The 48,102-nt window shown below is 48.5% G+C and carries 43 protein-coding genes, 5 tRNA genes and 1 other annotated feature (1 of these 49 running past the window's edge); of the genes, 8 read left to right on the forward strand and 40 right to left on the reverse strand.

Annotated features, from left to right (window positions below):
* The 26 genes from rpoB to tatA all read right to left on the reverse strand — a co-directional run.
* Positions 1-727, reverse strand: partial view of a DNA-directed RNA polymerase subunit beta gene (gene rpoB / locus ATORI0001_RS02435; protein WP_237755889.1) — the beginning only. Its footprint begins 2,726 nt before the window's first position; the window shows 727 of its 3,453 coding nt (coding positions 1-727); its start codon is at positions 725-727; its stop codon lies off the left edge, out of view.
* A 471-nt stretch (positions 728-1,198) separates the two neighbouring features.
* Positions 1,199-1,582 (reverse strand): 50S ribosomal protein L7/L12, encoded by a 384-nt coding sequence (rplL, locus tag ATORI0001_RS02440; protein WP_003148381.1) that lies wholly within the window; start codon positions 1,580-1,582, stop codon positions 1,199-1,201.
* A gap of 124 nt (positions 1,583-1,706) precedes the next feature.
* A complete protein-coding gene (gene rplJ / locus ATORI0001_RS02445) occupies positions 1,707-2,228 on the reverse strand; it encodes a 50S ribosomal protein L10 (RefSeq protein WP_003148360.1) in 522 nt (173 codons plus the stop codon).
* 64 nt (positions 2,229-2,292) lie between these two features.
* Positions 2,293-2,430: a sequence feature (ribosomal protein L10 leader region), on the reverse strand.
* Positions 2,431-2,835: 405 nt separating this feature from the next.
* On the reverse strand, positions 2,836-3,543 hold the full coding sequence (gene rplA, locus ATORI0001_RS02450) for a 50S ribosomal protein L1 (protein ID WP_040324491.1): 708 nt from the start codon (positions 3,541-3,543) through the stop codon (positions 2,836-2,838).
* Between the two features lie 118 nt (positions 3,544-3,661).
* Positions 3,662-4,090 carry a 50S ribosomal protein L11 gene (gene rplK / locus ATORI0001_RS02455; protein ID WP_003148290.1) on the reverse strand — a complete coding sequence of 143 codons (429 nt, stop codon included), beginning with the start codon at positions 4,088-4,090 and terminating at the stop codon, positions 3,662-3,664.
* 124 nt (positions 4,091-4,214) lie between these two features.
* Positions 4,215-4,769: a transcription termination/antitermination protein NusG gene (nusG, locus tag ATORI0001_RS02460; protein ID WP_003148516.1), complete on the reverse strand. Its 555-nt coding sequence runs from the start codon at positions 4,767-4,769 to the stop codon at positions 4,215-4,217.
* A gap of 2 nt (positions 4,770-4,771) precedes the next feature.
* Positions 4,772-5,143 carry a preprotein translocase subunit SecE gene (gene secE, locus ATORI0001_RS02465; protein WP_003148788.1) on the reverse strand — a complete coding sequence of 124 codons (372 nt, stop codon included), beginning with the start codon at positions 5,141-5,143 and terminating at the stop codon, positions 4,772-4,774.
* Between the two features lie 83 nt (positions 5,144-5,226).
* Positions 5,227-5,302 (reverse strand) — tRNA-Trp (locus ATORI0001_RS02470).
* Positions 5,303-5,319: 17 nt separating this feature from the next.
* Positions 5,320-5,469: a 50S ribosomal protein L33 gene (rpmG, locus tag ATORI0001_RS07715; protein ID WP_012809261.1), complete on the reverse strand. Its 150-nt coding sequence runs from the start codon at positions 5,467-5,469 to the stop codon at positions 5,320-5,322.
* A 161-nt stretch (positions 5,470-5,630) separates the two neighbouring features.
* Complete coding sequence (gene tuf / locus ATORI0001_RS02475; RefSeq protein ID WP_003148632.1) at positions 5,631-6,836, reverse strand: elongation factor Tu; 1,206 nt, start codon at positions 6,834-6,836, stop codon at positions 5,631-5,633.
* Positions 6,837-6,941: 105 nt separating this feature from the next.
* Positions 6,942-7,018, reverse strand: a tRNA-Met gene (locus tag ATORI0001_RS02480).
* Between the two features lie 25 nt (positions 7,019-7,043).
* A tRNA-Thr gene (locus tag ATORI0001_RS02485) sits at positions 7,044-7,119 on the reverse strand.
* A gap of 1 nt (position 7,120) precedes the next feature.
* Positions 7,121-7,204, reverse strand: a tRNA-Tyr gene (locus ATORI0001_RS02490).
* A 318-nt stretch (positions 7,205-7,522) separates the two neighbouring features.
* Entirely contained in the window at positions 7,523-8,305 is a 783-nt protein-coding gene (locus ATORI0001_RS02495; protein ID WP_003148202.1) for a class I SAM-dependent methyltransferase, read from the reverse strand.
* Between the two features lie 229 nt (positions 8,306-8,534).
* Positions 8,535-8,610: transfer RNA gene (locus ATORI0001_RS02500), tRNA-Thr, on the reverse strand.
* An 81-nt stretch (positions 8,611-8,691) separates the two neighbouring features.
* Entirely contained in the window at positions 8,692-8,844 is a 153-nt protein-coding gene (locus tag ATORI0001_RS07810) for a hypothetical protein (protein WP_003148369.1), read from the reverse strand.
* A 472-nt stretch (positions 8,845-9,316) separates the two neighbouring features.
* Positions 9,317-9,904, reverse strand: a complete 588-nt coding sequence (locus ATORI0001_RS02505; RefSeq protein WP_003148280.1) for an NYN domain-containing protein — start codon at positions 9,902-9,904, stop codon at positions 9,317-9,319.
* Positions 9,904-10,875: a 23S rRNA (guanosine(2251)-2'-O)-methyltransferase RlmB gene (rlmB, locus tag ATORI0001_RS02510; protein WP_003148641.1), complete on the reverse strand. Its 972-nt coding sequence runs from the start codon at positions 10,873-10,875 to the stop codon at positions 9,904-9,906. The genes ATORI0001_RS02505 and rlmB overlap by 1 nt, the downstream gene beginning before the upstream one ends.
* A gap of 16 nt (positions 10,876-10,891) precedes the next feature.
* Positions 10,892-12,433 (reverse strand): cysteine--tRNA ligase, encoded by a 1,542-nt coding sequence (gene cysS, locus ATORI0001_RS02515; RefSeq protein ID WP_003148811.1) that lies wholly within the window; start codon positions 12,431-12,433, stop codon positions 10,892-10,894.
* 19 nt (positions 12,434-12,452) lie between these two features.
* Complete coding sequence (gene ispF / locus ATORI0001_RS02520) at positions 12,453-12,929, reverse strand: 2-C-methyl-D-erythritol 2,4-cyclodiphosphate synthase (protein ID WP_003148692.1); 477 nt, start codon at positions 12,927-12,929, stop codon at positions 12,453-12,455.
* Position 12,930: 1 nt separating this feature from the next.
* The gene (ispD, locus tag ATORI0001_RS02525; protein WP_003148501.1) at positions 12,931-13,740 is read right to left on the reverse strand and encodes a 2-C-methyl-D-erythritol 4-phosphate cytidylyltransferase; all 810 of its coding nucleotides are present in this window, start codon (positions 13,738-13,740) and stop codon (positions 12,931-12,933) included.
* Positions 13,737-14,816 (reverse strand): DNA integrity scanning diadenylate cyclase DisA, encoded by a 1,080-nt coding sequence (gene disA, locus ATORI0001_RS02530; protein ID WP_003148166.1) that lies wholly within the window; start codon positions 14,814-14,816, stop codon positions 13,737-13,739. The genes ispD and disA overlap by 4 nt, the downstream gene beginning before the upstream one ends.
* Positions 14,817-14,945: 129 nt before the next feature.
* Positions 14,946-17,561 carry an ATP-dependent Clp protease ATP-binding subunit gene (locus ATORI0001_RS02535; protein WP_003148679.1) on the reverse strand — a complete coding sequence of 872 codons (2,616 nt, stop codon included), beginning with the start codon at positions 17,559-17,561 and terminating at the stop codon, positions 14,946-14,948.
* A gap of 273 nt (positions 17,562-17,834) precedes the next feature.
* On the reverse strand, positions 17,835-19,403 hold the full coding sequence (lysS, locus tag ATORI0001_RS02540; RefSeq protein WP_003148356.1) for a lysine--tRNA ligase: 1,569 nt from the start codon (positions 19,401-19,403) through the stop codon (positions 17,835-17,837).
* Between the two features lie 77 nt (positions 19,404-19,480).
* On the reverse strand, positions 19,481-19,960 hold the full coding sequence (gene greA, locus ATORI0001_RS02545; protein WP_003148319.1) for a transcription elongation factor GreA: 480 nt from the start codon (positions 19,958-19,960) through the stop codon (positions 19,481-19,483).
* 67 nt (positions 19,961-20,027) lie between these two features.
* Positions 20,028-20,261 carry a twin-arginine translocase TatA/TatE family subunit gene (tatA, locus tag ATORI0001_RS02550; RefSeq protein WP_003148593.1) on the reverse strand — a complete coding sequence of 78 codons (234 nt, stop codon included), beginning with the start codon at positions 20,259-20,261 and terminating at the stop codon, positions 20,028-20,030.
* A 106-nt stretch (positions 20,262-20,367) separates the two neighbouring features.
* On the opposite strand from tatA, the gene ATORI0001_RS02555 reads away from it, so the two are divergent.
* The 3 genes from ATORI0001_RS02555 to pfkB are packed head-to-tail and all read left to right on the forward strand — an operon-like array spanning position 20,368 to position 23,885.
* Complete coding sequence (locus ATORI0001_RS02555; RefSeq protein ID WP_003148499.1) at positions 20,368-21,246, forward strand: spermidine synthase; 879 nt, start codon at positions 20,368-20,370, stop codon at positions 21,244-21,246.
* Between the two features lie 17 nt (positions 21,247-21,263).
* A complete protein-coding gene (locus ATORI0001_RS02560) occupies positions 21,264-22,904 on the forward strand; it encodes a malolactic enzyme (RefSeq protein ID WP_003148579.1) in 1,641 nt (546 codons plus the stop codon).
* 42 nt (positions 22,905-22,946) lie between these two features.
* On the forward strand, positions 22,947-23,885 hold the full coding sequence (pfkB, locus tag ATORI0001_RS02565) for a 1-phosphofructokinase (RefSeq protein ID WP_003148512.1): 939 nt from the start codon (positions 22,947-22,949) through the stop codon (positions 23,883-23,885).
* Positions 23,886-24,011: 126 nt separating this feature from the next.
* On the opposite strand, the gene ATORI0001_RS02570 is transcribed toward pfkB, so the two are convergent.
* Entirely contained in the window at positions 24,012-24,407 is a 396-nt protein-coding gene (locus tag ATORI0001_RS02570) for a hypothetical protein (RefSeq protein WP_003148256.1), read from the reverse strand.
* A gap of 369 nt (positions 24,408-24,776) precedes the next feature.
* Between ATORI0001_RS02570 and ATORI0001_RS02575 the strand changes: the two genes are divergently transcribed.
* Positions 24,777-25,850: a helix-turn-helix domain-containing protein gene (locus tag ATORI0001_RS02575; protein ID WP_244851832.1), complete on the forward strand. Its 1,074-nt coding sequence runs from the start codon at positions 24,777-24,779 to the stop codon at positions 25,848-25,850.
* Positions 25,851-26,246: 396 nt separating this feature from the next.
* Here ATORI0001_RS02575 and ATORI0001_RS02580 read toward each other — a convergent pair whose 3' ends face one another.
* The 5 genes from ATORI0001_RS02580 to ATORI0001_RS02600 form a co-directional block, all read right to left on the reverse strand.
* Positions 26,247-27,311 carry a LacI family DNA-binding transcriptional regulator gene (locus tag ATORI0001_RS02580; RefSeq protein WP_003148193.1) on the reverse strand — a complete coding sequence of 355 codons (1,065 nt, stop codon included), beginning with the start codon at positions 27,309-27,311 and terminating at the stop codon, positions 26,247-26,249.
* Positions 27,312-27,390: 79 nt separating this feature from the next.
* On the reverse strand, positions 27,391-28,806 hold the full coding sequence (gene dcuC / locus ATORI0001_RS02585) for a C4-dicarboxylate transporter DcuC (RefSeq protein ID WP_003148645.1): 1,416 nt from the start codon (positions 28,804-28,806) through the stop codon (positions 27,391-27,393).
* Positions 28,807-28,870: 64 nt separating this feature from the next.
* On the reverse strand, positions 28,871-29,803 hold the full coding sequence (rihC, locus tag ATORI0001_RS02590) for a ribonucleoside hydrolase RihC (protein WP_003148776.1): 933 nt from the start codon (positions 29,801-29,803) through the stop codon (positions 28,871-28,873).
* The gene (locus tag ATORI0001_RS02595) at positions 29,800-30,726 is read right to left on the reverse strand and encodes a ribokinase (protein ID WP_003148428.1); all 927 of its coding nucleotides are present in this window, start codon (positions 30,724-30,726) and stop codon (positions 29,800-29,802) included. The genes rihC and ATORI0001_RS02595 overlap by 4 nt, the downstream gene beginning before the upstream one ends.
* A gap of 163 nt (positions 30,727-30,889) precedes the next feature.
* Entirely contained in the window at positions 30,890-31,996 is a 1,107-nt protein-coding gene (locus ATORI0001_RS02600; protein ID WP_003148479.1) for a DUF871 domain-containing protein, read from the reverse strand.
* Between the two features lie 489 nt (positions 31,997-32,485).
* On the opposite strand from ATORI0001_RS02600, the gene mgtA reads away from it, so the two are divergent.
* Positions 32,486-35,371 carry a magnesium-translocating P-type ATPase gene (mgtA, locus tag ATORI0001_RS02605; RefSeq protein WP_003148248.1) on the forward strand — a complete coding sequence of 962 codons (2,886 nt, stop codon included), beginning with the start codon at positions 32,486-32,488 and terminating at the stop codon, positions 35,369-35,371.
* 548 nt (positions 35,372-35,919) lie between these two features.
* Here mgtA and ATORI0001_RS07605 read toward each other — a convergent pair.
* The 4 genes from ATORI0001_RS07605 to ATORI0001_RS07925 form a co-directional block, all read right to left on the reverse strand.
* Positions 35,920-37,671, reverse strand: coding sequence for an ABC transporter ATP-binding protein (locus ATORI0001_RS07605; RefSeq protein WP_003148169.1), 1,752 nt, complete (start codon positions 37,669-37,671; stop codon positions 35,920-35,922).
* Between the two features lie 22 nt (positions 37,672-37,693).
* On the reverse strand, positions 37,694-39,349 hold the full coding sequence (locus tag ATORI0001_RS02615) for an ABC transporter ATP-binding protein (RefSeq protein ID WP_003148778.1): 1,656 nt from the start codon (positions 39,347-39,349) through the stop codon (positions 37,694-37,696).
* 289 nt (positions 39,350-39,638) lie between these two features.
* Complete coding sequence (locus ATORI0001_RS07815) at positions 39,639-40,040, reverse strand: metallopeptidase TldD-related protein (protein WP_155811524.1); 402 nt, start codon at positions 40,038-40,040, stop codon at positions 39,639-39,641.
* 53 nt (positions 40,041-40,093) lie between these two features.
* Positions 40,094-40,264, reverse strand: coding sequence for a hypothetical protein (locus ATORI0001_RS07925; RefSeq protein WP_003148644.1), 171 nt, complete (start codon positions 40,262-40,264; stop codon positions 40,094-40,096).
* Positions 40,265-40,319: 55 nt separating this feature from the next.
* Between ATORI0001_RS07925 and ATORI0001_RS02625 the strand changes: the two genes are divergently transcribed.
* Entirely contained in the window at positions 40,320-41,087 is a 768-nt protein-coding gene (locus ATORI0001_RS02625) for a nitroreductase family protein (protein ID WP_155811525.1), read from the forward strand.
* Positions 41,088-41,201: 114 nt separating this feature from the next.
* Here the strand turns inward: ATORI0001_RS02625 and ATORI0001_RS02630 are convergent, their stop codons facing one another.
* Together ATORI0001_RS02630 and ATORI0001_RS02635 are read right to left on the reverse strand one after the other, a co-directional pair.
* Positions 41,202-42,935: an ABC transporter ATP-binding protein gene (locus tag ATORI0001_RS02630; RefSeq protein ID WP_003148405.1), complete on the reverse strand. Its 1,734-nt coding sequence runs from the start codon at positions 42,933-42,935 to the stop codon at positions 41,202-41,204.
* A 14-nt stretch (positions 42,936-42,949) separates the two neighbouring features.
* Positions 42,950-44,743, reverse strand: coding sequence for an ABC transporter ATP-binding protein (locus ATORI0001_RS02635; protein ID WP_003148809.1), 1,794 nt, complete (start codon positions 44,741-44,743; stop codon positions 42,950-42,952).
* A 286-nt stretch (positions 44,744-45,029) separates the two neighbouring features.
* Between ATORI0001_RS02635 and ATORI0001_RS02640 the strand changes: the two genes are divergently transcribed.
* Positions 45,030-45,980, forward strand: coding sequence for a 3-hydroxyacyl-CoA dehydrogenase (locus ATORI0001_RS02640; RefSeq protein WP_003148186.1), 951 nt, complete (start codon positions 45,030-45,032; stop codon positions 45,978-45,980).
* Positions 45,981-46,213: 233 nt separating this feature from the next.
* Positions 46,214-47,332, forward strand: coding sequence for a 5-methyltetrahydropteroyltriglutamate--homocysteine S-methyltransferase (locus ATORI0001_RS02645; protein WP_003148226.1), 1,119 nt, complete (start codon positions 46,214-46,216; stop codon positions 47,330-47,332).
* A 95-nt stretch (positions 47,333-47,427) separates the two neighbouring features.
* On the opposite strand, the gene ATORI0001_RS02650 is transcribed toward ATORI0001_RS02645, so the two are convergent.
* Positions 47,428-47,733 (reverse strand): type II toxin-antitoxin system RelE/ParE family toxin, encoded by a 306-nt coding sequence (locus tag ATORI0001_RS02650; RefSeq protein ID WP_040324422.1) that lies wholly within the window; start codon positions 47,731-47,733, stop codon positions 47,428-47,430.
* Positions 47,720-48,007 (reverse strand): type II toxin-antitoxin system Phd/YefM family antitoxin, encoded by a 288-nt coding sequence (locus ATORI0001_RS02655; protein ID WP_244851830.1) that lies wholly within the window; start codon positions 48,005-48,007, stop codon positions 47,720-47,722. The genes ATORI0001_RS02650 and ATORI0001_RS02655 overlap by 14 nt, the downstream gene beginning before the upstream one ends.
* Between the last annotated feature and the right edge of the window lie 95 nt (positions 48,008-48,102).

The following is a 48,102-nucleotide window of genomic DNA, read 5'->3' on the forward strand; positions in this document are numbered from 1 at the left end:
CATAGCGCTGATGATGAAAATACAGGTTGTTAATCAGTGTGCGAGCGGAGTCAACGGTTGGCGGCTCACCCGGACGCTGACGGCGGAACACCTCAAGAAGAGCATCTTCTTTCGTGGTTGCCGTATCGCGCTCGATGGTATTGCGCACGACGTCAGAATCTCCAAGAAGCGAAAGAATTTCATCGTCGGTAACGGCAATGCCCAGCGCGCGAAGGAAGATTGTTGCGCTCATACGACGCTTGCGGTCAATGGAGACAACCAAATGCCCGCGCTTATCGATTTCAAACTCAAGCCATGCACCACGTGCAGGAATGAACTGGGCATGGTGTACCAGTATGCCATTATCCATTTCTGCCGAGAAGTACACGCCAGGAGAGCGAACAAGCTGAGAAACCACAACGCGCTCGGTACCGTTGATGATAAACGTACCGCGCTCGGTCATGAGAGGAAAGTCACCCATATAGATGAGCTGTTCCTTTTTCTCGCCCGTCTCCTTGTTCAAGAAGGTGATATCCACCATAAGCGGAGCTTGATAGGTCATATCCTTGGCTCTGCACTCGGCAATAGAGCTGATGGGGTCACCAAATTGGTGGTCACCAAAGACAACTTCCATCGTGCCGTTATTGCTCTCGATCGGTGAAAATTCTGAGAAGGACTCTTGCAGTCCCTCACCCATGAAACGCTCAAACGACTCCCGCTGAACCTCAATGAGGTTAGGAAGTGGCATAGCTTCTGGGATTTTACTAAAGGTCCTACGGCCAGTCTGTGCCTGGGGTGTAGTCAGTGCTACATTCTTTGCGTTAGACACCAGGTTGTCCTCCTTCAAAGGGTGGAAGGTGGCAATTATCGCAACCTAATAATTTAGTCAAGTGTTGTTTTTCCGTCAATAGAAATACTTGATTTCTTGCAATATATTCGCTATCTTATTGCTTTTGAAAATTCACCTGCGGTTTTACATTTCCCCATATATTTTATGTCTCAAGATTTGTGTAGAAATTGTGGAGAATTACATCGAACCTTTTACTGTGCGCGTAGCAAAACCGAACACGTAACAAAACCGTACACATCCATACACATAGCAAAAACCGTACACGCAATAAAAAAGAGGCTGGGTTCATCCCCAGCCTCTTTATTGTTAGACCATATATGCGAGAAGATCTTCTCGCAAAAGCCTTGTAAATCAGCGTTTAAGCACTGTTTACTTAAGGGTAACGGTAGCACCGGCCTCTTCAAGCTTAGCCTTAGCAGCCTCAGCGTCATCCTTCTTTGCGCCCTCAAGAACAGCCTTAGGAGCACCCTCGACGACCTCCTTTGCCTCCTTGAGACCAAGGGAAGTGAGCTCACGGACAACCTTAATGACGGCAATCTTGTTGGCGCCAAAGCCCTCAAGAACAACGTCAAAGTTGGTCTTCTCCTCAGCGGCACCCTCGGCAGCGCCACCGGCTGCGGGAGCAGCTGCAACTGCGACAGGAGCAGCAGCGGAAACGCCGAAGACATCCTCAAGCTCGTGAACGAGCTCAGAAAGCTCGAGTGCGGGCATCTCTTTCAGGGCCTCAATAATCTCATCTTTAGTGACAGCCATGTCAATTCTCCTTTTAAAGTGCGCGTGCGCGCATGTTTTGAGCACAGACGAATGTTATGCGCTCATATCGACTACGTACAAAACCGCGTATTGCGGCTCACTGCATGATGCGACCTACGCCACACTACGCAGCGTTTTTCTGATCTGCAACTGCAGAAAGTGCGGTAGCAAGAGCCCGTGCGGGACCTGCGGTAACCTGAGCAATACCAGAAAGCGGGCTTGCTGCAACAAAGACAAACTTTGCGATAAGTTCCTCGCGAGAAGGAAGATCAGCATACGCCTTAGCGCCGTCTGCACTCAGAGCCTGTCCGTCAGCAATGCCACCAAGGAATTCAAGCTTCTTGAGCTTCTTTGCCTCTTCCTTGATAACCTTTGCCGCATCAACAGGATCGTTCTCAAAGAATACATATGCACAGGTACCGGCGAGCATGTCGTCAATCTCTGGCATACCGGCATTCTTAAGAGCAATCTTGACGATATTGTTCTTGTACACCTTCATCTCGGAGTGAGCGGCGCGAAGTGCGCGACGAAGCTCCTGAGTTTCCTTAACGGAAAGACCACGATAATCGATGACAAAAACGCCCTTTGAGTTCTCCAAAGATGCGGAGATCTTCTCGAGCATATCAAGCTTATTCTGTGCTGGCATTCAATACACCTCCTTTATCCATGTATCGGGCACGAGCGCCACGTGGTTGGCCCTCTACATGAACTCCTCCATGAAAAAGACCCCACTTTGCAACCAAAGCGGGGTCTGAGGATTCTATCTTCAAGACCACCTCGGCAGGCGGGTAATCCCTTTAAGTCTGTTTCCAGACACCGGCTGTCTTTGGCAGCGAACGTGCAACTACAAGACGAACATCTTGCGCTAGTCATTCTCGCACGACAACCTCTCGTGCGTCAAGTCAAAATCTTGCATCATCATCTGATGTGATATCCAGGCTATGCTTTTTCTTTCTGCCATTCTTGCGACCTGTGAGGTAAATCCGTCGACCTGTGATGTACTTCTTGCGACCTGTGATGTACTTTTCTGCTTCAAAACAGGAGGCTGTGAGGTACATTTAGCGAGAAAACCGGTCTTCTCGCCATAAAAAAGTACCTCACAGCTCTGCAAAAGTACCTCACAGCTTTTTAAAAGTGCATCACAGGTCTGTGGAGGCCCATAGAATAGAGGTCCATAGAAAAGCGAGGCCCGAAAATCCGGACCTCGCCTGTTCCTGCCCTATGACGTTGTTGAGCAATATGCCCAGTACAACTTAGTCCTCCATAAAGTTACGAACTTTTGTGGAGTCAACCTTAATGCCAGGGCCCATCGTAGAAGAGATAACAACGGACTTGACGTACTTGCCCTTAGCAGACGAAGGCTTCACGCGAAGAATCTCGGTTAACAGTGCGCCATAGTTCTCAACAAGCTGCTGTACCTCAAAGGAAGCCTTGCCCATAGGAACATGGCAGATACCGTAACGGTCAGCGCGATACTCAACACGACCGGCCTTGAGCTCGGAAACCATCTTTGCAACATCCATGGTTACCGTACCAAGCTTGGGGTTAGGCATAAGACCACGGGGTCCAAGGATGCGACCAAGCTTACCGACCTTACCCATCATCTGAGGGGTTGCGATAGCTGCATCAAAATCAAGGTTGCCCTTCTGAACGGCCTCGACAAGCTCATCGCCACCCACGAGATCAGCGCCGGCAGCCTCCGCTTCACGGGCCTTCTCGCCCTCGGCAAAGACGGCAACTCGTACGCTCTTACCGGTGCCGTGAGGAAGTGAAATTGAACCGCGAACGTTCTGATCGGCTTTACGGGTATCGACACCCAAACGAATGGCAACCTCTACGGTTTCATCAAACTTTGCGCTCGCAAGCTCTTTGGCAAGGGTCATTGCCTCTTTGGGGCTGTAAAGCTTTGCGCGCTCAACCTTAGCAGCTGCGCTTGTGTAATTCTTTCCGTGCTTTGACATATCCATACCTCCTGTGGTCAACGGGCGTCCGCCCTCCCACATCACGGCCATACCTTTATATGGCCACCTTCAGAGAAGCATCAAGCCGGCGAGAATTACTCGCCGGCGAGAAAACAAACTACTCGGCAATGGTAACGCCCATGGAGCGGGCAGTACCGGCGACAATCTTCTTTGCGGCCTCAATGTCATTCGCATTGAGATCCGGCATCTTGATCTCAGCGATCTTAGTCAGCTGCTCATCGGTGAGCTGGCCTACCTTGTCGCGCTGAGGAACACCCGAGCCGCTCTTAAGCTTAAGTTCTTTTTTAATAAGCTGAGCCGCCGGTGGTGTCTTGGTGACAAAATCAAAGGAACGATCTTCGTAGACAAAGATCTCAACAGGAATGATATCTCCTGCCTTATCCTGAGTAGCAGCGTTAAATGCCTGGCAGAACTGCATGATGTTGACCTGAGCGGCACCAAGAGCAGGTCCTACGGGAGGCGCTGGATTTGCCTGACCAGCAGGGATTTGAAGCTTTATGAAGTTAACGACCTTTTTAGCTGGCATGTTACTTCCTCCTGAAATAACTCATTTCGCAATTTATCGTCGCGCTTTTCCCGAGAAGCAATCCTCAATGAGGCAGGTCAAGCGGATGTACCTTTGTTCTCGTACCGACAGTGGTACTCGTTTGTTAGTCTTTGACGGAAATCTGATCAAGCGTTAGCTCAACCGGAGTTTCGCGGCCAAAGATGGTGAGCATGACCTTAATCTTGCCAGACTCAGCATTGACCTCAGACACGATACCGTCAAAGTCTGCAAGCGGTCCGGAAAGAACATGTACCGACTGCCCGACTTCAACATCAGTGGTAACGCGCTTAAGGGTTGTTGCGTCAGCCTTACCGCCGGAACGACGCATCATTTTATTGAACTCTTCACGGCGAAGCGGAGACGGCTTACCGTCAACGCCTAAAAAGCCGGTAACGCCCGGAGTATTGCGTACGACGGACCATGTGTTATCGTCAAGCTCCATACGTACCAAAACATAGCCCGGATAGAACTTGACTTCTTTTGTGGAGGTCACGTCCTTCTCGCCACGCTTTTTAACTTCCGTAACCATCTCGCCTGGAGCCTGAACGTCCACAACGGCATCCTGAAGGCCATAGGCCTCAACGCGATGCTCAAGATCGTTCATGACTTTGTTCTCATATCCTGAATAGGTATGAAGAACATACCAGCGTTTTGCCATGCTTATCCCCTTAGTCCTGTAAATCTGACAAGGCCGGCAACGATACCGGTATCCACCAGAAAGGTCATCAGACCAAAAAAGACAACCATGCAAATAACGGCAAGTGACCAGTTGGCCAGTTCAGGCTTCGTTGGCCATACCACACGGTGCATCTCTGTGCGAACACCACTGAAATAGTTCTTGATTCGTCCGAAAAAGCCAGGGTTGCTCTTGCGCTCAAGCGCTTTTTCCTGTTTCGCAGAGCTAGCCTTTGCAACTTTAGCAGCCTTGACCTCAGCAACAGGGGCAGCCGAAGCCTGTACGGCTTCACGTTGTGCACGCTGTGCAGCACGCGCCTTACGGACACTCCTCTTGTTACGCTCTCGGTTTGCCATCCCTTAATCTCCTTCGGGGTCTTTCTTACCCAAGCAAACATACAAACCGGCCTTCCCGTACGGGTAAGGCCGGTGGTTTAATCTGGCAGGCCAGGAAGGACTCGAACCCTCAACAAACGGTTTTGGAGACCGCCGCTCTACCATTGGAGCTACTGGCCTAAATTTGACCCACTAGCCTAGCGAGTCTCACGGTGTACCGTGTGCTTGTGGCACCACGGGCAGTACTTCTTCAACTCCATACGATCGGGGTTGTTGGACTTGTTCTTATCCGTAGTGTAATTACGACGCTTGCACTCAGTGCAAGCGAGAGTAACGAGTGTGCGCATTATTCCTCCTGAACACGGTCACGTGCTGATCTAAAATGTGACGCGGCTGATAAGTCTATTACCTAGTAGCACTCCGTGTCAACCAGAATCCGATATTCATAAAAAACCCGGCACCCTTAAGGGCACCGGGTCAGTGAAAACATTACCGATTACGGTGCTGTCTACTCAATAATGGTAGAGACACGACCGTCGCCGACGGTGTGGCCACCCTCGCGGATAGCAAACTTAAGACCGGTCTCCATAGCGATTGGGTGGATAAGCTCGCAACCAACGGTGATGTGGTCGCCAGGCATAGCCATCTCAACCTTACCACCATTTGCATCGGTGAGCTCATAGATGTCACCGGTGACATCGGTGGTGCGGAAGTAGAACTGAGGACGATAACCGGAGAAGAACGGTGTGTGACGGCCGCCTTCGTCCTTGGTAAGAACGTAAACCTCACCAGTGAACTTCTTGTGTGGAGTAACTGAACCAGGCTTGCAGAGAACCTGACCGCGCTCAATATCCTCACGCTTAACGCCACGAAGAAGAATACCGACGTTATCGCCAGCCTCGCAGAAGTCCATGGTCTTACGGAACATCTCAATGCCAGTAGCAACAGACTGCTGAGTAGGCTTGATACCAACAATCTCAACAGGCTCATTGAGCTTAAGCTCACCGCGCTCAACACGGCCGGTAGCAACGGTACCACGACCAGAAATGGTCATGACGTCCTCAATTGCCATCAGGAATGGCTTCTCGTTGTCACGAGCAGGTGTTGGGATGTAAGAATCAACGGTGTGCATGAGCTCGCGGACGGACTCCATCCACTTCTCTTCTCCGTTAAGAGCACCAAGAGCGGAGCCGCGGACGATAGGAAGATCGTCTCCGGGGAAGTCATACTCGGACAGAAGGTCACGGGTTTCCATCTCAACGAGGTCAATGAGCTCTTCGTCATCAACCATATCGCACTTGTTCAGGAAGACGATGATGTAAGGAACGCCAACCTGACGTGCAAGAAGAATGTGCTCGCGGGTCTGAGCCATAGGACCATCGGTAGCAGCAATAACGAGGATTGCGCCGTCCATCTGAGCTGCACCGGAAATCATGTTCTTGATGTAGTCTGCGTGACCTGGGCAGTCAACGTGAGCGTAGTGGCGCTCCCATGTCTCATACTCAACGTGAGCAACGGAAATGGTAATACCACGCTGACGCTCTTCGGGAGCCTTATCGATGTTCTCGAAGGCGGTAAAGTCTGCCTTGCAGCCCTCGGTCTCAGAGAGAACCTTGGTGATTGCTGCAGTAAGGGTAGTCTTACCGTGGTCGACGTGACCAATCGTACCGATGTTTACGTGTGGCTTAGAGCGGTCAAACTTTTCCTTGGCCATTGCCAATCCTCCTTCTGGAACTAACCCTCGGGCTAGACCGTGGTGAAACTTCTCTGTATATTCCAACAGTATACCCACATTACTGTACATACACTGCAAAGAATCTGGTACCGGTGACTGGATTCGAACCAGTGACATCGCGGGTATGAGCCGCGTGCTCTAACCAGCTGAGCTACACCGGCATCGGTGTATACCTAAAAATACAAATGGAGCCCGCGACCGGATTTGAACCGGTGACCTCTTCGTTACCAACGAAGTGCTCTACCGACTGAGCTACACGGGCGTGGTGGGGATACTTGGACTCGAACCAAGGAACCCAGAGGGAGCGGATTTACAGTCCGCCGCAGTTGCCGCTGTGCCATATCCCCATTTGCTCTTTTCAGGCACTTACCACGTGATATAAGAAGGATTAATTCCTGTCTCTCACCTCGTAAGCGGGAAAATAATACGTTGCTTCCCCACTCTTGTCAACGCAAACCACGCTCCCGGGCGTATCTTATCAAAAAATCTCCATTTTTACCGAGAAGTACTTTGACATATTGCACACATCTTTAACGCATTGTGCTTATGCGCAGTATCTCTTTTTATCCGCCCAGGAGAGATTTTTTTCGTAAGGCATTTGCGCTTCTTATTGAGGCATTATGCATGAGGCGTTCTGCACTCTTTACTGAGGCATTCTGCGCTTCTTATTTCTTCCCTACTAGGAGTTTTGAATCCGACAGCATGAGCCAACGACTTTCGTGCATACTCATGAACTTTCCTGAAGCCGTATCCAAAAGCTCTACACTCTCGTAACCCTCATCTTTCAGGCTCTGTATAAATGCCTGCATATCACCATAGCGACGAGGGTCCATAAGATCATGTATGGCAAAGGTGCCACCTTTTTTGAGTACACGGAGCGTTTCACGCAGGAGCCGCTGTCGATCAATACGAGTTATATTGTGGTAAACGTAATTGCTGACAACCGCATCGAAAGTCTCGTCAGCGAAATCAAGTTTTACGGCATCGCCTGCCTGAAATGAAGCATTGCCGATCTTCTCGGCACGAGCATTGTTCTCACATAGACGCTTACTGAACGAAGCGTACTCCTTCCCCCAGCGGTCAATCCCGATCATTGACGCTTGAGGATTTGCTTTTGCACAAGCTATGGTCAAAGCTCCGCTTCCGCAGCCGACATCAAGTCCCAAACCATCCTGAGGGAGCTGCACGTATGCAGCTACTCCTTCAACGATGTCTTTTGAAAGATGTCGCCGGCCACGATACGAAAACGCACAATACGCAAAGGTTGCCCATAAGAAAAACAAGCCAAACGCGACAAATAACACTCCAAAAAGAATCAACGCGCAGAGGCGAACGCCCTGTACAGCACCACTTATTTTGCATATCACCACGCCGACAAGTGCCACGAGAGTTCCGCCTCCCGAAGCTGCCAACATACCCCGAGGAATCCAATTCTTATAGTCGACCATACTATTTCCTTTCGTATTTCATATGGATAGTTCATAGAGGCCTCATACGACATCGACCTGTACAGAGCGCCGGTTCGCGCTTGTTCACGCTGGCTAGTACTGGTTGTGCTGGTTCGTGATAGCTCACTCTAGCTAGTGCTAGGCATATATTGTAAATGATGGCTAACTTATTGGAAGACCGTGAAAGTAATAAAAAACCTCCCGGAAAACCCAAGAGGTTAAAATGCAATGGTGCCGCCACCAGGCTTCGAACCCGGGACCTACTGATTACAAGTCAGTTGCTCTACCAGCTGAGCTATAGCGGCTTTTGATGCGTGAGTAATGATACCGAGTTTTATCGGAGGAGTCTAGAGGCATTTTATTGAAAGTTGCTTCTCTTGAAAAACTCACAAATCATAGTACTCAAGCTGTCCCATTGAGCACCTGCGCAGACCCAGCACGGTGCACAGGGCAAGAAGTTCTTCTCGCCACTGACCGAAGTTCTGCTGGTAGCTGAGGTTCGGCAAGCCGATGCTGTTGCCAACCGCGATTGTCGCCAATCGAATCCACCAGTAAACGAGATTGTGGCAAGGAAAATCCACCACTAAACGAAGTTCTTCTCGCAATTGGATCAAACTCGTGGTTTAGTGGTGTTTTTGGAAGCAAAACGTGTGTTTAGTGGTGGTTTTTCGTCAATTTGAGCGTTTAGTGGTGAATCAAACCACCACTAAACAGTGCTTTTGGTACGTTTTTTGGAATCCACATGCTTAGTGGTGATTTTAAGAGACGGGTGGTCGTGAAAACCACCAGTAAACGATTGCTGTGGAGCATTTCGAGTAGGTGCTCTAGGCGAGTATTCCAAGCGGGCGAGCCAATAAGTAGACGGGCAACAGCGTATGGTAGCCACACGTGGTATAGCCGCAAGCAGGTGTTTTTAGGCAAGAATAACGCTGGGATTCTTGGGGTTTCTTGGATACCTGAGATAGCTTAAGTCGTTGAAATACCTGGAACAGCCGAAACAGCTACAACCCCCTACTGATCCAGCAGATTCCAAAGGCGCTGTCGCTGCTCGGAAGACAGACGATCCTCCAAAGTCATACGCGTACGCCCCGTTTCGCGCTGTAAATCATCAATAGCCGTATCGCTCACCTCAACATCACGCACAAGTGCCGCACTTGAAATGCGTGTCACCTCACCGGGACCAAACCCAACCGTTGAGCGAACGTCCTTATCGGAAGTGACGAGAGAAACGGACCGACCGGCTTCTCGCGCTTCCGTAACCAGTTTTTCGATAACGGTATCCGCACTCTGATTGGGCTTTGAGAAAATAAGTTTGACACCGGCTCGTGAACGATCAGGTCGTTCAGGGTTTACGTTACCCGCCCCGTCAAACACAATGACCGCCTTGTATCGATGATGCGCAAACGTTGCCACATCGGAAATGAGCGCCTCACGAGCACGAATAAAGGGGTCGCCGTCCATGTGATATGCAGCATCCGCCGAACTCACTAAACCGTCAGCTTGATTTGCCCCGTCAATCAGGCCTTCATAACGAGCAGTGGCATGCATCACGTTATAGCCGTCAACGATGAGAAGTTCGCGGTCTTCTCGCACGGACATTATGAAACGCCGCCCATACTCACACGACGCAACCATTCGTAGCACATAACGGTCGTAGCCTGTGCCACGTTCAGCGATTCAATCTTTCCACGCTGCGGAAGCTTGCAGGCAAAATCACACGTTTCAAGCACGAGACGAGAAATGCCTGCACCCTCAGAACCCATCACGAGCGCAAGGCGTCCTCCCAAAGGCGCGCTCCACACATCGTCCGCGGCATGCTCGGTAGCGCCACATGTCCAAAATCCTGCGGCTTTCAGTTCTTCAAGCGCTCGCGATACGTTAGAAACCCGCGCTATCGGCACATGCAAAACGGCACCGGCAGAGGTTTTGTACGCGCCCACACCCACCTGAGCAGCACGTGCATTGGCAATCACCACCCCTGCGGCACCAACTACCTCAGCAGATCGGACGATAGCGCCAAAGTTACCTTCATCGGTTACATGATCGAGCACCACTACCAGCGCGTCTTTTGAACCCGCTTTCTCAAGAATGTCGGAAAGTTCCGCGTATTCAAAAGGTCGGGTCCGCACAATAACGCCCTGATGAGCGCCATGACTTGAAAGGGCGTCCAAAACCTGCCGAGGCACCCGCTCAACAGGAACGCCGTCGGATGAAAGCTGTTTGGCAAGCGTTTCAATCTCTTGATCCCGCTCGCCTGAGGACACCTGTACCAGCGCATTCTTAAGCGGAATGTTTAAGGCAAGCGCCTCTGCAACCGCGCGGCGACCCTCAATCAAATCAAAGGCACTCTTTTGCCGAGAAGTTCGAGATTTTCTGGCTCCGCGAGTATCGTCAGATGTACGAATGTCCCTTGGCCTATAACCGCCACTCCGGTGGTCTTTTGTACCACAAGCTTCCCTCGAATCAGCACGTTTCTTTCTTTTGTGCGGCTGCTGCCCCTGTGCCATATGTCTCTGCTGTCCCTGTGCCGCATGCTTCTGTGCCGTATATCTCTGCGCTCTCTGTGCCATGTATTAATCCTTGCTATTAATCCTTGCGCGAATTGTATTTCAGACGAGCACCCGAAGCCGTGTCTTCAATCAGAAGTCCCAGACCAGCAATGCCATCACGGATGGCATCTGCAACCACCCAGTTCTTCTCGGCACGCGCGTTTTGACGAGCAGAAAGAAGAGCTTCTGCCGCTTGCGTGACGCTCTCTCCCTCATAGCCTGCTTGGGACTTTGCCAAATCAATAAGCTCATGAGGGAGTTCGTCGGACGCTTTGTCCGTGTTGACGCTAATTCCCAACACTCCAAAAAGTTCTGTCAACGTATCAGCAGCATGAAGCGTCAATTTTGCGTTAATTGCATCGGCCGCATCGGCAAGATAGGTATTTGCAGCAGTAACCAACGTGAACATCGCGGCAAGGGCTTCTGCCGTATTGAAATCATCTGCCATGGAGCGCTCAAAGTTCTCGCACGCAGTGCCAATGGCTGAGGTAAGCTCATTTTCGCGGTCAGACTGCTTGTGATCTTGTGTCGCATCTCCGGTATTGGCAGAGCGTCCAGCATCAGCAGAACGCTCAGTACTCTGAGCGTTTTTAGCAGCCCAGCGCAAATTAGCCACACAGGTCTTCATACGCTCAAGCGTACCGATAGCACCGTCCAAGCGCTCGAAAGAAAAATCAAGCGACGCACGATAGTGCGTCTGCAGCATCAAAAGTCGAACCGCATCTGCTGAGTAGGAATCCAGCACTTCTTTGAGCGTATAGAAGTTGCCCAGGGACTTGGACATCTTCTCGCCCTCCACGCGAAGCATACCCGCATGCATCCAATAGTTTGCCAAAGGCTCATGCCAGCAGCAGCTTGCCTGAGCCGTTTCGTTTTCATGATGCGGAAACACGAGGTCAGCCCCACCACCGTGGATATCAATTGGCGTTCCAAGGTAGCGGTGAATCATGGCGCAGCACTCAGAATGCCAGCCGGGACGCCCTTCTCCCCATGGACTCGGCCAGCTGGGTTCACCGGGCTTTGCAGTCTTCCAAAGGGCAAAATCAAACGGATCGCGCTTCTCGGTATTGACCTCAACGCGCTCGCCTGCACGAAGCTGATCAAGATCGCGACCAGACAACACACCATAATTGTGATCCGCTCGCACCGAGAAGTACACGTCTCCCGACGGCACTGCGTAGGCAAATCCCTGATCAATGAGGGATTGGATCATCTCAACCATGGCATTGATCTCGTGCGTGGCGCGCGGACGAATGTCGGGATCAAGAATGTTAAAGCGGTGCATCTGCTCAATGAAGGCGGAAGAGTATTCCTCTGCAACCTCCTGCGCCGTACGCCCCTGCTCAAGAGCACGATTGATAATCTTATCGTCAACATCCGTCAAATTTTGTGCAAAGGTAACCTCGTATCCTGCATGCATGAGGTATCGGCGTATTACATCAAACGATAAGAACGTGCGTGCATTACCGATATGTATCTGGTCATACACCGTAGGACCACAGACATACATCCGAACTTTTCCCTCATCAATGGGTGTAAAAGTCTCTTTGCGATGCGTCTGAGTATTGTAAACGAGCATGTACACTCCCTGCTTTAAATTAAGACTCCAAAATCACAACCGCCCAGGCGGCGATTCCCTCACCTGTGCCGACAAAGCCAAGCCCTTCGGTGGTGGTGGCCTTCACGCCCACACACGCCTTGGATACCCCCAAAGCCTCGGCCATCCGCGAACGCATGACATCACGATACGGCATAAGCTTGGGCTCCTGAGCAGCGATTGTGCAGTCGCAATCCACAATATGATAGCCTGCTTTTCTTACCCGCTCGCCAACAGCGGCGAGAAGATCCATGGAATCCGCACCCGCATACGCGGGATCGCTGTCTGGAAAAAGCTGACCGATATCACCCTCACGAAGTGCTCCCAAAAGCGCATCCATCAGAGCGTGCGCAAGGACATCTGCATCCGAATGACCCAAGAGTCCCCGATCAAAGGGTACCTCTACACCGCCCAGCACCAGCTTTCGCTCCGGCACAAGTCGGTGCACATCATATCCGTGTCCAATGTGAAGTGTCACCTTATGCCTCCCCACCGTCAAACGGAATACAGGAGTCAGCGCCATCCATGAGATGCTTGCCGAGAAGCGCTTCACAGATGGTAAGGTCAGAAGGATAGGTTACTTTAATGTTGTCATTGGACGACTCAACCACTTCAACCACGCCACCCAAATGCTCAACAAGCGAAGAATCATCCGTTGCCGCTATCCGTTCTTGAAGAGCTCTTTCATGGGCTTCAACCAGTATGCTTTTGCGAAAAACCTGCGGTGTCTGAGCAGCCCACAAAAACGAGCGGTCAGGCGTACTTACAATGGTAGAACCTTCAACGCGCTTGAGCGTATCCACGGCGCGAGTCGCGCAAATAGCTCCTGCAAGAGCAGCATCTGAGCGCACGCGAGAAATAACGCGTTCAATGGTCTCCACTTCAATGAGCGGACGCACCGCATCGTGTACAGCTACCAAATCAAAGCCGCGTGGAGTTGCCTTAAGCGCAGAATACACCGATGCCTGGCGCGTCTTTCCTGATGCAGCAAAGGTAATTGGCTTGTGAAGCTTAAGGCCTGAAAGCACCGACTCTCGTACGGCATCCACTTTTTCCGGAGAACACGCAATGACCACGTGCGCAATACTCGGCGCATGATCAAACGCCAAAATGGACCAGCTCATCAAAGGCAGTCCGCAAAGGTTAATGAACTGTTTACCGCCCGGATAGCCAAAGCGCTCACCGATACCGCCGGCAACAATCACGGCCACGGTGTCGGGGCCATTGCTCTTCTCGACAACTCGGGCGCAAGAAGTCTTGATTTGTGTGCAGGCGCCGGAAACTCTCATTCGGACTTCCCCCACATGCGGCGCAGCGCATTGGCCAGAGCGCCGGGGTTCTCAATGCCCAAATCATCCAAACGATTGGGATTGGTTTCGGCCACGTTGAGAAGTTCCTGCAAAGAGTCATATTCGTCAACAATTTTTGCGGCCATATCATCACGAACCACAGAAACGCGTGAAAGGGTACGCAAGCCAAGCGGAACCATAGCGGTATCCGCAGGAAGGTCTTGGTCATATCCAAGGATACGACCGACCACTTGGGCAGAGCGAAGCTCCGTATTCTCCGTTGTGTGGAATATCCGACGGATAGAGCGCGCGTTTTCAACAGACGAATCTTCAGCATAATCGCGAATCATAAGGTTATATGCCTCATTCACACCGCCCAAGTATTCTTCACGTTGCATAGCGGTGATTTTTCCTTCATTGCCGAGTTCAAGAATATGCGCGTCAAGCTGCTCAGCCACGGTCATAAGTACTTCAAAAAGATAGAACGTCTCAGCAACGTCACCAAGTGTTACATAGTTGTCCAGTTCAAGAGCCGTAAGGCGTAAAAGCTCCCGGTCAAGGGCCTGGCGCGTGCTTTGCATGGCAACGGAAAGCTGACTGACCGCCGTCATAATTGCTGGTACCGACTTCAACTGAATGGCCCGACCGTCAACATACACCGTAATGAGCGAACGGCGAGAAGAAACTGCCAAAACGATTGACTTAGTAAGCAGGCTCATACGAGCAGCAGTTCTATGGCGCGTTCCTGTTTCTGCCGTCGGAAGCGTAGCGTCAGGATTTAAGTGAAAGTTAGCACGCACAATCCGCGTAAGGTCTTTGTCAATAACCACGGCACCGTCCATTTTGCACAGCTCAAAGAGGCGGTTTGCCGTAAAGGAAACATCCAGGGCAAATCCATCGCTGCCTGCCGCAAGAACGTTTTCGCGATCACCCACACAAATAAGTGCCCCAAGGTGTCCTGCAAGAATCATGTCCAATGCGACACGGAGAGCCGTTCCAGGGGCTGTCATTTTAATAGCAAGCGCTCGTCGCTCAGCGGTGTCATCTGGTATTTGTTCAAACTGCGAAGACTCCATGACCCTCCCCTGTATGAAAGCTGGCTCCGAAGAGCCAGCAAACCGTCATAGTAGAAGTATAAAGTTTTTTATTGCATATACACCGAGAAGTCCAAAGAGCTTTTGAAGCCCTCGTACTTCTCGTTTATGTTACTCTGCAGACGACGCAAGGCCCGATCCCTGTACGGGCACCCCAGACTCAGGCACCGGAGGCAAGCTGAAGTTATCTTCTACCTGTGCCATGCTCTCACGTATGCGAGGCGCCGGAATCTCTCCCTTTGTTTTCTTAAACGTCAACTTCTGGTTCTCGTCATCGATATCAACCAGCACGATATCTCCAGACTGCCATTTGCCCTCAAGCAACTCCTCCGAAAGAGGATCCTCAATCATGGATTGGATGGCGCGGCGAAGCGGACGGGCACCATAGACGGGATCGGTTCCGTTTTTGGCGATAAGATCACGGGCGGCATCGGTCAGATCTATGGACATGCCGTTGGCTATCAGTCTATCGCGAAGTTCAAGAACCATGAGGTCAACAATGCCACGAAGCTGCTCTGCCGTAAGCGATTTAAAGACCACGATATCGTCCACACGGTTCAAAAACTCAGGGCGGAAACTGCGTTTGAGCTCGCTTCTTACGCGATGAGAAATCTCTTTGTCGGAAAGACCGCCGGAACCTTCTGCCGAGAAGCCCATGGTATTGGTCTTTGCAATCTCACGAGCTCCAATGTTGGAGGTCATAATGACAACGGTATTGGAGAAATCCACATGGCGACCCTGTCCGTCAGTCAAACGTCCTTCATCCAAAATTTGCAGAAGGATATTGAAGACATCGGGATGAGCCTTTTCAATCTCATCAAAAAGCAATACCGAGTAAGGACGACGACGCACTGCTTTTGTGAGCTCTCCGCCCTCGTCATACCCCACGTATCCCGGAGGTGCACCCACCAGTTTAGCCACGGTATGGCGCTCCATATACTCCGACATATCAAATGAAATCAGAGCATCTTCACTCCCAAAAAGGAACTCCGCCAAAGATTTTGCAAGTTCCGTTTTACCGACACCGGAGGGACCTAAGAAAATAAATGAACCGCCTGGACGGCGAGGGTCTTTAAGCGGACTGCGCGAACGTCTGATTGCCCTTGCAACTTTGATTACCGCTTCGTCTTGGCCAATGACGCGCTGATGAAGGATGTCTTCCGTGCGCAGCAAACGCGAAGCTTCGGTTTCGGTCAAACTTGATACGGGGACACCGGTGATGCCCGACACTACCTTTGCAATGTCGTCCTCATCAATGGTCACAATGTCCTCGTCAAGCTTGGCGCGCCAGCTCTTCTCAAGTTCATCACGCTTGGCGATCAAAGACTTTTCTTCATCGCGAAGCTGTGCCGCGCGTTCAAACTCCTGAACGGAAGCCGCAGCTGCCTTGTCTTTGCTTACACGCTCAAGATCGGCATCTACTTGGGCAATTTCAGGTGGTAAGGACATTTTATGGATACGCGCACGGGCACCCGCTTCATCCAGAACGTCAATGGCTTTATCCGGCAAGAAGCGGTCTTGAATATACCTGTGAGAAAGCAGTACCGCCGCGTTAATTGCAGCTTCGGTATAGTGTACGTGGTGGTGCTTCTCATAACGATCTTGCAGACCGTGAATGATACTGATGGTATCGTCCGTGCTTGGCTCGCCAATGTTGACAGGCTGGAAACGACGCTCAAATGCTGCGTCCTTCTCGATATGTTTGCGGTACTCTTCTGCGGTAGTGGCACCAATGACCTGAATCTCCCCGCGTGAAAGAGGCGGCTTCAAAATTGAGGCGGCATCAATCGAACCCTCCGCGGAACCGGCACCTATAACCGTGTGAATCTCGTCAATAAACAAGATGTCGTTTTTGGATTCCTCAAGCTCCGAGACGACTTTTTTCATGCGGTCTTCAAACTCACCGCGATACTTGGACCCCGCTACGAGACTGGCAAGATCAAGCGTCCAAACCTGCTTTCCGCGCAGAATATCGGGTACATTTCCTGAGGCAATAAGCTGTGCCAAGCCCTCAACAATAGCCGTCTTACCGACACCGGGGTCTCCCAAAATGAGCGGATTGTTTTTCTGACGGCGCGCAAGCACCTGCATGACACGCTCAATTTCGCGATCCCTGCCAATCACGGGATCCAGCTTGCCGTCTGACGCCAGCTTTGTCAGATTACGACCAAACTGTTCAAGCATGGAGCCGTCATTGTTTGCACCTGAACGTTGAGAGACACCGGGTATGCCAAAAATACTGGAATCCATACGAACGTCTTGTACCGCCGGACCGCTTCCTCCCGGCGTCCCGGATTCAATCAACTCTTCAACTGCATTGCGCACCGCATCGCCAGAAACGCCCATGGTGCGCAGGGCATCCATGGCACGTCCGTTGCCCTCGGAAACAATGCCCAAAAGGAGATGCTCGGTGCCGATATATGTCTGACCATGTGTCATCGTCTCGCGATAGGCGTCTTCAAGAACGCGCTTGGTGCGTGGAGTAAAGGGAATGTGACCTCCGGGAACGGGATCTCCCGAACCGGTGGTCAGTTCCTTAACCGTAGCAAGGGTTTCATCATAGGTCACGTCAAGCTTTGCAAGCGCTTGTGCCGCGATACCCTCACCCTCTTTTATTAATGCAAGAAGGAGGTGTTCGGTTCCAACATACAGCTGGTCAAGTCCACGCGCTTCCTCTTGAGCAAGGCTCATAACCTTACGGGCTTTGTCTGTGAATTTATCGAACATTGCGGATAAACCTCTCTGTTGCGTTTTGGGAGTTTATGTACCCAGTATCACGTGATACAAACACCTGGCATCCAAGCTGCACAAAGTTAGAAAATAAGAAGGCCATACGTCGATGCTTTCAAAGAGTCTCTATCTAACAAAAATCACCAAAAGAGGGGTTGTACATACATACAGCCCCTCAATATCTTTCGGTATTTAATAACCCACGCGATATGGCTGCGTTTAACGCATGCAATGCAACCACGGCATGCCTATACCGCCAAAACGTATGGCTTACTCGGCAGCCGTGCGCTCAGAGCGCTTCTCGGGACGAAGCTGCGGGAAGAGAAGAACATCACGGATTGAAGGCTGATCACAGAAGAGCATAATCATGCGATCGATGCCGTAGCCAATACCACCGGCCGGCGGCATACCATACTCAAGGGCGCGAATGAAGTCGTAGTCGTACTCCATAGCCTCATCATCACCCTGTCGCTTGGCTTCCATCTGAGCCGCAAACCGCTCCTCTTGATCCACCGGATCATTGAGTTCTGAATACGCATTTGCATATTCGGCTCCCTTGATAACCAGCTCAAAGCGATCGGTCAGACGAGGATCGTCGTCTTTACGCTTGGTTAAAGGAGATACTTCTGCCGGATAATCACATACAAATGTTGGGTTTATGATGCTCTTCTCGCCAAGCTCATCGTAGATCTCAAAGAGAAGTTTTCCGGCTCCCCACTCAACGTTCCACTCGATATCAAAGCGATCAAGCACCTCACGCAATTTTTCAACGGGGGTATCGATGGAAAGATTCTCACCCGTGACCTCAGATGCAATCTCGGAAAGCGATGCCATACGCCACTCTCCCGAAAGGTCAATTTCCGTTCCCTGAAACGTAATGACCTCATGACCCGCTTCACATCCACACGCCCGGCGAGCAATGTCCTGGAAGAGTTCCTGCGACAGCTTGCGCATACCGGCCAAATCGGAGTAGGCGGCATACGCCTCCATCGAAGTAAACTCGGGGTTGTGCGTAAGATCGGTACCCTCGTTTCTAAACTGGCGACCAATCTCAAAGACACGCTCAAGACCGCCCACAATCAAACGCTTGAGAGGTAACTCGGTAGCAATGCGCAGGTAATTCTCGGTATTCAAGGCATTGTAGTGCGTAATAAACGGCTTTGCATTGGCGCCGCCAAGAATCTCCTGCAAGACGGGGGTTTCAACCTCCATGTAACCGTCGTCTTCCATGTGCTGACGGATAATGGAGATGATCTGCGAACGCTTGCGGAACACGTCACGTACCTCGGGGTTCATAATAAGGTCAACGTAGCGCTGACGATACCTGACCTCACGATCGGTAAGGCCGTGGAACTTTTCCGGCAAGGGACGCAGCGACTTTGAAAGCAGGACAAGGCGAGTCGGCGCAATGGAAAGCTGGCCGCGGCGTGTACGCATGACCGCTCCGGTAGCGCCAATAATATCGCCCAGATCAAGCATGCCGAGAAGATCCCAGCTTGCCTCATCGAGGTTGTTAATGCGGCAGAACAACTGCAGCTGACCAGTATAGTCTTCGATAACGACAAAGGCTATTTTGCCCTGGTTACGAATGGCACGCACACGGCCTGCAACGGAGTATTCGTCCTCGGTCTCGCCGTTTTCGAGATTCGCGTAGCGATCTTCAAGCTCAGAGACGTGTGCAGTAACCTCGGACTGAATAGGATACGGATTTATGCCACTATCAAGTAAAGCCTGACGGCGAGCCCTGCGCTGAGCGCGTTCGTCGTTAACAGACACTTCGACGTTGCTCTTCTCGGCAGCGGCGTTCTCTGTGTCAGCATTTTGTACGTGTTCCGACATGTATCCTCCTGAAATTATCAATAAATAAGCCCCGCGCCGGACAGACGCGGGGCGAACTCTTTTCTGTTCCGGCCGGTCTATCGGGTGATTGCGGTGATGGTGTACTTTTTCACGTTACCGTTTGGCGTGGTGAATTCTACCTCGTCGCCCTTCTTGTGGCCGATAAGTGCCTCCCCTGCGGGCGACTCGTTTGAAATCTTGTGCTCAAGAGAGTTTGTCTCTGTGGTACCTACAATAACGTACTTGGCTTTCTTACCCTTTGCATCTTCAAGCTCGACAGTTGTGCCGATTGCAACGGTAATTTTGCGCTTTTTGTCTCCCTCAACAACCTTGGCAACCGAGAGAATCTGGCGGATCTCGTTAATGCGAGACTCGTTGTGGGACTGCTCTTCTTTCGCCGCATCATATTCGGAGTTCTCGGAAAGGTCACCGAAACCGCGAGCCTCTTTGATACGCTCAACGATCTCATCATGCTTCTCACCCTCACGATATGCAAGCTCATCGACAAGCTTCTGACGACCTTCAGGGGTAAGTACGATTTCTTTAGTGGTATCCATCAGTTTCTTTCTGTAGATGGTGAACGGGCATAACTAGGACGTACGTGTGAAACTCACGTAAGAAGTCCTACTCGGACTTCTTCTCTTCTTCAACGATCTCTACATCAACGTCATCGTCTTCCTTTTTGGAAGCTTTCTTGTCGTCCTTATCGCCATCAAGATCCTCTTCCATGCCCTCACGGACAGACTTAACCGTCTGACCAAGTGACTTACCAAGCTTTGGAAGGTTCTTTGGCCCAAAAATGACAAGAACGACAACGAGAATAACGAGAATCTCAGGAATACCAAGACCAAGAATCATAGAAACAACCTCCGTGACAATTTAGATATAACGCAAAATCACGCACGCGCGCGATGTCGCATCCGCTAGTATAACCGAGAAAGCAACGGAATAACAAGGAATTCGTATGTTGACACGTGATTTACAAGAGCTTCTTTTATGGTCGTTTGGCATTGGCGGAGTAATTGCCATTGTTTACCTGCTCTTTCTCTGGATTCTGCGCCTTCGTGGCGTTTTCGTTACGCGCACAAAATTTGGAGTCACAATGGTGTTTGATTCCGTTGACGCGGACAAAACTCCCGTCCGACTCCTCAACGTCAACGGCACGTATCAATCAGTAAGCTATGTTCCAAAAGACCTCCGAGCCGAGCTTGCCGTGGAATATCATCGCCTGATGGCAGACTTCATTGCACAGGCCACAGCCACGCCTCAGCCAACACCCACAGGGCAAGAAGAACCACGTGCTCACGTACTCATATTAGGAGGCGGCGGTTTCTCGCTTCCGAAATACCTCATTGCCCACAACCCTGCCCTTGACGTCACTGCCGTTGAAATCGATCCCAAAATCATCAAACTGGCACGAGAGCGTTTCTTTCTCACCGAGGTTCTCAACGAAAGCAACGCCGAAACCGAAGGGCGTGCGCACATTGTCGCCGACGATGCCTGGAAGACGCTGCAGGACTCTTCATCGGGTTCTTTTTCCGTTATTGTAAATGAAGTTTTTGCAGGCAAGAGACCGCTTGGACCCATGAAAACTGCTGAGGGTGCGCAGCTGGTACACAATCGCCTCTGCAAAGGAGGACTGTATCTCGCAGACATTCGCTGCCCGCTTGAAGGCTCTCAGTCTGCTCCGTTGACTGAAGTTGTCGAGGAGTTTGGCCACGTCTTTACTCATGTGGCTTATGTCCCGGAATGGCCCGATACGCTAAAGACTGCCGGAAACAATGTACTTATCGCCACGGATGCAGAGTATTCCTATCCCGAGGGTGCTATTGTAATAAAGTAACAAGCCAAGGAGGCACCATGAAGCATGGATTTGAGTTACTTAACGACCCGTTTTTGAATAAGGGAACTGCTTTTACCACAGAAGAGCGAGAAAAATACGGTCTTGTTGGACTTTTACCTCCCTGCGTACAGACCATTGATCAACAAGCTGATCAGGCCTATGAAAATTATCTGACAAAGGCTGACAACGAGGCAAAGCGCCATTACCTGATGCGCCTGTTTTCCGAGAATCGCACCTTGTTCTATAACCTCTTCTCCAAACATCTCAAAGAGTTTATGCCCGTTGTGTACGATCCCACCATCGCGCCTGATATTGAGTACTATTCCGAGCGCTATGTTGACTCGCAATATGCTTGTTTTCTTTCCGCCGACCATCCCGAAGACGTTGAAACTTCTCTGCAAAACGCCGCCGACGGTCGAGACATTGACCTCATTGTCGTCTCTGACGCTGAGGCTATCTTAGGTATTGGTGACTGGGGCACCAATGGCGTTGAGATTTCCGTTGGTAAGCTCATGGTTTATACCGCCGCTGCAGGCATCGACCCACGTCGCGTGCTGCCGGTAATTTTGGACGCAGGAACCAACCGACAAGAACTTCTCGACAATGACCTCTATCTTGGAGAGCACCACAGGCGCATTGACGATGAGAAATACTACGAGTTTGTCGATCGGTTTGTAGCCTGTGCCGAGCGACTGTTCCCCAACCTTTACCTGCACTTTGAAGATTTCGGTCGAAGCCATGCAACGGTACTTCTCGACAAGTACAAAGACACCTACCCCGTCTTTAACGATGATGTTGAAGGTACCGGCATTGTTACCCTTGCCGGCATCTTAGGCGGTCTGAATATCACGGGCGAGAAGCTCACGGATCAAACCTATCTTTGTTTTGGCGCAGGAACTGCCGGTTGTGGCATTGCCAACCGCGTATTGCAGGAATTTGTTGACCAGGGCATGAGCCGCGAGGAAGCCCGAGGCCGGTTTTACCTCGTTGATCGTCAGGGTCTTCTCTTTGACGATATGGACGATCTCACACCCGAACAACGCCCCTTTGCCCGCAAACGCTCCGAGTTTGAAGAAGGCACTGACTTTGGCTCACTGCTTGCGGTGGTCCGCGCTATCCATCCAACCATCATGGTAGGAACATCCACCGTTCACGGAGCTTTTACCGAAGACGTTATAAGAGAAATGGCTGCGCACTGCACGCGACCCATAATCTTCCCCCTGTCTAACCCAACCAAGCTCGCCGAGGCAACCGCTGCCAACTTGCTTGCCTGGACCGACGGGCGCGCACTGGTGGCTACCGGAGTTCCATCCGATGATGTCACAATCAATGGCATTACCTACCGGATTGGACAGGCAAACAACGCTCTCATCTATCCCGGTCTTGGCCTTGGAGTCCTTGCGTCAAAAGCTCGTCTTCTGACGGATCAAATGATTTCTCTGGCAGCACATTCTCTCGGTGGTATCGTTGACACCACACAGCCCGGAGCTGCCGTGTTGCCTCCCGTCTCGCGCATTACTGAGTTTTCCGAGCGCATTGCCACAGGCGTTGCTCAAGAAGCTCTGAGACAAGGACTGAATCGGGAACCCGTCTCTGATGTGCAGGCGGCCGTTCGCACGCTCAAGTGGACTCCGACTTATAGGACCCTTGACGCATAGGTGGACGTTTCAAAAGTTCAGAGTGTTATCCAAGGAGCAACTATGCCCAGCATCTATACTGTTACGCTTAACCCCGCTCTGGACAAGACTGTCCGGGTACCAAATTTTGCCGTCGACCAGGTGAATCGTATTACGTGGCTCAGGCAGGACGCAGGCGGCAAGGGCATTAACGTCTCCAAAGTCATTGCAAAACTTGGTGGAGAGTCAACCGCCATTGCCGTTCTCGCTGGTCAGACCGGACAATGGATTGCAAACGCTCTTGTCGAGAATAATATCAAGGTCCAGGCAATTACCGTTCCCGGAGAAACACGTACCAACCTCAAGGTTGTCGATACTGAGGGCGGCACCAATACCGACATCAACGAGCCTGGCCCCGAGGTTACCGACAGCGTACTTGACCAGGCACTTGTTGATGTTGTCTCCATGACTTCCGCTGGCGATATCGTAGTTCTTTCTGGCAGCCTCCCCCGCGGAGCTTCCACTAATACATACGGTCGTTGGACGCGTGCTCTACGTGACGCCGGGCTGAAGGTTTATCTGGACGCCGATGGTACAGCGCTCTCAGCAGGCCTTGAGCAGAAACCATCCTTCATCAAGCCAAACGATCATGAACTCTCCGCCATGCTGAACCGTGAGCTTGTCGACGTGAACGCAATTGCCACAGCCGCATCCGAGATTGTCGCTGGCGGCATCGACACTGTCTGCGTTTCCATGGGAGGCAACGGTGCCGTCTACGCTACGACCAACGAAGTTTGGTATGCAGGTCCAGTAAAAGTCAAGGTAGGAAGCACTGTCGGTGCCGGTGACTCCGTTGTAGCAGCGTTTGCCTTTGCAGATGCACAGGGCCTCTCGACAGAAGACGCACTGCGGCTGGCCATGGCCACGGGTGCTGCAAACGTCATGGAGAGCGGAACTCAAGCGGCAGAGCGTTCGGTTGTGGATTCCCTCATCAAAAAAGTCCAGCTCACGCGCCTGCACTAGCGTTTTTGAATTGCTATCAAGCTACTTCTAGCCTACCTTGCCTAAAAAGTGCAAAGAATCTGTGTTTTGAACACAGATTCTTTGATGAAATCAGGCACTTATAACGTCACTCAAAAATACCTACAGTTACTCAGAGACGTCTTCGGTCTTTCTGCGATTGCATTCGATTTTCCAGCCAATCATCCAACCAACTGCAAGAACGTAATTCTCGATAGCGCCTACCAAATTTACCGACTCGTGAGCACTCAAGAAATGGATGAAGTGATTAGTTCCAATTCCAATGCCTCCCAGAATCAGCGCAAGCAAAATTGCACGTAAATAAACCCAATCGTAGTGAAAACAAGCAGTAAGCAAAATAATCAGTACTGCAAGGTTCCAAAAGCCAATCTCTCGTTGCCAACCCGTCGAGATACCATAGGCGGCATTACTCCCCATATACTCAGGTGCAACAATTTGCAGAATTGCTGCACCGGTCATCGCAACGATAACCAGCGCAAACATTACCTTCAAAAACTTGTTCATTGGTATCTTCAAAACAAACTCTTTCCTAAATCGCACATGCTATATGCAATCAAAATGAATTGCGAATGGTATTTTACACCTCTACTCAATAAAACTTTTAATCCCTTTAAGGTGATCAAGGGCAACCTGACGGCCAACTCAATAGAGAGACAGCAAGGTCTCACCCGATTTCTCGTTAACTTTAACCTTTTTTCATCACTAAAAAGCAGGTAAAATACTACGCAACTGAAAGTTGACAAATTTCCAACTGCACTTGGTGGTGTGCAACCAGAGCTTCTTTTACTCTAAAATCATCACATGTGAATCCGATTCAATGCCCCAATCCATCATTACTAGAAAGGAACAACCATGTTACTGAGCGAGAAAATCATGAGCCTCAGAAAGCGGAATGGTTGGTCACAAGAAGAGCTTGCACGACAGCTTAATGTTTCAAGACAATCGGTCTCCAAATGGGAATCTATGGCTGCTATGCCAGACATTCAAAAGATTATGGCTATGAGTGAGCTCTTTGGTGTCTCAACCGACTATCTGCTTAAAGATGAAATGGAGGATCTCCCTGCAACTGCAACATCTTTAGACTCTGCAGAGCTCTCAAGTGAGAGCGCTACTCCCGAGTCTTCTTCACAAACTAATGAGCAAAGTGTCTATTCCTCCACAAAAATTGAAGTCTCTCTGGATCGAGCAACGGAATATTTGGATACCACTGTAAAGACGTCTCGTACAACAGCCTTTGCCGTTATGCTCTTTATCATAGGTCCTGCGATTCTTGTGTCACTCTCTAACTATGGAAAAACTCAAACAGATTTTGACCTCACGATTATCAATTCAAGTGCGCTCAATACATCCAGTCTTCTTGACATCATAGGTGTTTCTATTATGATGCTCTGCATTGCAGCTGGTGTAGGTCTTCTGATTTTACAGAACATAAAACTTTCACCATTCGAAGAGCTTAAAGAAAATGCTCTTGAGTTGCAATATGGTGTTGAGGCAGCTGTTAAACGCCGCGCTGAATCTACAAAGTCCCTGCGCTCTTTTCAGCAAGCCGCCGGAGTTTGTCTTACTATTCTGAGCTCTATCCCTTTTACTATCGCATCGTATTTTAAAGCTGGTCTTTACTTCTCAATAGGATTTTTTATCGCCATGTTCATGGTTGCTTTTGGGGTCTTTTTGCTCGTTAATTCTGGTATTGTCAAAAGTAGCTACAATGTTCTTCTCCAAGAAAAAGATTATTCAAATAGCGAGAAAATCTCCAAAAATAAACAAAAATCTATCTATGCCCAGTATAAGCCATATACGCAAGCTTACTATGTAGTTATTACACTCATATATCTTGGTTATAGCTTTATCACCTACGACTGGGGTAGGAGCTGGATTATCTGGCCTCTTTCTGCACTCCTCTACCACGCTGTCATCAGTGTTCTTAGTGTCTTGAAAAAGCACTAAGAACATGCTTTGCCAGTGTTTATTCCACCGGCAAATCACATTTTTCAAAAAAGGTACCAAATCGACTGTTTAGTGGTGATTCAATTCACCACTAAACAGTCAAATCCGAGAAAAACCACCACTAAGCATTGCTTTTGCGAAAAAAATCACCACTAAACATCGAGTTTGGACCAGATTCGTCTCACTGTCTCACTTAAACGTAAAGCACGTCATCACAACTGAAGCACATTACCGCAGCTCTTCATGAAGACGGAATTTCTGCCATGGTCGTATGGTATCAATAAAGAAATGCTCTTATCGACAGCTGAAATTGCATCCACAAGTTCCACGCCAAAACTAACAAGGTCATGTGACAGAGATTCGGCTTTTTCAGATTTCCTTTCAATGGTCTACCTGTTAAGATATCGATAAAACGCTATCTCGAATCACAAGGCTAGGAGTTAGAATCGTCCTTGAAAAGGGAGCTTTAGGTTGATTTATACGAGCAATAAGAGTCTCAAATGCCTTATAAGACAGCCCTTGGATATCTTGCGCAACTGCTGTGATACCGGGATCCGAAAAACTCAAAACAGGACTATTGTCATAGCTAATTAACGAACAATCTCTAGGAATAGAGATTCCTACTTCCCTGAAGTAACTAATAATTCCCAAAGTCGTCATATCACTGCATGACAAAACAGCAGTAGCACAGGTATCACAAGAACTATCTGAGGGTTTCAGAAGACGACAAATTCGACTTCCAGCTAAATATCCCCCTTGTTCATGGTAATCACTGTGAATCACAAATTGTTCGTTGTATTCAATACCATGATTTTTTAAGGATAGGCGATATCCACTCAAACGTTCTCTACCATTAATAGAATCTCTGTTTGCAACACATATAATGCCCCGATGTCCATGTTTAACTAGGTAATCAACAGCCATTGCTGCCCCACGTTCATTATCAATTGCAACTTTATCGCAATCGATATCTTCAGAGATCCTATCGACAAGAACATAAGGTACTGAAAGATGCCGTAGCGCAGAGGCAAATCTTGACATTTTCACTTCAGGCTGCCTTTGAGGAACAAAATTACTTGGAACAAGAAAGAGCCCATCAACTTCTCGAGATACTAGCATATCCAAAAGTCTATTGTCAGAAACCGGATCATCGTTTGAATTGACAATAATGAGAACTCGTCCTGTATTTCTTGAATATTCCTCAAGTGCTTTTGCCAATGAGGCAAAAAACGGATTTTCTATATCAGGCACTAAAAGACCAAATGTATCTGTTCTTTTTGTCACAAGACTTTTTGCCAGAACATTCGCTTTATAGTTTTTCTTTTTAGCAACCTCGCGTATACGCTGTTTACTTTCTTCTGAAAGGCGCACATCATGGCCATTGAGCGTAAGCGACACTGCAGAAACGGAGAGTCCGACTTCTTTTGCAATATCTTTAAGTGTTACTCTCCGCTCCTGCAATGTTATATCCTCCGCTGTCGTACTAAATTAAGCGATACTATTATCTGCCTGACCTCGGTTCTCTCAATTTCTTTTGATTCTATAAGAACAGAATCATTGACAGAATGAACATGAAGACTACTCCTGCAATCATTGGAATGCTCGTACGCTTAACAACCTCTATTGGGTCTGCTTTAATTGATCCTGAAACAATAATTATAACAGCCGATACCGGCGAGACTGCCCGAAGTAGATTACCTGCAAGACCCATAGGTACTGCAACAGCAATCGCTGAAATGCCTGCAGCAGATGCAAGTGTAGGGATAAGGGGAACCATTGCAAAGAATAGGGCTGTACCCGAGCCCGAAAGAAGTACGATAACCGCAGAGAGAACGACGAGAATGAGAGGAAGAACAAAGCCCAAACCATTGCCATTCATTCCAGTCATAACATTTTGCAATGCTGAAATAAGCCCTATTGATTTAAGCCCTACTACGTAAACAGTAGCAGCCACGAGAAGAGCAACTATCGGCATAGCATTTCCCATGCCTTTAAAGAACTTTTCCGTCTCTTTGACTGCTTCTTTTAAACTATGCCGCTTAATAGAATCGCATAGCACCGCAACAATGAATGAAATCACTACTGCAATTTCAACTGTTAGGTCCACTTTAGAATGACCGAGCAATTTAATAAAATAGGCGATGACTAAAAGAATTATAGGAAGTACCGGAAGAAGCGCATAGACGCTCCGGTACAAAACAGAATTACTACAATAGCTTCCTTCGGTCTTCTCAACTTCATTCGCACTTATTATTGCCTCATTACGCCCTTCAAACTTTTGCCAAAAGTAATGTGCAATAGCCATAATGAGTAACGTTGGGATTGAAACAATAGCATGATAAGCAAACACATACTGTGAAACTGTCAGTCCAGCAAATTCAGGATATTTTGCCAATTCATTCGCAATAGCAACATTATCGGAACCAAGCGGTGTCGGCATAACAGTAGCCGTAGTCGCAATCACTGCTCCAGCAGTAAGTGGACTCATTCCGGCTTTTCTCAATACAGGATAGAGGGTAGCCAAAAGAATAATGGCCAGATTCGAAGCACTGGGGATAACAAGTGAAAGCAGATTACCAAGAAGAAAAACCACCGGGACGAGAACATAAGGAGAGCGAATGTTCTTTATTGGCTTTGATAAGACAGAGACTGTGATCTCATTGGCACCAATCTCGCTCATATAGGCAGCGTAACCGCCTAAAAGTAAGATGATAAAGCCCGCTCCAGCGAGTGTCGATTTGAACGTGCTGACAATTGCCAATAAAGGATCGAGAAGTCCGGCACCGGATGACTTAAAATCCTTTATAGCAATGGTATTTCCAGCGAAAATGGCGATATACATAAGGATAACCCCAATAAAGAACAGGGTAATTTTAATATCCATCTTTTTAACAAGCATGTATCCAATAATGGCTATGGATAAAATTGCTGTTCCATACATTACAAAAGAATTCATAAACCTCACCTCAAAAAATTAGCAGAGCCATCTGGTATTATCAGAACCCATATTGCCATACGGTCTAATCCCCTCTGTTGTCTCGGCAATAAAACTGGTCAACAAACCAAGTTCGAAAGGCTCGTACATCAATATCAGTACAAACTATTGCATTTGCGGACTTTCCCAGATATCCCTTCAAGTCAACGAGGGTGCATCCAGCAGTCAAAGCGCCACTCAACTCAATATCGACAAAGGTCTCAGTGGTCTGAAACATTTCTGGTACAAGCAGGTAAGCCATGGCAGTCGGATCATACATTTTGAGGCCTGTCTTTATTGAGCCTCCCCTGTAGTGGCTAAATAGCGCGGTAATCATTTTTCCCGTTTTACTTGCTGCCTTTATCTTTTCAATGTCTTCAGGCAGTACAAGAGCTTTCCATCCTATATCCAACCCAACCATTACAATCGGCACTCCTGAGGAAAAGACAATTTTTGCCGCTTCGGGATCAGTGGCCATATTAAACTCTGACAGGACACCCTTGTTCCCTCGTGTAATGGTTCCTCCCATTATGATTAAGCGTTCAATATTTGATTTGCTATCCGGATGCACTTTCAAAAGTAATGCGATATTGGTAAGAGGACCTATAGCAACGATAGTTACGGGAGTATTTGATCTAGTAATCTCTTTGTAAAGTGCCTCGACCGCAACTTCCGTTAAAAGACAACCGTCAGCCAAACCATCAAATTCAAATCCATCCATTCCACTTGCACCATGAATCGCACTTGCATCGCTTAAAGATCTTACAAGCGGTCCTTTAGCACCTTTAGCAACCGGTATTTTTTTATCCCAAAATTTAAGGAGTTTAAGAACATTATTGCTAACGTTCTCTAAACTAACATTTCCTCCCACAGTCGTTATGAGACGCACATCAACCTTATCTGATCCAATGGCAATCGCTAAAGCTGCAGCATCATCAATTCCTGGATCTGTATCAATAATTATGGGAGTCTTAGTCATCTCTCTCCTTTTTCAAAGAATCGCTCAATTTCGCTTAGTGTAGGGATTGATCGCTGTGCACCAATTTTTCTTGTTGCAAGTGCAGCAGCCTTTGAAGCTAGTACAGCAGCATCATTAAGGCTTTTTCCATTTGCAACACATGCTGCCATGGCTCCGACGTAGGTATCCCCCGCACTTGTTGTATCAACTGTATCAACTCGAAAAGCTTGTTGATACAGACTCTGACCTCTTGTCACTACAATTGAACCAGCATCCCCAACAGTGAGGATAATAGTCTGAGCTTCATTTGCTAATAACTGAGAAAGACTTCTATCTATACTTTCAAAGTCATCCATCGCCCTGAGTCCAAAAAGCGACATACACTCTGTCTCATTTAAGCAAAGTAAATCAATTGAGTTAAAGACATGTTTTGGTATGGTATGCACGGGAGATGGATTAACTATAACGTATAATCCCAGCTCCTTTGCATGAATTATTGCATCACACGTAGTTTTTTCACAACACTCAAATTGCGTAAGAAATACATCCCCAGGACAAGCTACTCTATCAAGCGCTTCGATAACTTGTTCTGAGGAAAGTATATAATTTGCCCCATGTTCAATGATTATCCGGTTATTACCCGAAGTTCTTATAACAATTGCTAAACCTGTAGACGCATTGTCCGTAGAAATAACCTCGTCACAATGTACTCCAGAATCAGTAAGACTGTGAAGTATATCTTCTCCAAACGCATCGTTACCAATTGACCCAATTATTAAAGTATGTGCTCCTATACGTGAAGACGCGACCGCCTGATTTGCTCCTTTCCCTCCTGGGTTAATTAAAAGGTTTTTCCCATCACAAGTCTCACCTTCAAAAGGCATCCGATCCGTCTCTATTGACAGATCCATGTTCATGCTTCCAAAAACAATAACTTTACTCAAAATCCTTCTCCTTTTTTGTATCCCTGCTGAGGAAGCTACATCTGAGTCTTCTTATACAAAAACTTCCACCAGCTATCAATATCAAAAGGAGTAAAAACTTGCTAAAGCGGTTTAGCGGCTTAGTTTGTCAGCTCAATGGTATATCGTTCGATCATTGCAAGTCTTATGAGAACTGTTGTCTTTCTTCATGAAGACGGAATTTCTGCCATGGTCGTAAGGTGTCAATCAGGAAATGCTCTTCGTCTGGAATATGGCCGACAACATTTGTTTTGCCGGTATTGATCATATCCGTGCAAGCAATCTGCATCTCTCCTGCATAGTGACCATAGAGACTGCTATCAATAATGACATCTCCACGGTGAATGCTCGCAGGTGCATTAAATACGTCAAAGGTATGTCCTTTGTACTTCATGCGACTCTGAGACGAACGGATCAGATTGTCAGAAACGTCCCCTCTGTTGCAGTGAAGTTCATCTAAAACAATGCTCTTCTCGACAGCCGGAATTGCATCCACAAGTTCCACGCCAAAACTTACCAGATCATGTGGTAGGGATTTGACTTTTTCAAACTCGGCTTTCGTAGCAAAGCAATTTGAAATGATAACGTCGTCAATGGTCCCCATTGAAATATAGTGTTCCACTTGCAGGTGCATGGGCATATGTCGATGCATCTCCAACGTGGGAAGCCCCTCGGTTACCGGCCAAGGCCCAAATGAATCTTGAACCTGACTGGTTACAAACGCCGCCGTATTGATTCCGTACTTTGTAAAACGCTCAGTGCAGCGGTTAAAAAATTCAAGTCCCAACCCCGAGTAACCATGAGGGTAAAAATTATGGCACCCAATGAGTTTGTTTTTGTTTGGCTGGTATTTCATGATGGTGTCGAGATAATCCACATCGTTACTCATATTGAGCTCAACAAACAGTCCCTCAGGATTGAATGTCATAAATGACTCTTCTTTTCCGGTGAACCCTAAATCAAGACGAAAGCCATCCGCACCGATCTCCTTAAAGAACGAGAGATCTCCATACGAGATGCCAAACTCCTTAAAAACCTGCGGATTTACATCAAGAATAATCTCAAACCCAAGGCGGTGCGCATACGCGTTAATGTCCGAAAACTTCTGAACAACAGCCTCTTTCGTACCCTGAACCGAAAGAAGACAGCTAAAAATACGAGAGAAGCCCGCTTCTGCCGCCATGTCAAGATATGCAAAGATTTCCTCTTGTGTGTTCTTCTCGGGATATATTGAAATTCCAAGGCGCTTCATGTTTCCACCTTCTCTAAAGATACGGCTTATTTGAGAACTTTTATCCCATACTCACATAGGCTTTCAGAGGATACTCGCTTTGGATACAAGTTTTCGCTCTACGGTAGGATCTGCGCTGTAAACGGTTACATCTGTACGTAATCGTGCAAAATGGACCGTTCGCACATGAAGCTCTTGACCTTTCAGTAGTATCTCGCTACGCTACAGGCGAGAAGAACATTTTCGTAATATCTTCTCGCCTTTTTGTTTGGCTTTTAAACCCCTGTATAAGGAGGTGCTTTATGTCTGATCACAGTCGAAGTTATCGTATTTGGGCGGAAAATTGTCCGTATCCACCGTGTTTGCTGTGCTCGATAAAGTGCCTCTATAACGGCGTTTTTCTCGCCAGCTAAGCACTGCGAATAGGGACAATCTACTCCGCGCCACATTCTTGCATCTGCCAGTCGGTGTCAGCACACATGACACAATTTTTTGAAACAGAGGTGCGCAATGGCTAAAACAAGGCGCGCGATTCAGAATCAAACAAACCGTACTCTCGACCGCGGCGACCTCGGTGCGCTGCTTGGTTTTGCTGCCACTCATTCGGAACAAAGCGTTTGTCGAAAGGCACGCGCGTATACAGGCGGCCTGCCGATTGATATTGCACAGGCAAAGCTTGATCTCAATGGTCCCAATGCAGTCTCTGAGACCGTTGAGGATCCTACGGTTATTCGCTTTTTAAAGTGCTTCGCAAGTCCCTTTACGCTCATTTTGATCGTATTAGCTGTGATCTCCTATGTGACCAATGTCGTGTTGGCCTCGCCCGGAGAAAAAGATCCCTCAACTGTCATCATCATTGCGGCCATGGTGCTCATCTCGGGCATCATCGACTTCGTGCAAAGCTCGAAAGGCGCCTCAGCGGCCGCGGCGCTTTCGAAGATGGTCACTGCCACTACGTGCGTGATCCGCCAGCCGATCAGCTTCGACAACTTTGAGGGCAACGAGAACAACGAGGACACTCTGTCTGAGGACGGCGCGGCACCCAACGGAAGCGAAATGCCCGACGAAAATAGAGACACCAACAGCTTTGACGATAAGTCTGCAACCGCCGGAAACGACGACAGCTTTGATAAGGAGATTCCTTTTGCTGAGGTAGTCGTCGGAGACGTAGTGCTTCTCGCCAGCGGAGACATGGTACCTGCAGACTGCCGCGTACTCGACGCTAAGGACCTCTTTGTAAACGAAGCTGCCCTGACCGGCGAATCCGAGCCTGTCGAAAAGCTGCCGGGCGTTGTACATGCACGGCGCCGTGCCGACGGAACACGCTACCCACTATCTCTTTCCGAGTGCACGAATCTGCTGTTTGCAGGCACTACCGTACAATCGGGCAGTGCCCGTACCGTCATAGTAGCCACCGGTGACGATACCTATGTAGGGCGCATGTCAAAGGCCCTCCAGCAGCCTGCCGCCGAGACAAGCTTTGACACGGGTTTGAAATCGGTCTCCAAGGTCCTTGTCGCCTTCATGCTGATCATGTGTCCGATCGTACTGCTCGTCAACGGCATCATGAAGGGAGACTGGCTGGACGCGCTTTTGTTCAGTGTCTCGGTTGCTGTTGGCATCACACCGCAGATGCTGCCCGTGATCGTTACCACCTGTCTCTCGCGCGGAGCCACACAGATGGCAAAGCGAGACGTCATCGTCAAGAGTCCCTCGGCAATCCAGAATCTCGGCGCCATCGATATCCTTTGCACCGACAAGACCGGCACCATCACAGCTGACGAGGTGGTGCTTGAGCACCATCTGAACGTCCTCGGCGAAGAAGATGAAGCTGTCTTGCGCCACGCCTTTCTAAACAGCTACTTTCAGACAGGGCTTCGCAACCTCATCGACAAAGCCATCATCAAGACCACCGAATGCCTTACTGATATCGATCATCTGACCGGCGATTACCGCAAGATCGACGAGGTCCCCTTCGATTTTGAGCGCCGGCGCATGAGCGTGGTGGTCGAGGATAGTTCAGGCAAGGCTCAGATGATCACCAAGGGCGCCGTCGAGGAGATCCTGACTGTCTGCAACTCCGTTGATCTTTGCACCGAGGTATCGCCGCTGACCGAAGCACAGCGCCGCGAGGTGCTTCGGAGAGTGCAAAACTTCAACGACGAGGGCATGCGCGTCATAGCGGTAGCTCAGAAGAATGATCCGCGGCCGGTAGGCGAGTTCGGCGTCGATGATGAATCCGAGATGACTCTCATCGGCTACCTGGCGTTTCTTGATCCACCTAAGGCAAGCGCCGCCGAGGCCGTCAAAAAGCTTGGTGAGAAGGGCGTCAGCGTCAAAGTCCTTACGGGCGACAATGAAGGTGTTGCAGCTGCCGTCTGCAAAAAGGTCGGCATCAAGGTCGATGCGCTTCTTTTAGGTGAGGAAGTTGAGAGCCTCTCCGATCAGGCACTTTGCAAGCGTGTCGAAGAAACGCAACTCTTTGCCAAGCTCTCTCCCATGCAGAAGGCGCGCGTTGTCGAAGCGCTGCGCCAAAATGGCCATATCGTAGGCTTCATGGGCGACGGCATCAACGACGCAGCTGCCATGCGTGCCTCTGACGTAGGCATCTCTGTAGACACTGCCGTCGATGTGGCAAAGGAATCGGCCGACATCATCCTGCTGCAGAAAGATCTTCTCGTCCTTGAGAGCGGTGTTGAGGAAGGCCGGCTCACCTACGGCAATACGATCAAATACATCAAGGCGACTGCCAGCTCAAACTTTGGCAACGTCCTTTCGGTCATGGTCGCCAGCCTGTTGCTTCCGTTTTTGCCTATGTCCGCGCTGCAGCTGCTGCTTTTGGGACTTGCCTATACACTGACCTGTATTGCGATCCCCTGGGATACGGTCGACGAGAGCTTTCTGGCAAAGCCCCGCTCATGGGAAGCGCGTTCCATCACAGGCTTCATGCTCTGGATAGGGCCGGTGAGCTCAATCTTTGACGTGCTCACATTCGCGCTCATGTTCTTCATCATCTCCCCTGCCCTTTCGGGCGGCAGCTGGGCGGAGCTGGTTGCCTCCGGCAATACCGCTGCCCAGGCTCTTTTTGTTGCGTCCTTCCAGACGGGCTGGTTCATAGAATCCATGTGGACCCAGACCTTTGTCTTGCACGCGCTGCGCACCGAGAAGCTGCCCTTCATCCAGGGCCGCCCCTCCGCGGCTCTGATGGCGCTCACTCTTATCGGCATTGCAGCGGTAAGTGCGCTGCCCTTCCTGCCCGTAGTATCCACTGCTCTTGGACTCATCCGCCTGCCGGAGGCCTTCTTCGGCTGGCTTTTGGCGCTCATGTTCGGCTATCTGATCCTTATTAGCATCGTCAAGACGATCTATATACGGCGGCATGGCTCGCTTTTGTAGTGCTGTAATAATCTTATATGAGGAGATGTAAAGATTGAGAGAGTCAGATCTTTATTGACCTATGAATGAGCCCGAAAATACTTATACTGAGGAAGACACCCAAGGCGTTCATATATGGACGGACCATGGCCTAGTGTATAGATATCTGTGGAACTTGTCCGCTCAGACACCTATCAATATGATAGGTCAATACATTAGGGATACTAGTTCTATCAGAAAAAGCTTTCATTTTTAATGTTTCACTTAATTTTGTTTTAGTAATATATTGCTCCAACTCATTGAGTAGAGTAATGCATGTCTCCATGCTCATCGACCTTCTGCTTAGATGATTTTCAAAACAATACGAGCATCGCAAATCACACTCTACAGTAAGAGCAACTATTAGGTTCATAGTACCATTAGCATGCATATCCATTAAGTCCACTATTTGATCTGGCGTAAGGCTATGTAATTTAATGCTTGTTTCGTCCTCTTTCTTAAATGCCTTATCAAATGAATCAAACCCGAATGGCTATTATTGTCAATCAGCTTGTAATACATTTTCGTTTCTATTCATTTTGAATTAAGGGCCTTGTCCCATATAACTTTTTTAGGCGTTTTATTATGCCTTTTTCTGCAAGCTCTTCAAAAGTCCCGACAGCGATAATTCGTCCCTCATGCAAAACAACAATCTTTGTAGCATACAAAAGACAGTTGATGTGGTGTGTGACCATTATAATGCACCTCTTTTGTCGCTCCTTAATCAATTGCCTCATAACAATAGCTTCATGCCTCGAATCAAGCGACGAGGTAGGTTCATCCAAAATAAGAATAGGTGCCTTTTTCAATAATGCGCGAGCAATAACTAAGCGTTGCCTCTCTCCACCTGATAGGCGTTTTCCCTCATCACCAATGACGGTTTTAAGGCCTAAAGGCAAATGTTCCACCAACTCAAGAGCCCCAACGGCCTGAAGCATCCGCTTCATGTGAACTTCATTGATAGCTGCATCTCCCATTGATAGATTCTCTTCAATACTAAGAGGCAGCAAACTACTGTCTTGAGAAACAAAAGAAATCCGTTGTCTAAACGTCGCGGGAGTTATCTGATTGACATTAATACCTTCCAAAAAGTAACTCCCCGCATATTGAGGGGAAAATCCCATAAATAAATTTAAAAGCGTGCTTTTTCCGGCTCCGCTCTCGCCGATAATCATGATGCATTCGCCTTTATGCGCGTCAAAATCTACATGAGAAAGAGCCGGCACGCTGCCATACATAACTCCTATATCGCGTAAAGATATGCAGGCTGCCGTTGTGTTAAATGTTACGTTAGGCAATATATTGTGGTCTATAACTCTAGCCCGCATATCGTTCTCTTTTAGCAGTACGACAAGTTCTTTCAAACTGTCCCGAGATGACCTTATAGAACAGAACGAGTCGTTAAAATCTATCATGTAATTAACAAGCGGCTGTGTAAACTGAACAAGAAACATGACCGTGCCTAAATCTCCATTTTGTTCATGCGTCAAAAATAATACGAACCCCAATGCTATCGGCAAGACCTCCGACAGATAGAACAGCATATTGCTCACGAGCTCATGTAATGCATATGTCTTTTCGTATTCTATTTTGGAACGTTCGGCAGCATGTATTACTTTTTCAGATTCGGAATACGCATGATTTTCCTGGTGAAATGCTCTAATCGTATCAATACCGGATACGGTCTCACCAAAATATGTACTAATGTGACTTGAGTCATGTTGTAATTTCTTCCGTTTAATTGAGAGCCTAGCGTAAAATGCAGTATGAACTATAGCTGCAGTAATAAAAATTACTAGATAAACAATACCAAATATGAGGCTAATTCTAGCTATTACCAAAAGTGACAAAAACGAAAGTACCAATGCGCTTACAAAACGAAATAAGTCCGTTGCGATAAGCTGAGCAGCCAATTCAGTGGCATCTAAAAGTCTAGATGTATATCCAGTTGGATCAATGATAACATCTTCTTTTTTCTCAAGAGCAGCAAAGGACTGCCTATATAAATCTGCCTTAACATAGATTTCTGAATTAGGGATAAGAAATTGCTCAATACTCTTCATGGCAAAGGTGCTTACCACACTTAGCACTAAACTTAGAGCAAGATATCTCATAAACCCTTGCCCTAAGACCAAATGATCATAGAAGCGCTCCAGCAAAACTGCTAACACATAGGAGCTGAGGAACTGAACTGTTACGAGTTTGATTTGCGCAAGAATCCATCCACGTCTACTTGTAGTCAAATGCGACAGTAAAAATAGTAAGTTACTACTTTCACGCATGTTTTCCCCTCCTTCATTATTACTAGAAGATCGGTACATCTGTATGGGTCTGCTCAGGTATGAAGTTTTTAATAAATAGGCTCTTGTCTTTTACCTTATGCACCCTTCCATTACAAACATGCAGAATGCAGTCTGCGTGCCTCATAATTGATTGATTATGCGTTGCAATAATGAAAGCCTTCTTTTTCTTAAGCACCTCAAATACATCAAGCGCCATAGCTATATTCTTAGCATCAAGTGAGCTTGTTGGTTCATCCATTCCTATGAGAGTTGCATTGCTTACGCAGGCTCTTGCAATGCATATGCGTTGCAATTGTCCACCTGAAAGAGATGCCAATCCACCAGCACCGATACAGGTCTCAAAGCCATTGGGGAGTTTCATGATAGCATCATAAATATCTAGCCTTCGACACAGCTCATATATCTCTTCATCACTTGCGGCAGAACCAAGTCGGATATTTTCCATTACAGAGGTCGAAAAAATGAAAGGATCCTGACTCACAAAAGCTGCTGCAGAAACTTTATCGTTCAGAGTTTCTTTTGCATAGAAAATCTCTCCCTCAGAAGGAGGATATATACCGCACAAAACATGTAAAAGAGTCGATTTTCCACTGCCGCTTTCACCTACGAGCACAGTCATCTGTCCCAAAAAACATGTAAAAGTTGCCTCAGAAAATACCTTTTTATCTCCATATGAAAAACCTACGTTATGCATGCATACGACATCTGTCGCACGCTTTGTGGCGCAGAAATTTACTCTACGGGTGGGTGAAAGTTTCAATATATCAATAATACGTTCCTCTGCTGCACTGTTCTTGTGACGCAGAGAAATAAACTGAGGAAGAAACAGGAGAAAATTATTCAAATGTCGCCGAAGCATACCAAAAAGAACGAACTTACCAAAAGTAACAGATCCAGATATAACCAAAGCTGTACCAATAGAGAAATGTAAAAATATAGGAATCATATTGATGTAGGACAATTTAATGGTATTTCGCGTAATCTTGAAGTTGTTATCTTTCGTCTTTACACAAATCTCAGAAAGAATAGACGTAAAACGGGTCAAGAAGAATGACTCTGCGTAAAAGGACTTAATTACTCGGAGTTGACTCACAATGGTATAGAGCAAGTTTGACATTTTACTATTACATTCACTGAGATGACAGTATGTTTCGTCCATGGACGAATCAATCTTAATGTTCATATATAGAATGAATGGCAGCACTGCAAATTCCGCAAGCGCGAACTTCCAATCAACAAAAAATGCAAGCGTAACAGCCAAGGTAGCGATACATCCACGCCGCAGGAGCACATAAAGGGTCTGTTCACGAAATGACTCAATCGCCTTTACATCTAGAGTTAACCTAACACTAAGATCGCCTTCTGTTACCTTAGCAACCGAAAGTACCGGAGCAGATATAAGAACAGAGTAAATACGGCGCCTTAGCTTAGAAATATGCTGCGCGCACGAAATCTTGAAAAGAAATGGAGTTAAAACACTCGAAACCCATTGAACAACAATTGCTGCAAGAAGAAACAACATACTACGTAAAAGCTGTTGCTCGCTAAAGCTATTGTATGCAAGCGCATCAACTGCTACACCTTCAAACCATGCAAGGGCAACATTTGCCCCACCTTCAATGAGAACAAATAACCACAAAAAAGCACTAATGCGCATGTCATTACTATGTATTTTACTGTTATGAGACTGCAAAGTACTCCACTATCCTAAAAGTATCCTAGGAAATCGTTACTGCATCAATACTTAAGCAGGGGCCGCCATAAGCAACGCGCAAGTAATCCTGTCATAATTTCCTACACCCCCCATAGAGACTATTTCGGAAACGTATCACATTCGAAATTCCAGAAATACTATAAAGAAGCTCGTTCACACGTCCACTGATACAAGAGATTAAAAACAGGCCTTTCGATTTTACCACCACGTATTTGATAAGCACGACGTAGAATTAAGTAAAATTTATCCCTGAGAAATGCTCCCTGACTGGTCTCGATATAAATCCCTTCGTCAACTGACCCAAAAAAGCTTCAACCGATTGATTCCCTCTATCCATATACGTTGTTGTCATTCTGATGAGATTCGAATTATAAATGCTTTTATTTCGAGCATTCCCCGAAGACACGCTTTGATGCCAAAGTTGTGCATAATGATTATTTGTTAATAACTCAGACACACAACCTTCTTGAATAATATACGTCTTGCATGCGTCTGATTCTTCATCATCAATGGAAACATAGCCAGAGCCTCTAATGCCACCATAATCAATAATTGACACATATTCTTGAAGTAGTTTAGGTGCCGCCACATCACCAATAAGGGGATGATTTTTATGAGAAAAATAGTATTCCACATTGTAGCCTCATTCAACCTGACAGCCGTCATATAGCAGATTTTTTAAAACTTCTATCCTAGAAACTCGTACTCTTTGACGTGCTCACATTCGCGCTCATGTTCGGCTATCTGATCCTTATTAGCATCGTCAAGACGATCTATATACGGCGGCATGGCTCGCTTTTGTAGTGCTGCTGCAATCTGATCGCATACTTCAGCCTTATCCCTGCACGACCTTGTCACGCAGTGCAGAATAAGGGTATAAGACCTCCGATGCCCGCCGACGTCGGAGGTTTTTATGACTATGCAAGATGCCCTTAAGCAGCGCATTTCCCTGCGCGCTTATGACGCGCGACCTATCGAGCCGGACAAGCTCCGTCAGCTTGAGGAAGCGATCTCCCGCTGTAATGCAGAGATGAAAAAGGATGCTGACCATCCCGCATACCTGCAGCTCACCGGCCCTCATCTTGAGGACGGCACCGCTGTCCATATGAAGAACCGGTCGATCGTAGGACCCATCTACCACTACATCGCAGGTTTTGCCACCGATGATCCCATTGCGCGCGAGATGATTGGCTACTATGGCGAGAAGCTCGTGCTCCTGGCAGAGCAGCTGGGTCTTGGCAGCTGCTGGATTGCCGAAACCTTCGACCCCAAGACACTGGCGCAAACCGAGCGTGAAGGGCTTGATCTGCAGATCATTATCTCGCTTGGCTATGCGCCGGCAACAATACCGCTCAAACAGCAGGGGATCCGCACTGCCATCCGTCTGCGCACCAAGAAACCCGCACAGATCATGACCGTGAATGGCGCTCCGGCAGCACTCTCCGACGTACCCGCATGGTTTGTACGCGGCCTTGACGCCGTGCTTCTCGGCCCCACAGCAATCAACAAGCTGCCGGTAGTGTTCGATCTGAGCAATGGCGCTGTCAGTGCCTCAATGCCTGACCAACGACACCGTGTGCAGGACTTTGACCTGGGCATCAGCAAGCTCCACTTTGAACTTGGCGCCGATCTTGCAGGGCAGTGGGAATGGGGTCAGCCCGGAAAATTCATCAGGGCATAAACAGTACACCATGATCTCTCAGATAGATGCCTGCAAGCACCTTCGCTTGCAGGCATTATTTTGACCGAAGTTTTCGCTGTTTGCCGGTCTGTTTGCTGCTCTGTTTGCCGATCTCTACGCAATCTTCCAGCCGACGGTCTTCTCGCGCATGTTTACGAAGTCGGCATAAAGTCCGCCTTCCGCCATAAGCGATTCATGCGTTCCGCGCTGAACGATACGACCCTTATCAAGCACGAGAATTTGATCGGCATTGCGCACGGTCTTCAAGCGATGCGCAATCATAATGACCGTCTTTGACTTCGTAAGCTCCGAAATGGCGTGCTGTAACTCAAGCTCATTTTCAGGGTCAACATTAGCCGTTGCCTCATCCAAAACCACGATGGGTGCATCTTTCAAAATGGCACGTGCAATGGAAAGACGCTGGCGCTCACCGCCGGAAAGTGAAGAGCCGCTCTCACCCAATCGCGTGTCATAGCCGTTTGGCAGCGCCTGAATAAACTCCTCACAACAGGCTCGGCGGGCAGCGTCCACCACTTGCTCATGCGTTGCTTCGGGGCTTCCGAACTTGATGTTATTTTCAATAGTATCGTCAAAAAGAAATACGCCCTGGAAAACCGTAGAAAAATTCTGCAGCAGCGAGTCAACCTTATAATCGCGTACATCGCGGCCGCCCAGAGTAACCGCACCGGAATCCACATCCCAAAAGCGCTCAATCAGACGCACAAGCGTTGTTTTGCCGGATCCGCTTGGTCCCACAATGGCACATGAACTACCTGCGGGAACGGAAAGACTCACACCGTCAAGCACGCGCCTGTCGTCATATCCAAACGTGACGTCGGAAACTTCTATGTCAAAGGCATTGGCCTTCTCGACACCCGCGCCTTCGTCCATGGGAGGCGTGGCGAGAAGCGCGTTGGTTTGTTCCATGGCAAGCTCAATATTGCGAAGGATTGCCGAGAAACGACCGGCAGCCTCAAGACGGCTAAACATCATAAACGACATCACCACAACCGTAAGACAGATGGCAGTATCAAGGCTTCCCGACAACCACAGACCCACCGCAATCAAACACATCGCAACGCTTGTTGCTTTGGAAACGACCATCTGCAGAATAGAAAAACGCAGTGCCTTAAATTCAAGCGACAAAGCCTGATCTCGGCAATCGTCAACGGTTCGCGAAAACTTCCCTTCCGCGTCATCGACAAGCGAAAACGCACGAACCACGCTGATACCGCGAACGTACTCAAGAACGGCACTGACAAGTTTTGTATTGGCTTCCGTAAGCTTACTTGCGGTCGTACGTACATATCTTTGCAAAAGCTCCATGCTCGCACAAAAAAGAACCAACGTGAGGGCACATATAATGCCAAGACGTATGTCCAAGAAGAGCAAGAATACGACAATGATGCAGGAAAACGCGAGGCCACCCACAATGGTCATGTACAGAAGACCACCGAGGTTTTGCATGACGTCCAGCTGATTGGTCATGACGGACGTTACTTCGCCAAGGCTATTCTCGTTAAAGTACCCCATGGGCAAATGGCGCAGCGTATCTCCCACTTCTGTTCGCTTCCGGCCGGCCATGCTAAAGTTGGCGTCGCAAAAATTCTCACTCTTAAAATGAGAGCACACAAACGTCCCTGCAATACTTATGAGCATAACCCCTAGTGCAATCAGAGCCGTCTGGTTCGACAGCGTATTTGTTGTAAGTGCGCTGAATACGATCCAAAGCGCCGTAATTTGCAGACCCTCAAACATACAGGTCAGAAGTGTAAACAAGAGGCCCTTGAGGAGCTTATCGCGATATGTGTCTCCGAACTGGAAATACATTTTCAATACAGAAAGCATTGTCGGCTCCTTTCTTAAGCCTCGTCGAGTGCGCCGATATGAGCGCGGTACATACGCGCATACAGCGGACAGGTATCCATAAGCCGGTTGTGTGTACCCTCGGCTTCAATGGTTCCGTTATTGACAACTACGATCTTGTCGGCATTTTGTACCGTTGAAAGGCGATGCGCGATAACCACCAAGGTCTTGCCCGCCACAAGTTTTGCCACCGCAGATTCGACTTCTGCCTCGGACTCCGGGTCGGCGTAGGCCGTGGCCTCATCAAGCAAAATAATCGGGGCGTCTTTAAGCATGGCGCGAGCAATGGCCACACGCTGGCGCTCTCCGCCGGACAGATGTCCTCCCGAACCGCCAACCACCGTTTGATAACCCGCGGGAAGCGAATGTATAAAATTATGGCAACCGGACGCCTTTGCACAGGCGATAACCTCTTCATCCGTGGCGTCTTTGCGACCCATCCGGATGTTTTCCATGATGGTGTCGTCAAAGAGATAGCTGTCCTGGTCAACGTAGGCGACAAGATCGGCAAGCTGAGACGGACACAGCTGGCAGATATCTTTTCCGCCGATTGAAACCGATCCTGACGTAGGATCCCAAAAGCCCGCGACAAGCCTTGCAAGGGTGGATTTACCCGAACCACTTGGACCGACAAATGCCGTTACCTGGCCAGAGTTGATGGTAAGGTCAACGCCGTGAATAACTTCGTTAGCATCGTAGGCAAAATGAACGTCTTTGAGTTTGATGTCTGTACCTTCAAGAACACCGGGCTTCTCGGCACGCTTTTGGTCCGGATAGTTCAGGACTTCCGAAATCTCTTCGACAATCGTTCCCACCTGAGCAAGCGAATCTCCAAAACTCATGGCTGCATACAGGGGTTGAAAGGCGCCGAGCGACAGTACCGCGCACATAACCAATGTCGCGGGTTCAAGCGAACCCTGCATTACAAAAAGGCAGCCCAAGGGAAGAACCACCACGAGAGTTGCAGGCGCAATGGAAAGCATTGCATCCTGCCAAATTTGACAGTGGCTCATCCAGTCAATAAAGGCATGCGCGGATGCATAGACCGCTTTTGAGAACTTCTCGTATGAGCTGGCAGATTGACCAAACGCTTTGATTACCTCGATGCCCGAAACATACTCGACCGAAGTATTATTCATCTCTTTACCTGTTGTAATGGTATTTTGGTACCACGCCTCATAGTCTTTCATCATACCTGCCATACAGGCAAGGCCCACGAAGATAGTAAGGAATGTTGCGAGGGCAAGTCGCCAGTCCAGAACGCCCAAGTATATAAAAATTGCAATTACAACCGTAATATTTGAGGTGAGCTCGGGAACCGCGTGAGCAAGCGTGGTTTCAATGCCGTCAACTTTTTCAACAAGGAGACGCTTGAGCGTGCCGGACGGTGTATCAAGCACATACCCCATGGGAATATGGGTAAGCTTTTGTGCAAGACGGATACGAAGGTTGGCAATGGTCGCGAACGTTGCGATATGTGAAACCGTCGTTGAGAGATGATGAAAGATGATCTGCACTGCATAGCTTACCGCTGCAATGCAAGCCCACTGCACGTAAAACGACCAATCTCGTACCGCATTAAAAATACCGACAACCATATTTCCGGCAGCAAAATAAGGAACCATACCACCGGCAACACCAATGATGGCGAGGAGAACCGAAAAGGCGTATGTCCCTTTTTTACCGGACCACTCAAGCAGTACCGCGACGGGATTTGCTTGAGGCTGTTGGGTTCGTTTCTCTTGAGAGCCGCGTAACTCTTCCTGCTGTTCGGACCCTTGTTTTTCCATATAATCCTCCTGTACAGACTATAGAACAGCACATGAATATCTTATTTTGGATAACTACTCTGGCGGTAAATTCTCGGCGACCCACCGCATAAGTTAGTCATGGAAAACTCATATATTAGTGTTGCGCGCCCATAAGTAAAAAGCAATAGGGCTTTTGCGATCTACCACTCACGCTTATTTATATAACGTTTGCGGAATAGCTCTTCTCCGCCCGACTTAATCTCCTCACGACGGGTATATGACGATGCATGTATTCATTCCTCATTAAAGGAGAGAGGATAGTTCAATGGATATTTCGCAAGTAAAAAATGTAACCGTTGCGGGCGGCGGCGTCTTAGGCAGCCAAATTGCATTTCAAATTGCCTATAGCGGATATGACACTACTATTTGGCTCCGCACCGATGCTTCAATTGGTCGCGCGCAACCCAAGATTGACCGTTTGAAAGAGATTTATCTGAACACCCTTGAGGCACTCAAAACCAACCCCAAAGCATATGCCTATGGTCTTATTGCCAAAGAGGATATTACAGCCGAGAAGCTCGACGAACTCAAAGGTCGCGTCGAAGAGGCATACGCGCATCTCAAGCTCACTACCGACTGGGACGAAGCGTTCAACGATGCGGACTTTGTCATTGAATCCGTTGCCGAAGAGCCCAAGCAGAAGATTGCATTTTATAGCGAGCTGGCAAAGCATTTGCCGGAGAAGACGGTTATCGCCACCAACAGCTCAACCATGATTCCAAGTATGTTCGCTGAGCACACGGGCCGTCCCGAGAAGTACCTTGCACTCCACTTTGCCAACGAAATTTGGAAAAATCCACTCGCTGAGGTAATGGGGCACGCCGGTACCGCACAGGAAAATTTCGACCTCGTTGTCGCCTTTGCCGCAAGTATCCGCATGATTCCCGTTAAGGTTCTCAAAGAACAGCCGGGTTACCTTCTCAATTCGATGCTTGTTCCCTTCTTGTCAGCCGCAGAGGGCCTTTGGGCCGGCGGCATAGGATCGCCTGAGGATATCGACCGAGCTTGGATGATTGGTACGGGTGCGCCTGCAGGACCATTCAGAATCCTGGACATTATCGGCCTCACCACTGCCTACAACGTGGGAATGCTCAATCCTAAGGCGCAGCAGGAAGGCACCATTGAAAATCGTATCGTTACGCTACTGAAAGAAAAGATCGACGCTGGAGAGCTCGGCATTAATGCCGGCAAGGGCTTCTACACATACGGAAAGTAGCTCGTAAGAGCCGTCCCGATGGGAGCTCATGGCAGGAGTCCCATAGAATCGAAGAACGTCCCGAAAATCGCACAGTCGATCTTCTCGGGACGTTCTTTTGTGTAGTGCTCCTGCACGCGGCACTCTCGCGCGCATTATTTCTTTTTGGTTGCAACTCACCCGCGAACGCCCGTACAGGCAAGCGACGTGCCATCATAGCGGTACTACATCATTTGTGACCAGGAAGGGTATCCATGTCGAATCTTAAAACACCTCCGTTTACCTTTGATATCGTCGGCAGTTTCTTGCGCCCCGCGTACCTCAAAGAGGCGCGCACCAACTTTGCAGCAGGTCGTATTTCCCGTGAGGAACTCACCGCAACGGAAGACAGAGCCATTTCCGAACTTGTCCATAAAGAAAAAGAAATCGGTCTCAAGGCCGTTACCGACGGTGAATTTCGCCGCACTATGTGGCACCTGGACTTTCTTGAGGAACTCCAGAATGTTGAGCATGTTGATACGGCACATTGGTCTGTTGAGTTCAAAGGTCCAAAACCCAAGGGAGCTCAGCTGACATTTACGGGAAAAATTGCCTTCGGGGAGCATCCTTTTCTCGAGCACTTCAAAAGGCTGCAGGAAATCACCGGTAATCACCTCGTTAAGCAGACTATACCTTCCCCATCGATGCTACATCTGATCCCCTGCATACGCGGCAAAGAAAGCTATCGGCCCATTGAGCGCTATCAGGACGAGAGCAACCTCTATGACGACATTGTCGAGACGTATCAAGATGCCATCCGTGCCTTTTATAACCTTGGCTGCCGCTACCTGCAGTTTGATGACACCAGCTGGGGCGAATTCTGCGACATCGAGAAGCGCGCTGCCTATGAAGCCTTAGGCATTGATCTCAATAAAGTTGCACACGACTACGTTGACTGCATCAATCGGATTCTTGCGTCCAAGCCCGCCGACATGACCATCACCACACATATTTGCCGGGGCAATTTCCGCTCAACATGGTTTTCTTCAGGCGGCTATGATCCGATTGCGAAGACACTTTTCCAGGCAAACTACGACGGGTTCTTCCTTGAATATGATTCCGATCGCTCGGGTGATTTTGCGCCTTTAGCGCATGCCGGAAACCGCATCGTCGTGCTTGGGCTTCTCACTTCAAAATTCCCTGAGCTTGAGGATGAAAATGCTGTTATCGCCCGCATCCACGAAGCCGAGAAGTACCTTCCGCTTGAACAGCTCCGCCTTTCAACGCAATGCGGCTTTTCTTCAACGGAGGAAGGCAACGTAATGACTGAAGACGAACAGTGGGCAAAACTTGCTCACGTTAAGCGTATTGCCAAGAAGGTCTGGGGAAATTAATACGTTTTCTCAAGAAACAAATATGAAGTGAATCCAGGCAGGAAATGAACCGAGTACACAATGAGTCCACGTAAAAGGTTCATTTTCCGCCTGGTTCATATCCTTAACTTATAAGATTCAGACCCGTGAAATATCCTGAGAACAACTGCGCGGCCCTCTACAACTTTATATATACAAACATATTCTCCGCAAAACAGCTTGCGGTATCCAAGACGTCGTAAATCACTATCATGGTGAAGAGGGCCAAGCAAAGGCGTTTCTTCCAAAAGACGCATAGTATCCAGTATTTTCTTCATGAAATTTTCAGCAGACTTTGGGCCAACCGCCTTAATCTTATACTTTGCTATTTGACGGATGTCTTCCCAAGCGGATTGTTGAATGAGCATATTATGCTTTGGCATCTCTAAACATCTCATTAAGCATTGTTTCAACTTCATCGATTGAGTACGATTCCTCGCCTGCAAGACGACGAGCTTCTGCTTCAAGAATCATGGCCTTTTGCTCGAGTTGTGTCTTTAATCCTTCAAAAGCTTCAATGGAGAGCACAACGATATCACCTTCGCCATTCTTAGTGATATAGATAGGCTCATTACTTTCATGTGCAAGACTGGAAATCTTCGTATAGTCATTCCTCAGTACCGTTGAAGAGGTGATGTTCATTACATATCCAATCATTCTACTATTTTTCTAATAGAATTATATCATTTACTTCAAACTTTATATAGCAACAAGTGCATTACGAGCCTCAGCGTCCATCGAAATCAACTAAT

Origin of the sequence: Lancefieldella rimae ATCC 49626, assembly GCF_000174015.1 — a bacterium.
Taxonomy (GTDB): Bacteria; Actinomycetota; Coriobacteriia; order Coriobacteriales; family Atopobiaceae; genus Lancefieldella; species Lancefieldella rimae.

Coding starts and splice junctions, on each gene's coding strand:
- rplK (WP_003148290.1), bottom strand. CDS start 4,090: ATGCCAGCTAAAAAGGTCGTTAACTTCATAAAGCTTCAAATCCCTGCT.
- rplA (WP_040324491.1), bottom strand. CDS start 3,543: ATGTCAAAGCACGGAAAGAATTACACAAGCGCAGCTGCTAAGGTTGAG.
- lysS (WP_003148356.1), bottom strand. CDS start 19,403: ATGTCGGAACACGTACAAAATGCTGACACAGAGAACGCCGCTGCCGAG.
- tuf (WP_003148632.1), bottom strand. CDS start 6,836: ATGGCCAAGGAAAAGTTTGACCGCTCTAAGCCACACGTAAACATCGGT.
- cysS (WP_003148811.1), bottom strand. CDS start 12,433: ATGCTCGTTTACAATACTCAGACGCATCGCAAAGAGACTTTTACACCC.
- ATORI0001_RS02505 (WP_003148280.1), bottom strand. CDS start 9,904: ATGTCCGTGCGAGAAGACCGCGAACTTCTCATCGTTGACGGCTATAAC.
- ATORI0001_RS02640 (WP_003148186.1), top strand. CDS start 45,030: ATGGATATTTCGCAAGTAAAAAATGTAACCGTTGCGGGCGGCGGCGTC.
- ATORI0001_RS02615 (WP_003148778.1), bottom strand. CDS start 39,349: ATGCGCATTAGTGCTTTTTTGTGGTTATTTGTTCTCATTGAAGGTGGG.
- rplJ (WP_003148360.1), bottom strand. CDS start 2,228: ATGCCAGCACAGAATAAGCTTGATATGCTCGAGAAGATCTCCGCATCT.
- ATORI0001_RS02495 (WP_003148202.1), bottom strand. CDS start 8,305: ATGGTCGACTATAAGAATTGGATTCCTCGGGGTATGTTGGCAGCTTCG.
- ATORI0001_RS02635 (WP_003148809.1), bottom strand. CDS start 44,743: ATGGAAAAACAAGGGTCCGAACAGCAGGAAGAGTTACGCGGCTCTCAA.
- ATORI0001_RS02630 (WP_003148405.1), bottom strand. CDS start 42,935: ATGCTTTCTGTATTGAAAATGTATTTCCAGTTCGGAGACACATATCGC.
- secE (WP_003148788.1), bottom strand. CDS start 5,143: ATGGCAAACCGAGAGCGTAACAAGAGGAGTGTCCGTAAGGCGCGTGCT.
- dcuC (WP_003148645.1), bottom strand. CDS start 28,806: ATGAATTCTTTTGTAATGTATGGAACAGCAATTTTATCCATAGCCATT.
- ATORI0001_RS02600 (WP_003148479.1), bottom strand. CDS start 31,996: ATGAAGCGCCTTGGAATTTCAATATATCCCGAGAAGAACACACAAGAG.
- greA (WP_003148319.1), bottom strand. CDS start 19,960: ATGGATACCACTAAAGAAATCGTACTTACCCCTGAAGGTCGTCAGAAG.
- ATORI0001_RS02645 (WP_003148226.1), top strand. CDS start 46,214: ATGTCGAATCTTAAAACACCTCCGTTTACCTTTGATATCGTCGGCAGT.
- ATORI0001_RS02560 (WP_003148579.1), top strand. CDS start 21,264: ATGAAGCATGGATTTGAGTTACTTAACGACCCGTTTTTGAATAAGGGA.
- tatA (WP_003148593.1), bottom strand. CDS start 20,261: ATGATTCTTGGTCTTGGTATTCCTGAGATTCTCGTTATTCTCGTTGTC.
- mgtA (WP_003148248.1), top strand. CDS start 32,486: ATGGCTAAAACAAGGCGCGCGATTCAGAATCAAACAAACCGTACTCTC.
- ATORI0001_RS02535 (WP_003148679.1), bottom strand. CDS start 17,561: ATGTTCGATAAATTCACAGACAAAGCCCGTAAGGTTATGAGCCTTGCT.
- nusG (WP_003148516.1), bottom strand. CDS start 4,769: ATGGCAAAACGCTGGTATGTTCTTCATACCTATTCAGGATATGAGAAC.
- disA (WP_003148166.1), bottom strand. CDS start 14,816: ATGGAGTCTTCGCAGTTTGAACAAATACCAGATGACACCGCTGAGCGA.
- ispD (WP_003148501.1), bottom strand. CDS start 13,740: ATGAGAGTTTCCGGCGCCTGCACACAAATCAAGACTTCTTGCGCCCGA.
- rpmG (WP_012809261.1), bottom strand. CDS start 5,469: ATGCGCACACTCGTTACTCTCGCTTGCACTGAGTGCAAGCGTCGTAAT.
- rlmB (WP_003148641.1), bottom strand. CDS start 10,875: ATGGCACAGAGAGCGCAGAGATATACGGCACAGAAGCATGCGGCACAG.
- ATORI0001_RS02570 (WP_003148256.1), bottom strand. CDS start 24,407: ATGAACAAGTTTTTGAAGGTAATGTTTGCGCTGGTTATCGTTGCGATG.
- rplL (WP_003148381.1), bottom strand. CDS start 1,582: ATGGCTGTCACTAAAGATGAGATTATTGAGGCCCTGAAAGAGATGCCC.
- ATORI0001_RS02575 (WP_244851832.1), top strand. CDS start 24,777: ATGAGCCTCAGAAAGCGGAATGGTTGGTCACAAGAAGAGCTTGCACGA.
- ATORI0001_RS07605 (WP_003148169.1), bottom strand. CDS start 37,671: ATGCGTGAAAGTAGTAACTTACTATTTTTACTGTCGCATTTGACTACA.
- ATORI0001_RS02650 (WP_040324422.1), bottom strand. CDS start 47,733: ATGCCAAAGCATAATATGCTCATTCAACAATCCGCTTGGGAAGACATC.
- rihC (WP_003148776.1), bottom strand. CDS start 29,803: ATGACTAAGACTCCCATAATTATTGATACAGATCCAGGAATTGATGAT.
- ATORI0001_RS02555 (WP_003148499.1), top strand. CDS start 20,368: ATGTTGACACGTGATTTACAAGAGCTTCTTTTATGGTCGTTTGGCATT.
- pfkB (WP_003148512.1), top strand. CDS start 22,947: ATGCCCAGCATCTATACTGTTACGCTTAACCCCGCTCTGGACAAGACT.
- ATORI0001_RS02625 (WP_155811525.1), top strand. CDS start 40,320: ATGACTATGCAAGATGCCCTTAAGCAGCGCATTTCCCTGCGCGCTTAT.
- ATORI0001_RS02655 (WP_244851830.1), bottom strand. CDS start 48,007: ATGATTGGATATGTAATGAACATCACCTCTTCAACGGTACTGAGGAAT.